The sequence below is a fragment of the Scytonema sp. HK-05 genome, from assembly GCF_963872035.1.
Taxonomy (GTDB): domain Bacteria; phylum Cyanobacteriota; class Cyanobacteriia; order Cyanobacteriales; family Nostocaceae; genus Kalymmatonema.
This window is the reverse complement of the sequence record NZ_CAWMYC010000143.1, coordinates 1-53,570: the sequence shown is the minus strand read 5'-3', so window position 1 is coordinate 53,570 and position 53,570 is coordinate 1. Positions and strand designations below refer to the sequence as shown.

Below are 53,570 nucleotides of genomic sequence, written 5' to 3'. Positions count from 1 at the left end.
AAATGTACCAGAAGCCTACACCATAGTTGTACCCAACTTGGTGTAGGTAGTTCACGATGGCTATAACTGGTTTAAGTGTTAGATATATAATACAATGTAATAATAGTTACTAATTTATTAAATTAATACATACTAATATTTAATCAAGCCTCTCTCAAAGGCATAGTTGAAATTTCATCAAAAGTTTGACAAGAAAAATAACGTGACAAATAACAGACAATTGATGAACATCTGCCAATACTAAGTATGGTTCAACAGCTATTATTTAATAAATAGCTTTCTTCCGATAGATGACAATAAGCATGCCTAAGATATAAGCATGAAAAAAGAGGGAGATGACATTAGACACCGACATCTAAAATAAATAAAGTCTGATGAAAAGAAGACGGTCAAATAATAATCAAAAGCTTATCAATTTAAAATAGAAGCTCTAGGTAAAAAAATAAACACAATGGACAAATTTTCTAGGAATAAATTAAAAACTCACTTATTGCTACCACTTATAGGAGTAGGAGTGGCATTTTTGACCGGCTGCTCAACAGGCTCATCCAGAAACGAGCAAGCTTCACAGGAAACTGCGACTGCTACTGCTCAAACAGTCCAAGAGTCAGTTCCGACAAATAACCGTCCTTTGGCACCGACTCCCGATGATACCAATTTTGTGGTTGCCGTTGTCAATAAGGTAGAACCTGCAGTAGTGCAAATTAATACTTCCAGAACTGTCAGAAGGCAAGTCCCAGAAATATTTAACGATCCATTCTATCGGCGGTTTTTTGGTCAACAGGTACCAGTACAGCCTCAACAGCGAGTTGAGCGCGGTGTGGGGTCTGGTTTTGTAATTAATTCTAATGGTCAGATTCTCACAAATGCTCACGTCGTTAACAATGCTGATACAGTGACGGTTTCGTTTTCCGATGGTCGCACTGTTCAAGGAAAAGTCTTGGGACAAGACACTGTGACTGATATTGCGGTTGTGCAAGTTCCAGGAAATAACCTACCAACTGTAGAACTGGCAAAATCTGAGCAGGTTCAGCCAGGACAGTGGGCGATCGCCATTGGTAATCCTTTAGGTTTGCAAGAAACGGTAACAGTAGGCGTTGTGAGTGCAACTGATCGTTCGATTAGTGATATCGGTTTATCTGATAACAGCGTTGGCTTTATTCAAACTGATGCAGCCATTAATCCTGGAAACTCTGGCGGACCACTGCTAAATGCTCGCGGTCAAGTTATTGGGGTCAACACAGCGATTATCCAAGGTGCTCAAGGGATAGGCTTTGCGATTCCCATCGATACAGCTCAACGAATTGCCCAGCAATTAATTACTCAGGGCAAAGTTGAACATCCCTTCATAGGAATTCAGATGGTATCCCTCACGCCTGAAATTAAGCAACGGATTAACAGTCTTGCTAACAGTAACGTCCGTGTGCAGGCAGACAGAGGTATTCTAATTGTCCGCGTTGTTCCTGGTTCTCCGGCTGACACAGCCGGACTACGTCCAGGAGATGTCATTCAACAAATCAACAATCAACCTGTCACCACAGGCGATGCCGTGCAGCAGTTCATTGAGAAAAGCGGGGTAGGTGCAAATGTGCAAATGCAACTCCAACGCAATGATAAAACTTTGCAAGTCACAGTACAACCTGGACCGCGGCCAGCAACTACACAGTAGTTTTCAAAACTTATACTTTAGCCTCATTATCTTCAACAGTGGTATGAGGCAAACCATTGTCCACAATTTCTTGTGTATCTTGTTTGTGACTGTCTTTTTTATCTCCCCACCAGTTATTGAGGACATCCTTGACCAAAGCTTCTTTGATCCAAATTTGCAACACAATCACTAAGGGAATAGCAAGGAATAGTCCTAAAAATCCAAAAAATGAGGAGAAAACGACCACTGCTAACAAGGTCACCGCTGGCAGCAAAGAGACCTGAGACCTCATAACTAAAGGTACAACAATCAGGCTTTCAACCTGCTGAATTCCAAAGTACAACGCTACTACTGCGGCTGCTTTCCAAGGTGCATCAACCAATGCCAGCAGTAGGGGTGGAATTAAACTCAATGTAGGACCGACATTGGGGATAAATTCTAATAATCCTGCTAAAACAGCATTGACTAGTGGCAGTCGTACCCCCAAAATTAACAATCCAACATAACTTAAGCAGCCAATGAGCAACATAGTCAAGAGTGTGCCTTTTATCCAACCTACTAAAGAGGTTTCACACTTAGACAGAATTTCATCAACTCGCCGACGGTAAAACGCAGGAAATAGCAGTGTAAACCCCCGTCGATATGGCGAGGGGTCTATTAATAGCATGATGGTTAAAACCAAGAACAGCAAAAAGGTAACAACAATATTCAGTGACCTACTGATGATGGCGAAAAAGTTATTAACTAACCCACTTAACCAACTTTGCAAACCTTGAGTCAAAGTCCTTAAACCACGGATATTTTCTAACCATTGCTCTGGAATCGCATTTTGTAGCCAGTTATTCCACGAGCGCATTCGTTCTAATGTCTGAGGCGCAAAGTCGCTAAATTGTTGCAATTGGTCAACAATTTGCGGCACAATCAATGCCAAAAATCCTACTACAATAGTTAGTACAAGAACAACTGAGATGCCAACAGCAACACCTCGCTTGATGCGATATCTTTGTAAAAATTGCACAACCTGGTTTAAGACTGTTGCCAAAACGACAGCTGCAAACACCACTAAAACGATTTGCCGGATTTGCCACAAAATGTAAACAGATGTGACAAGGACAAATATGCCGATCCATTGACCGAATCGCACAACTGTGCCTCCATATTTTTGCTATTTCCAGCAATTGTGCTGAATATTTATGCTTTTAAACTATCTCTTGTCTTCCTCTTTATAAAAGCCACTAAAAGGCTGATTTTAGAAGAGAAGAAATTTATACATCTTTAGATAGATGAAAATTTTGCAGTTTTTTTAAGCTCAAAACAATGGAAAACAACCGTCCCAGCAACACAATCATTAACGTTTTTTTATTAGTTGTAGCAATTCTAGCTATATACCTCCTAGGCACGTTCATCTTTTCGGCATTTCAACATAGAAACCAAGACACGAATGAAAAGATTTCCACGCATACAGTGCAGCAGGATATGAACTTGTTAGCATTTCTTCATCATTAAAGTGGCAAATAAATAGTGAAACAAGCTCCTTCACCAAACTGACTCGTAGCAGTGATGTTACCTCCGTGAGCTTCAATGATACGCTTTGCGATCGCCAAGCCTAACCCAACTCCTGGACCTTTGCGCGAGCGATCGGCGGTGTAGAATTGCTCAAAAATATGCGGGAGGTGGCTCTGTTTGATTCCTTGTCCTTGATCTCGAATGGTGACAACTGCCTGTTTACCTTGTTTGTACCCTGTAATGAGTATTTGAGAATTTGGGGTTGAGTGCTTAATGGCGTTATCCACTACATTGAGCAAAGCTTGCAGAAGTCGTTCTGAGTCGCCCTGTATTTGCAACTCAGCCACGTTCACCTGCGCTGAAATTCGCGAATTTTGCATTCGCGATTCTACAGCTCTGACAGCACGGCTGATCAAGCTATTAAGTTGTACATTCTGCTTTTCCAGGAGTGTCACTCCAGCTTCCAACCTTCCTAAATCCAGCAAATCATTAATTAACCGCGATAGCCGTTTGGTTTCGTCTTCGACATTTTGAAAAAAGCGATGTCTGACGACAAGCCGCTCCGCGTCTACGCTCACTTTCGGATCGCTAGCAGCACCGTTACGAAGAGCTTCAACTGTTACAAAGACATTACTGATTGGTGTGCGCAGTTCATGAGATACGTTTGCCAAAAAAGCCCTTCGTTCCTGATCCAGCGAAGCCAAGCGTTCGCTCATGCGGTTGAGTTCAAGTGCTAACTGATCCAGTTCGTTGCTCTGACGGATCTCAAGCTTATCCCCAAAATGCCCGCTTCCCAGCCGAATAGCAAAGTTCTTCATTGTCTGAATTGGACGGGATATGCCACGCGCCAGCCACTCACTAATCAAAGCGCACAGAAGAAGCGTCAAAAGCAGCGTTCCCAGTACAGTCCAGAGGATGGTAGAAAATTGCCTTTGATACTGTTGCAGGGTGACAGACATCCGCAACGCACCCAACAACCGACCATTACGCACAATTGGTCTAGCGATATATAGTCTGTCATCATTGGTCAAAACACCTTTTGCCATCCCCTGTTCTTCTCGATTTTTGATTGCAACGCTGACGCCAGCCACTTCCAACCAGTTCGTCACTTGTCGGTCTTCCTGAGGGCTAGATGTGGCGATGAGTTGACCATTTGTATTAAAAACTCGTATTGTAATGGTTTCTGCTGCACCATAGCGCATGACTAATATCTGCGCTCGTTTTAGGTCATCTTTTTCCAACGCGTCAGCAACACTCTCACCAATAGCAGTACTCCAATTCTGCAAATCTGCCTGTCTCGTTCTTGTGAAGTAAGCATGGAACGACCAGAGAATGTATCCTGCCATGAGCGAGGTTCCCAAGGCTGTCAGCAGCAGGTAAGTCGCCAACAGTTTGGTGTGAATAGAATTCCTTTTGAAGTGCGGTATCCAACCCATTATTAATTATGATTGCTTTTGGGAGGGACGACGCAACACTGCCTTGATGCGTGCCAAAAGTTCACGAGTGTTGAAGGGTTTCGTCACATAATCATCAGCACCTGCTTCTAAACCCCAAATTTTATCGGAGTCTTGGTCTTTAGCAGTCAGCATCACAATTGGTACATCTCTTGAAAGCTCGAATCCGCCAACAAACTTCCATACCATCGACTTCTGGTAGCATCAAGTCTAGTAGAATTACGTCTGGCACCTGCTTGTGGAACTGTTTAATAGCACTGTGACCATCTGCTGCTGTTGTTACGGTATAGCCTTCTTTTTGTAATGTATAGGAAAGGCTTTCGCGCAAAGGCTCTTCATCATCGAAAACTCCTGGGTCTGAAACCCCGTCCTTCGTTTGACGGCTTTATATTTTTGAACCATTACCGCCTTGGGGTTACTTAATACCGTGTACTTTTGCGTTGTACTTTCGTTCGGGCAATTGCGAACTAATATCTTTCACCCTGTACGCATAACGGTTTTGCTCCGTAGAGCCTTCCCAAAAGGGAGTGATGTTAGCCTAGACAATGTTATTGGTCGGTACTATATCGAAGACACTGGCTTAACCCTGTACACCTGTTTAATCCTCGATTTCTAGAGCTACAGACTGGCTGCGCATCCGTAGGTAGGAACTTAAACACTTACCAATAACGTAGTACTCAAGGTACTTACTCGGGTCAACTAATCCTAAAGGTTTGAGGCGCTTAAGCCCCTCGCCTTTAGGTAGGGGTGTTGACCTACCAGTAAGACGTGGGGCATCTCTGATTTACTGCTACTTCTGTTAATTATTTTTGCATACTGTGTGATTTCGCACTTCTTTCTAAAGAAACAAAATTTTGACTTTTCTTTTGACTTTTTACGAATAAAGTACCCAGAACTCAAAACACAGGAATCAGAATAGGTATAAAAGTTTTGAGTTCTGGGTTAAGGTTTAACAGTTACCAGTTATCAGTTATCAGTTATCAGTTATCAGTTATCAGTTTCATCCTTTGCATGTTTAAGTCCCCCACCAATTGGACCGAAAGCGTTGGTGGCGGGTTTAAATCCCCCACCAGCCCGAGAAAGCGTCACTGGTCACTGTTCACTGTTTTAAAGTCTCGCTCGAAATTCGGGGTTCAAACTCCACACCACTTGCGGTGTGGAGTCTATTCTGGGTTCTTTTGTTCTGTATTCTGGCTCCTTTTACTTTTAAGTTTTGACTTGTCAAGTTGCTTTCTGAGGGCGCTATTTTGTCTGAATTTTCTTTAAATCCCAAGTGTAACAACCAATTTTGTGCGGGACTCTAGAGAATCTTCCTATCCGATGACCTCTAGAAAGTTCATTATGCACCGCAGTTTTTATCTCTCTTAGTTGTTCAGCATTGAGTTCGCCATAAAGTCCAGTGATCACCTCAGCGACACTGAAGATTTTCCCTGAATTTCTTTGCAACAGTATGCAAATGGCATCAATCAAAAACTTACCTTCAAATTCAGGTAGCATCGGTACCCTTTTTGCCTTGGAAAGCAGGAAGGGTTTCTTCCTTTTAGGTTTGATACTGTTGGATTTGACCTTACCATTTGGTGGTGTTACTAAATTTAAATCCAGGGTGTAACAACCAGGTTCATCGGGAAAGGCTGCCCAGTAACCCTTTTCTTTGCCGTGTGTCAGGGAAGATTGCACGCGACTTTTGACAACTTTGAACACGCTAGGTTCTAAATCGCCAAAAAGTGAGCGCACAATGAAATCTATATGACAAACAGTCCCGATATGGTCTCGCAATATTTTTTCAATTGCTTGCATTCGAGTGAGAACTTGGTACTCGGGCAGCATTGGAACGTCCGTTCCAAGAATAGAGTTATCGTTGTTCTGTGTTTGTGTTTCCTGTTGTTGGGATAAAGCAGGTGCTGTAACGACTGTGTCTTCTGCGTCGGATGACTCTTCATCGACATCTATCTGTTGCTCGTCCTCAACAGCGAGTTCAGATTCGATCTTGTCTTGTTCAACATCATCGACATCTATCTGTTGCTCGTCCTCAACAGCGAGTTCAGATTCGATCTTGTCTTGTTCAACATCATCGACATCTATCTGTTGCTCGTCCTCAACAGCGAGTTCAGATTCGATCTTGTCTTCAACATCATCGACATCTATCTGTTGCTCGTCCTCAAGAGTGAGTTCAGGTTCGATCTTGTCTTGTTCAACATCATCGACATCTATCTGTTGCTCGTCCTCAAGAGCGAGTTCAGATTCGATCTTGTCTTGTTCAACATCATCGACATCTGTCTGTTGCTCGTCCTCGTCTGCGAGTTCAGGTTCGATAGCTTCTTGTTGGTCAACATTGGAAATCCTATCGAGCTGTTTTCGTGACAGGGAGTCGTGTTGGACAGGAGTGGGTGCAAAAGAGAACGTCTCAACGACAGCCGTGAGGTTGTCGCGTTTATTTACAGCAGACCAATTGGATAACAAAGCTTCTACATGAACAAGCTGCGATCGCGCTGTTTGCCATAAACGCTCATACTCACAAGCAAGAGCAGCATAGTAGTCTCTTAATTCCAACAGTGGCTCCAGCAAGGTTTGCGGCGGTGGCTCTAATTCCTTAATCATAGTCATATACCTTCAATTCAACCCAAATCGGTTTTACTTCTGTAGGTCATTGGTCTAGGCTTAGCTTTTTTAGGCTTCATTAACGATTTTTTAGATGGTTGAGGAGGACGACATTTTTCGCAATACAAGGGTCGAGGTCCGTAAGTTTCGCGCTTCGTAGGAATACCACATTCCTTACAGACAAAGTTGAAAACCCGCGTTTGAATCAGTCGTTTATGCGCTCTAACAGTGTATTCTCTAACAGAGACTAATTTACTTGCCATAATCAAGATTGGTGAATTTCTGTCCTAATCAATATAGCTATTTCAGCAGAGGTATTTGCATAAATATGACGCAAATAGCACGTTTTTGCCAATCATTCACGCGAGCTAAGCTTTTTGTGCTTTCTTGAGGCAAAACTTCCATTTCGTCAAGTGGGAAAGGCTTTCTCGTCGCTTGTGGAGACGAGGAATGGGTTTGTGAAAAACCCTCAAACACCCTTCAACTATGACAATATTCCTCACAAAGAGCGCTAGTGTTGTCACTCTAGCACAGCATCTAGCATTGACTCTGCCAATATGAGGCAAAGTCCAGATCTGTCTTTTCGGATAACGCCAGCCTTGGTGCAAGATTGCTTTGAAGAGTTCTTTGAGGGACTCTGATGGAGTGTAGAAATCAATACTACTAAGTAACACAGGACTTTAACTACAAAGATGCAAATTTATCTCTTATTTCAATTAAAGCATTGCTCATTGCCAGTTGGTTGCTTGAATGTCGAGTATCTAGAACAAAAAATAAATTCCACATTTGATCTGTTAACCTTAAATGCTACTGTTGGTGCAGATTTTAGACGACGTTAATGCACCATTAGCCATGTGCCCTGATTTGTGCTGTGTATTTAAACCTGTAAAGGTTTGCATACATTGTTGTCAGACTTTTGGCAGATGTTTACTTTTATCATCAGCCATATGGGCACAAAGCATTATACGGGAGTCGTGCTGCCTTTGCCGGATAATTGTGGAGATAAACTAATGAGTTTACATGGCGGCACAAACCAAGCCCAGTTTTTTAGGTGTCTCATCCCACTCGTACACCCAGCCCTCAGCAGAATTATAGCCCTACGGCATTCACGTTTGCAGAATTTATCGCAATAAAGAACCTCAATCACTGGCAAATTCATTTAAGAAAAAACGAAAATTATATGTTGATTTTAAATAAATATCACTTTTTGAGGAAGTTAATTGAGCCTATAAGCAAAAAAATAAAAGTGTTTTCCATAACCCTCTCTCTTCCTGGGAAAATTCGTTGAAAACTAAAAAACTCCCATTAACAAAAGTAGACATTTGCTATAAACTAGCAATCACCGAACGAGTAAGCAATGCCACGACCGATCAAGGAGGCAGCACAGAAACTGGGTCTGCAGATTTTTTGAACTCTAAGGCAACATAAACCAAATTTGTGGGAAGACTCAGATCTTGCACCTCCCCGTACAAACCCAGGGAATGTAAAAAGATACGCAATAAGGCTACCTGATTTTTGTTATCTTTTATCGCTAAATTAAGGGTTTTAGTTTAATACTGAGTTATTCAGTTACATCAAATTTCCTTGGTGCAAGATGTGAGAAGACAAAGATGAGCCTACGTAAGGAAAGATTGCACAGCCAGTAAACAATCGTTGATGGTTTGTTAATCCACGCACGCGTATTAGGACAGTCAGTTCCAGATGATCCGTGGTGATTCTAGTGCATGGAATCGTGGTTTCCAGTCCCTACATGACTCCGACTGCTAAGTTACAAAAAAGGCATCAGGCATACTGCGGGGTGCAGCGATGTTGGAAGTATTCATAAAAAATGCGCGTTGTGGGTATAAGGAACACGCTTGTTAAAAAGATTTGTGTCTGAACGCTATGGGAGGGAACACAAAGCCTCCGCAGCCTAAGGAACACGTTTTTAAACGTGTTCCTTAGGCTCACGCTGCCTTCTTCATGAATGGCAGACAAGCGGGATGGAAGGATGTCAAAAAGTCTCACTACTGAAAATACTGCAGCGGTTTGCGGTGCTCATATACTGAGAAAACCTAAGATTCAAACTAGATTGCTAGAATTAAAGTCGTAAATAGCACAATCCATTAGTATTAATCCTGACAGGGTGCTGCGACAATGAGCGCGGATTACGTTTGCAAACATTGCTAATGTGATTATTAAGCAGAACGTATGGTAGCATATCATCATCCTGGTAACAAAGTACACGTGACAGAATCACGCACTCGCGCCCTCCGGTGTAAATTGTGTGCTTCTAGCTCCGCCATTACCCTCAGTAATCCGTCATGAGAATATGACTAGGTTATTTGGGAAAAGCACGATTAAGAAAAAGCTCGGGAATATGCTAAGTGAATTAGCTATTCATCCAGGTATCGATACTTCGTATACGATGCTGAACTTCTGGCGGTTCAAGCTAAAAACATACGAAACCCACAGCGTCACCCGTTAGAACTCCATGGACACAATCCGGGGGTTCGCTTCAAAATCCTACACAAACAAAACTGCTGAATTTGGAATTGGTCGTGCAACAGGAAGACAAGTCAGAAACCTCTAATCGCATTTACCAGTCAGCTTTGAATCAAAGTGGAGTGACTCCAGAATTAACACATTTACGGCTTTTTAACCGCAGCACGATTAAATTATTCAAATTAGATGAAAAAGCCAGTCGCCCAGACATTTTGCTAGAACAGGTTCTGTCATGGACAGGTGGTCAGCCGTTTCTTACTCAAAAGCTTTGTCAATTGCTTGCTGAGTTTGAAGCTTTGATTGGTGCTGGTGAGGAAGCAGCAACAGTGCAGCAGATCGTGCAAACTCGCTTGATTAGTCATTGGGAAACTCAAGCCGCATCTGAGCATTTGAAAGCGATACGTTTCGGTCTTGTAAGAAATAAGCAATGTGATTCCCTATCGCTGCTGCAGCTGTACCAGCAAATCTTGTATCTGGGAGAAGTTCCAACTGACGGAAGTCCCGTACAAGCAGAACTGCTAAATTTGGGATTGGTCGTACAACAGGAAGATAAATTAAAAGTCTCTAACCGCATTTACCAATTTGTTTTTAATCAAAGTTGGATTGACCAAGAGTTAGCACGTTTACGACCTTTATTTAAATTAGATGAAAAAGCCAGTCGCCCAAACGTTTTGCTAGAAGAGGTTCTGTCATGGACAGGTGGTCAGCCGTTTCTCACCCAAAAACTTTATCAATTGCTTGCTGAGTTTGAAGCTTTGATTGGTGCTGGTGAGGAAGCAGCAACAGTGCAGCAGATCGTGCAAACTCGCTTAATTAATCATTGGGAAACTCAAGCTGCATCTGAGCATTTGAAAGCGATACGTTTCGGTCTTGTAAGAAATAAGCAGTGCGAACCCTCATCGCTGCTGCGACTGTACCAGCAAATTTTGTATCTAGGAGAAGTTCCAACTGATGGTACTCCAGTACAAGCAGAACTCGTGAATTTGGGATTGATTATACAACAAAAAGATAAGTTAAAAGTCTCTAACCGCATTTACCAATCTGTTTTTAATCAAAGTTGGATTGACCAAGAGTTAGCACGTTTACGACCTTTTACCCACAGCACGATTAAATCATTCAAATTAGATGAAAAAGCTAGTCGTCCGGATATTTTACTAGAAGAGGTCCTGTCATGGACAGGTGGTCAGCCGTTTCTCACCCAAAAGCTTTGTCAATTGCTTGCGGAATTTGAAGGTTTCATTGGTGCAGGTGAGGAAGCAGCAAGAGTGCAGCAGCTCGTGCAAAGCTTGATTAGTCATTGGGAAACTCAAGCCGCATCTGAGCATTTGAAGTCAATACGTTTCGGTCTTGTGAGAAATAAGCAGTGCGATCGCTCATCGCTGCTGCGGCTGTATCAGCAAATTTTGGTTCAGAAAGAAGTTCCAGCTGACAAGAGCCCGGTACAAGCAGAACTGGTGAATTTGGGATTGGTTGTACAACAGGAAGATAAGTTAAAAATCTCTAATCGTATTTACGAATCTGTTTTTCATTTGAATTGGGTGACTCAAGAATTAGAGAAAAGCCTTGAATCATCACCACAAAAAACCAGAAGTACTCAAAGTAAAGCAGTTCCAGAAAGTGCTTCCTTTGAGGGAACAAACACTATTTCCAATCCTAGAAACCCAGTTTTTCAACGGATTTGGGTTTTACTAGGAATAGTCGGTTTGGTCGTTCTTGGCGTTAATGTCATTCGCTTTAATTTTTTTAGGCAGCCAGAGGTGGAAACTCTTTTTCAACAAGCTAACGAATTATATTACCAAGGAAAATCTAAAGAGGCAATCACGAAATACAACGAGATTTTAAACATCGATAGTAACTACTACCAAGCTTGGACTAACCGAGGCTATGCACTAGGTAGCTTACAAGAATACAACAAGATGGTCGAATCCTGTTCTGCAGCAACTATCATCGAACCGAAGGCGGTGTATGCTTGGAGTTGCAAAGGAGAGGGATTACATAACCTCAAGCAATACGAGCAGGCGATCGCTGCTTTTAATGAAGCCATTGCCCTCGACTCGAAAGACCCTGTTTTCTGGATTAACAAAACTGAATCACTGCTAGCACTCAAGCAAACCGACAAAGCACTTGCAGCCATTGACGAAGCAATTAAACTTTTTGAACAGATTAAAGAAAAAGAAACTAGTAAGCGAAATTTATCGGTTGCTTTTAGCCATAAAGGTAAGGTGTTATCGCAAAAGCAAGAATACGCAGAAGCCCTGAAAGCCTATGACCAAGCATTAGCATACAATCCAAACTATTTTGCTGCTCAACGCGGTCGAGGTATAGCGCTTCAGGGCTTGAGGCGATACGATGAAGCAATTGCTCAATTTAACCAGATGGTGAATGGGTCCAAACTGACACAAGTTCAAAAAGCTGAAACTTGGTACTATCTGGGATTGACGCTGTGCCGAACATCTGAAGTCCAAAAGGGGCTTATCGCCTTTGAAGAAGCGATCAAACTCAAGTCAGATTATCCAGCAGCACAGAAAGCAAAAATTAACTGCACCCCATAATCTCATTAGAAGAACCACCAACGACGAGGTTTAGGTTTGATATCAGAGTAAATTCGACTGACAGTCCTAGCATCAGGAGGTTGTGCTTGCTTAAAATCGCTACCCAGGATTTTGTATAAAGCTTGAGAGGAGTTAACTGTTGAACCCAGGGTAAATAAAACCTGGGCACTCTCATGATCGCAACCGATGCCTCTGCGTTCTACAACGCACACGACAGATTTTGCATTGACTTTGTCATTTGTCAAGTAGTTTGCACGTTCTGTTTTGTAAAGAGTTTGCAAAGTCTTCGCTGTATTCTGGCAGTTCTGCACAGCATCTTTGGGTGAGAAATATTCAGGAAGGAAGCTGAGAATTGTAACATCTTTGCCTTTTCCCTGTTCGGTAACAGTAGCCATCACAGTTGGTATACTGCCGTTGGTGTTGCAGGTAACGTTCGGGGTAGTGGCTGTGGTGGGTTGAGTGAGTGATGCTACAAAGCCTAACGCCAACATCGGAGCTGTCCACGTAGTCGTTGTCCAAAATTGCCTTTTGTTCATGAGTTGACTTCCTGTCTTGACCTGAATTGACGGTTGAATATAGACTCTATAATGTTGTCTTTAGTTGATTTTACTTAGATTTAATATATAAATAGAACTTAGGTAAGTTTAAGTGAAGCTTACCATGATTTTAGAGCAAACAGGGTGCTAAAATTTACCATTTTTTTCGATCAAACAGGGTGCGATCGAATGAGTTTGAGTGTTATTTACTATTCTCCAAGAAAAAAAAGCACAAGTTGAAAGACACTGGCTCCTCTAGCTTTCAACTTCAAGCATCTAGTTGGTGCATATACTTACGGCTGCTTCTTTTGGTTGGATTCTGATACTAAGTCGCAATCAAGTTAATGTAGTGTAAGCGACTGGCTTGTGCGCGAAGGCAAGTGTCTCGTTTGAACGCGGGCTAGATGCCCGTACTACGGTTGTACAGTTTGATGTGCGACTTAGTATGCCTGCATATCCAAAAATAGACCTCACGGCGGATTGACCACTTCCACACATGAAAATATTTCTCCCTCTACTCTCCCCACTATTTTCAAAGGTGATACCAATTCAAAAAATGTTTGCGACAGATAACCGCACCCGCCCTATCGGGCACCCTCCCCTTGGCAAGGGGAGGGTTGGGGAGGGGTCTTATCCATGTGTTGCATTCTTTTTTCAAATTGGTATTACTCTGCGAATTTTAAGTGCTGCCAGTGTTTACCTCTACTGTTTACTAACCAGTAGCTTTGTTCAAGCGCAAATTTCTTCAGATGGAACTGTTCCAACCAATGTCGATCGCTCTGGCAATGTCTTTGAAATTACCGGAGGAACACAAGCTGGTAGCAATTTATTTCACAGCTTTAAGGAATTCTCTATTCCAACTGGCAGCGAAGCTTTTTTTAGAAATACAACAAATCTTAATAATATTAACTACATTATCAACCGGGTCACAGGTGGCTCAATTTCCAATATTGATGGATTAATCAGAGAAAATTACGGTGCCAATTTCATCTTGATTAATCCGAGTGGCATTAATTTTGGTCCCAATGCCCAACTGAATATTGGCGGTTCTTTTTTAGGTAGTACGGCGAGTAGCGTTAAGTTTGCTGATGGTGTGGAATTTAGCGCCACAAATCTTCAAGTTCGCCCTTTGCTGACTATCAGTGTTCCAGTCGGTTTGCAATTTGGGCAGAATCCGGGAACCATTCGGGTACAAGGTACGGGTCAGGGTTTCACTATTGCCGATCCCACCTTCTCGCCTGTAACGAGAAATACCTCAACAGGTCTGCGGGTACAGCCCAATCAAACCTTAGCTTTGGTTGGGGGGAATATTAGCATAGACGGAGGTACTCTCACAGCAGAGGGAGGACGAGTAGAGTTAGGCAGTGTCGCACAAGGGCAAGTCAGTCTCAATCCCACTTCGGGCGGATGGACTTTGGGGTATCAAGGTGCAGTTGGTTTCAAAGATATTGAGATGCGATCGCAGGCTTTAGTAGATGCTAGCGGTAGTGGCGGCTCGATTCAGGTGCAGGGGCAAAACTTCTCAATCAGCGATGGCTCGCTCGTTTTGATTCAAAATCAAGGGTTCCAACCCACAGGCGCAATTCAAGTCAACGCCACAGAGTCTGTAAAAGTGAGCGGAACCAACGCAGATGGAAAAATTCGGAGCAGCTTAACGAATGAAACAGTGGGAGCGGGTAGAGCAGGAGACATTAATATTTCAACCAAGCGCCTAGTCGTGGAGGGAGGAGGAACCGTCTTGGCGAGAACCTTTAGTTCCGGAACAGGGGGCAATCTCAATGCCAATGCCTCTGAATCCATACAAGTCAATGGAGTCAGTGCTGTTAATCCTAGCGTTTCCAGTTTTATTGCAACTGCCACTTTTGGTTCTGGAGATTCAGGTAATAATACAGTGTCAACTGGGCGTTTGACCGTCACTGGAGGAGGAACCATTGTCTCCACCACTTATGGAACAGGTCGCGGAGGAAATCTGAACGTAAATGCCACTGATTCTATAGAAATTACTGGTGTCGAACCTAAGTTTTTTATACCTAGCGGTTTGTTGACTACCACAGTAGTTGCTGGAGATGCTGGTAACCTAACAGTCAGTACACCAAGATTGACTGTTCGGGATGGGGGAAGGGTCGATGCTTCTACCTTTGGAAGTGGTTTAGCTGCCAATGTTATCATCAACGCCCGTGAATTCGTGGAAGTAAAAGGTACAGTCCCAGGAGCAATAAATCCGAGTTTGATTGGCTCCTCTGGCATTTTACCGGATCAAGCCTTACAACAGGCTTTTCGCACGCCTGCAGTGCCAAGTGGGGCAGCACAAAACGTGACAATAAATACAGGTCAGTTGAGGGTCACGGATGGTGGTCAAGTGACTGTGAGGAATCAGGGGTCAGGTAATGCAGGAAACGCCAGGATAAATGCTCGCTCTATTTTACTGGATAACGGCGGTAGTATCACAGCAGCCACCCAATCTGGTGAAGGTGGTAACATCATCCTCGAAACAGGTTCCTTACAAATCCGCCACGGCAGTCAGATATCAGCACAAGCAGGTGGGACTGGTAACGGCGGCAACATCACCATTACTGGCAATAGTCCCGCTGATTCTGTTGTGTTGCTGGAAAATAGCAAAATCACCGCCAATGCTTTCGAGGGGAGAGGAGGAAACATCCAGATCAACACTCAAGGATTATTTGTTTGCCCAGAATGCCAGATTACTGCCACTTCCCAACTGGGATTAGATGGTGCAGTACAATTCATCACACCGGATATTGCAGCCAACCAAGAAGCGATTGATGTGCCACAAGAGATAGTTCAACCTGAAGAAGTCGTGGCGCAGGTGTGTACAGCAAAGAAGGAACAGGATAGGAGTGAGTTTACTATCACTGGGCGCGGGGGATTGCCACCCCGACCCAGCGAACCACTCAGCAGTAAAGCTTTGGTAAGTTTTGAGCCTTCCCCAGCAGAAAATATCTCTCGTTCAATCAGAACTGTTGAGGAACCGGAAACCTCAGAGCTACCGCCTCCAGCCCTAGGCTGGTACGTTAACGCAAAAGGTACCGTTGTTCTCAGTGCTAATGCCCCCATAGTTACCCCCTACGCTTCTGGATTGACCGCATCGTTGTGCCATGCTCATTAAATTGAAATTATGGGGACAAATCAATTCAAAATATGCCCTACGGGCACGCTACGCGAACAAAATTCAAAATTCAAAACTTGGAATATCCCCCCATCTCCCCATCTCCCCATCTCCCCATCTCGCCCTCCTCTTCCTCCCCCTACTCCCCCTACTCCCCCTACTGTCTCACACATCCTCTGCTTGGGCACAATCCATCAACCCCGTTATCCCAATTCCCTCAGAACAACCTCTGCCTATCAATCCTCAGCCTATCAATCCCATTACCCCAATTCCTCCAGAACAACAAGAGCCGACTCCACTCCCGCCACAACAAAAACCACTCCAGCGGCTTCCTACAGGACCTCGTGCTCCTGGAGAAATTCAAAATGTGCCTAGGATAATTCTCGTTGAGAAGTTTGAGTTTGTCGGTAGCACTGTATTTAGCCAGAAAGAGTTAAACCAGGTGACGGCTGACTTCATTGGGCAACCCATTACTTTTGACCAACTTTTGCAAGCGGCTAATAAAGTTACTGAGCTTTATCTTAAAAAGGGCTATATCACCTCAGGTGCCTACATACCCAGTCAAGAAATCCAATCAGGTACCGTCAAAATTCAGGTACTTGAAGGTAGGCTGGAAGAAATTAAGGTGAATATCGCCAAAGGGCGGCTAAATCCAAACTATGTTCGCAGTCGCATTGCTTTAGCTGCGTCAAAACCCCTGAACATCAACCGCCTACAAGAAGCCCTGCAATTGCTGCAACTGAACCCCTTAATTGAAAGCTTAGATGCTGAACTGACAGCTGGAACGAAACCTGGTGCAAATTCCCTAGAGGTGACGGTTAGGGGAGCGAAAACGTTTGTCACCGAATTCAGGATTGATAATAACCGCAACCCTGGCGTTGGCAGTTTTGAACGCGGTGTCGAGATATCGGAAGCTAACCTCCTAGGACTGGGAGATCAGTTGAGTTTTGCCTACATTAATACCGATGGCAGCAATACGTTTGAGGGTAGCTACACCTTACCAATCAATCCCCGTAATGGCACGCTACGCTTTGGTTACCGGATTAGCAACAACAACATCGTTGAACCGCCTTTCAACAATTTGGACATCGAGGTAGACTCTCGCGAGTTTGAACTCACCTTTCGCCAACCAATTATTCAAACAGCCACTCCAGAACGCAGCCAAGAATTTGCCCTGAGTTTCACAGCAGCTAGGCGAGAAAGTGATTCCTCCATTTTCGGAGTTAACTTTCCTTTGTTCCCAGGAGCAGATGTCAATGGAAAAACCCGTATTTCCGAATTGAACTTTGGTCAAGAATGGCTGCAACGAAGCCGTCAAGATGTTTTAGCTGCTCGTTCTGAATTTAGTTTTGGCATCGGTGCCTTTGATGCCACTGTTAACAGCAGCGATCCAGATAGTCAATTTTTCGTTTGGCGGGGGCAAATGCTGTATTTGCGGCGCTTAGGAGAAGCAACAGGTAAGCCTGCCATTGGTCCTAATTTGTTAGTCCGTTCCAACATCCAACTGGCAGGTGATTCTTTACTTTCCCGAGAGCAGTTTAGTTTGGGGGGTCAAGCAAGTGTAAGGGGTTATCGTCAGGATGCTCTGCTCACTGACAATGGTATTTCTGCTTCTGTAGAGGCACGGCTGCCCATTGCCCGAGTACCAGAGGTGGAAGGAACTTTACAGTTTGCACCATTCATTGATTTTGGCATTGGCTGGAACACAAGTGGAAACACTCCAGACCCTAATACCTTAGTGGGTGTAGGATTCGGTTTAATCTGGCAGATGGGGGACAACTTCACGGCTCGCTTAGACTGGGGTATTCCTTTAATAGATATTAATTCGACAAAAAGGACATGGCAAGAAAATGGCGTGTATTTTCAACTGGAGTACAGACCGTTTTGAAACCAGAATGGCAAATGACAGCACTTCTCAATTGCATAGACTACAAACCACATGGTAGGAGGACAGCATTGCTCATTGGTGTCAACTTAAGCCAAAACCCTTTTAACATCTCGTTTCCAGGTAGAACCTGGAAATGCCGTTTAAGCGGCTCTGCCGCAAGTAAGCAAGGCAGAGCCTCCCAATGGTATTCCCAGTCTCTGACTGGGAACAAGGCAATTCTAAAATCTCGTTTCCAGGTAGAACCTGGAAATGCGCTTGGGGCGGCTCTGCGGCAAGTAAGCCAGGTTCTGCCTCCCAATCGTATTCCCCGCCAAAGACTGGGAACAAGGCATCATGTCCTTATGCTTGCCCACAATTCTCGCTTCACCCCACCCCGGTTTTGTCTGACGCCAAAACCTCCCCTCCCCTTACCAAGGGGAGGGGATTAAGGGGAGGGGTAAAATCAACGTGGAATAAAGGTTTGAACGTGATTGTTGACACGTATGAGCAAGGCTAAGTCCCCCTACAATCAACTGATATTTTGCCTAATTAAAAACTACCATAAGAATGATTTTAAACCGAAATTGATATGATTATTAAAAAATACCGTCGTATATTTGTCTTTATCCTTCTAGTCTTGTTTGGACTGGTGTTCACCCTGAGTATTTCAACTTGGTCGAATACAAGCCGCGCAGGAGTCAAGGAGCAAAATTCGGAATATGCCCAAAAAGCACCCTACCCGAAGAAAATTCCCAATTCTTCTAGTCCTGCGCTACAACTGGCACGAGAAGGTCAACAACGCTACAATGCCGGAAAATTCGATGAAGCAGCTAAGTTGTGGGAACAAGCAGCTCAAGCTTATAAGCTCGTGGGCGATCGCGAGGGGATAACCAAGAGCCTGATCAACAAATCCCAAGCTCTTCAAGATTTAGGATTATATCCCAAAGCGTGCAAGACTTTACTCGAAGCTTTTGCCATTAATAACCCAAGCTGTAGTCAAGCAGAAATAGATGGCTTCCTCACAAACTCTCAACAGCGAGATTCTATTTCGCCAACCCAAGCTGTTGGCTTGCGTAGCCTCGGTGAAGTTTTGCGAAGACAGGGATTGTTGAACCAGTCGAAAAAAGTTTTGCAGTTGAGTTTGTCATTCCTGAAACAATCACCAGAGTCAAGTGCTGTTTTGCTGAGTTTAGGCAACACTGAACGCGCTTTAGGAAAGCAAATACGAGACCGTTGGGACTATGAGGTGGTTACTGACATTATAGACCGCAAATCTCAGCAAGCTGCTTTAGCGCCTTACCAACAAGCTTTTAATAACTACGTCGAAGCAGCAACGGTGACATCAGCTTCACCTATTCCTAAAATTCAGGCACAGCTCAATCACTTTAAACTATTACTAGAGATCCAAAAATGGTGGGAAGAGCAAACCAATCGGCGTATCGCTTCTTGGTCTAAGTTTGGAGAATCTCAGTTGATTCAACGGGGAAAGGATTTTTTGTCTCAGTTAGAAGTGAGGTTGAGTCAAGATCGACAAGCTTTGCAAAGTCAAATTGAATCGACTCTTGCCACTCTTTCTCCAAATCGTGCAGCAATCTACGCTCAGATTAACTTTGCTCAAGGTTTAATCCAAAGCAAACAAATAGACAAGGTTGAACCGATTTTGAACGCGGCTCTGCAAGACGCTGTCAGCTTGCAAGACAGGCGAGCACAAACTTATGCTCTGGGTTATCTCGCTAGATTATACCATGAACAGGGGCAGCTAAGTCGGGCAATTGAACTGACTCGGCAAGCTCTTGTTTTAGCTCCAGGACAAAATATCACAGGGGATGCACGGGAAATTAGTTATGTTTGGCAATCTCAGTTAGGCAGTTTACTGAGAGAACAGGGAGATACAAAAGGAGCAATTACTGCTTACACAGCCGCCTTCAACACTCTTCAGTCTCTGCGCAGCGATTTAAACGCAAACAATCGAGATGTCCAATTTGACTTTCTCCAAGAGGTCAAACCTGTCTATCTAGAACTAGCAGATTTGCTTTTGAAATCACAACTGAGTCCAAGTGAGTTAAATGCTCTAGTCGTGTCAAATTCTAGCATTAGGCAGGAACAAGTTGAGGGGAACAAGCCTAAAAGCCGTTTAGAGTTTGCTCGCAGAGTTATCGAGTCTCTACAATTAGCAGAATTAGACAACTTTTTTCAAGACCCCTGTTCAGAGGAAACGGATATTGCGGTGCAGATTGATGATATCGATCCCCAAGCAGCTGTCATCTATCCTATTGTTTTGAAAGAGCGCTTAGAAGTTATTTTGTCCTTGCCAGGAAAACCTTTGCAAGAAGTTGCAATTCCTACCAGTGAAGAACAAGTTAATGACATTCTAGATCGGCTTTATGATAACTTAGATAACGTAACTGTCAATACTTCTGCTCGCAACATTCTATCCACTTCTAACCCAGATCCGCAGGAGTTAAAAGAAAATATCCAGAGACTTTTACCAATTTTTGGACAGGTTTATCAGTGGTTAATCAAACCTTTTGAGACAGAGTTAAATGCTAATAAAATTAAAACTTTAGTCTTTGTACCCAATGGTCAATTGCAGAGAGTGCCAATGGCTGCACTGTACGATGGTCAACAATACCTGATTGAGAAATATAACGTTGCTCTGGTTCCAAGTCTGCAACTTGTAGACTCTAAACTAATTAAGCAGAAACAGCTTAAGGTTTTAGCAGCGGGAGTCAGTGAGCAAATCAAAGTACAAGAAGAGATTTTTCCTGCACTGACTAATGTGCCTAAAGAATTAAATGATATTAAAGAAGCTTTTCCTTCTTCTATGAAGCTTCTTAATCAAGAATTTACGGCAAAAACTATTCAAAACCAGATGCAATTTAATTTTCCTGTTGTCCACTTAGCGACTCATGGGCTTTTCAGTTCTAATCCCGAAAAAAACTTTATTATTACAGGAGATGGAAAAAGTATCAGCATCAATGAGTTAAGTGCTTTATTAAGACAAGCAGAAAACAACTTGGAACTACTCGTGCTGAGTGCTTGCGAAACCGCGACTGGTGATGAACGTGCTGTTTTAGGTTTGGCAGGAGTTGCCGTGCGTTCTGGCGCACGCAGTACTCTCGCGACTCTCTGGCCTGTGGGAGATGCTTCCACGGCTGAAGTGATGAGTAAATTTTACCAAGACTTAAAAAAACCAGGAGAGAAAAAATTAGATGCCCTCAGGATGGCTCAATTGTCTTTGATACAGTCGCTTAAGACAAAGCCCCCATTTGAAGAAATGAGAGCTTTACCCCCTCATCCCTATTACTGGGCATCTTACGTTTTGGTGGGCAATTGGCAGTAGCGAGTAAGTAGTAAGTGGGACAAATTAAATATAAAACCTCACCCTGCCTCCGGCTTCCCTCTCCTTAGCAAGGAGAGGGATTGAGGGTGAGGTCTTATTTTATATTTAATGACACCTGCCCACTTAATAAGCAATTCAAAATTTAAAATTCAGAAAACCAGTTATGTTGACACTCCTCAGCCTAAAGGCATGAGGATTCTTGGGCTGAACTTGCCTTTTTCGGGTTGCCCCTATCATAGGTCTTACAGTTCATAACTTGTCCGTTCGCGTAGCGTGCGCCTAAGCGCATATCACAGTTTTTTAGGCTATGACCCACTTAAGGACAACTCCCCAAGCGTTTACCCATTTCGGGGTACGTTCCCATGTGCCCCATGGTACGCGGATTACTCCAAATTGTTTTTTACTAAATCATTCACTGTTGTCGAACAGCTACTGCCCTGTTTATAGAGTTTTCGGTGCTCTTGCCCTTACTATTTTCCGACCCATCGTGTGGCAAAGCGATCGCATATTTCCTAGCTGAGCCATATTTGTCGGGCACGTATCGGCGGTATCTCAACCTGTAGGCTAATTATATTGTCGCACTTCGATGGCATTTTGTTCCCAATTAAAAAGTCGTCCTTCTAGGACGAGGCTTTAAACCCAGCTTTTCGGTAAGCTGCTATCGCAGAGCTGCCAGCATCTGTTTAGTAAAATCGTGAAATTCCCTAGTTTGATACCAAGCACACGAAAACCAGGTCATTCTTCTGGTGCAATCTCCCCACGCACTCAGACTCAATGGCAGCAAAGAAATCGGCTCCTCCATTTTTTGCAGGTATGTATCCATTTCTTTGAGAACGATCGCTTCAGCTTCCTTCTGGCTGCAACCCTGAGTCAACATCAAAATTAAAAGGCTATTTGGCTTTTGAGCTTGGCGTTCGCGCTCGAAACTGCATATATCATTAGCTAGTCGAATGCTACTGCCACAGGTCAGCATCACTTCATCTATGAGAGTCTCCAGGGTGCTATAGGGAGGCTTAAGGCTAAATTCACAATCAACAGGTTCACCCACCATTGCGAGTAACGAACTCTGGACGAGCGGTGCTGCTATGGATTTTCTACCATTTAGGAGATATTGTTCATAAGTTGGATAATTTCCCGTTTCTTTGAAAGCTTGGCTCCAGTATAATTCTGTGAGCATAGCCTCCAGACCTAACTTAAAATGTTTCGCAAATATACCGTAATAAATCGCAGCTGCTGGGAATTTCTGCAGTTCCCGACAAAATTTTGTCAAAACATTGGCTATCTGCACCCAGGGCTGCGACTCATTAATTGCCGGAAATATCTGAATTAAATCTGGATAATCACGATAAGTTGAGTTGCCACCTGATTGGACGAGCTTTACATATAGCGTTAACATTGCCTCCATTTGTTCAACTGTCAGCCTTATGTTCACAAAACCTTCGGTTATGTCAAGCAAGTCATCCACAGCGCATATGATTAGCGATAGGATAGACGCTTTAACAATCACAGATGGTTTTGCGTAGGGGGCTGTTGCAGTTAGTGCCAAACATACTCCTGCTATCCGTTGCGGTAGAAACGCCGGGAACTGTGCTACCCAATTTTCCACCTCCGGATAGATAGATAGCGCAGTTTGTAGCACATGAGCGCGGTCTACTGTTGGAATACCAGAAAGTTCACTCACTGCAAGTGCATTTTTTAAAGTTTGCTGTTGTTCTAAATCACTCGCCATGTTCTTACAACTCATTCATTTATTAAGTTTTATCTCTCTTTTTTATACGACCTACATCAAACTGGTTCCACAGTCATTGGTAAACCATAGCGCGGGTGAAGAATGATTTTAGGCGACGCCTCGACAGGATGTCCAGGGACGCACCGTAGTCGGTACTTCTGCACCATCATGGCGACAATCAACTGCATTTCTAAAAGGGCGAGGTGTTTGCCGATACAATAGCGCGGTCCACCACCAAACGGAAAGTAGCTGTAAGAGTGTCGCTGTGTAGAGTACTCTGAGGCGAATCGTTCTGGGTCGAAAACTTCCGGTTGATCCCAGAACTCAGGCAGACGATGAGTTAAATATTTGCAGAGCACAACTGTAGTCCCTGCTTTGAGCGGATAACCATCGATAACATCATCCGCTTCGACGACTCGCGCCAAGAACAAGACAGGCGGATAAAGCCGCATAACTTCCTGGATGACCATTTTGGTATACTGTAGTTTAGCGACGTCGGCACAAGTTGGTTGTCGTTTGCCAATGACAGCGTCAATCTCTGCCCGCAGTTTACTCTGCACTTCCGGGTGTTTGTCAAGCAGATACCAGACCCATGTCAGTGCTGTAGACGTAGTCTCGTAGCCAGCCAGAAAAAGTGTGATGCTCTCATCTCGCAGTTGTTGATCGTTCATCCCAGTCTTGCTTTCTTCATCGCGGCTAAATAATAACCGCTCAAATAGGTCGCCGTAGTTCAAACTACTCCAGCGTCTAGCACGAATGATACTGAGAATTGTATCATCCGTGGTTTGGATGGCGTTGCGAAAAGCTCTCTCTCCTGGTATTGGAAATTGCTTCGGGAGGAAGCAAAGGAACATACGACGGCTAGTTTCTCGCACAAGAACCTTTAGCGCCTCGGTCAAAGTTTCAGCTTTAGAGCGGTCGATACTCGAACTGAATATGACCCCTAGGATCACCGTTTGCGTGAGCAGCGCCATTTCATTTTTTATGTCGATTGGTTCACTATTTGCTGTTGTTTCAAAACGTGCAAGCTGCTCGGCAATCAGTTTAACAGAAAGTTCCGTTAAAGCATTAGCTTGATTGGCAGCGAACATTGGCTGCATTAAGCGCCGATTGCGAAACCAACTTTCGCCGTGACTCGTGATCAAACCGTTGCCTACCACTTGCCGTGCTGGCTTCCACATGACCTCACCCTTGCCGAAATTTTGCCAATTATCGTTCAAAACGTACTTAACATGGTCAGGGTGAGTGACTAAATGAGCTTGGATAGGTCCTAATTTCAGTGCAACTATTTCGCCTGGGTGGTCTTTAACCGCTCGTTGAAACAACCGCAGAGGATTTTGCAATAACTCGGGTAAAACACCAACGAAGGGATATCCACGTACAACAGGGCAGGTTTTTGGCGTGGGAGAAGGGTCAAAAGGAGATGGGCGATTGATTTGATGCTCCTGTGCTGTATCTGCGTTTTTTAAAGTTTGCTGTTGTTTAAAATAACCTTCTTTGATTTCCATGTTTTTACTACTCTCCTTATTTTTGTTGATCTAGCCTATCCAGCAACAGCTTGCTCGCTTGCAAAAGCCTGATAGAGCACCGCCAGCACTGCCGAAAAAACTACCCGTGAAGGCAAATATAACTGTTTACCCCGCCATAAACGAGGTAATCTCGAATTTGCGGCTATTTCTGTAGTAGAACTCAATTCATCCAAATGCTGCCATAAGTAGTCCACGCCCCTTCTAATAGCTTGGCTTAAGCTTGGTTGGGTTGTTCGTAGTGTTTTTTCTAGTGGTTTTTGCCTAACAGCATTCAAAATCTGCAGAGCGTAAGCTGTTTCTTCCAGCGTTGAGCATCCACTGCCATTCATGCCCCAACCACCGTCTTTTGCTGACTGAGTTGCTAAAACCCATTCAACTGTCGGTTGCAACTGATTTCGTACGGATGGGGATGGGTGCTGTGTTAAAGCCATCGTTGCAATTGCTGTAACGTAAAAAGGACTCTCGTGCCATTTATCTTCCCAGTAACCAGCACTGTTCCTTGTGCTGTAGAGGTAGTCAATCACTTTGTTAATACTGTTGTTTTTCACAACCCAATCAGGGAGAGTGGGTACGCTTAATAAAGCTGCCAGCACATGAGCGTTGGCGCTTAAAGAAATACCTCTTTCCAATTCAAAGCAAGCAAAGTAAGTGTCGCGCTCAAAGTTCTGTAAACAGTCCACTGAAACTGTTTTCATTCCTGTTTTTTCAGCCAACAAATTATGCGCTGCCAGTAGCATTCCGGTATCATCTGAGTCTGTTACTACTCCTGTTAATCGGCTGAAGCTTGCTCCCTTCTGGGTTAAGCTTTTTTGCAACCAGATTAATAGCTTTTTTCCAACTGAGCGGAAAGCTTCATCTTTGAAATCGAACCCCCCTTGGATAAGGTTGTATAAGACCCAAGATCCCTCAAACACATCAATCGGATAGGCATTAGGCATAGCACCCGGATCACCATTCCTGCGAGCCTGATTCGATAAATGTGTTAGCCAATCAGCAGCAGCCGTATCCCACTCTGGACTATGAATCAAAACAGCAGCAGTAGCTGCAGGTGAGTTGCCATAGCTACCATTGGTTGTCTGCAGTGGCTTTAACCGCTGAAAATCAATAGAAGGGGCGAAAGCTTCTACAGAAAAAATCAAGCCAGATTTGCCGGTGTAAATAAGTTCTGGGGAGGCAATGCTCAACTTGTGGTGATAAATTTTTAACAGTTCAGCCTTATCTGGAAACTCAAACACCACACCTAGCTTTTCTAGTTCATCCAAAAGTGTTGGAACTAAAATTTCAAAGGCAATGCTTTCGTGATGAGCGATTGACCATTGTCTTAAGGCAGTCCGTAGGTGAGCTTCAGCACGTTTAGCAGCATTGCGAGTTGATTCAGTTTGCTGTGGGGCTTTGAGCAAGGCTAAAAGACCTGCCAGGGTAGGTACTATTGTCTGAGGTGGATAACCCCAGCTACCATCTCTTGATTGATGCCTAAGAAGCCAGTTGAAAGAGTCGGGAAAGGCTAGCTGATCAGGATTATGTGGGTCCCTTACCATAGCCACCCAAGCAACATCATAAGCAGCGGCGGACATTTTCCCTCCACCCCACTTTTCGTCATAGTCAGCTACCATCTCTTCGAGTAAAGCCAACACCATATCTCGTAGCTTTAAGCCTAATGTAGGCTGACTTTGCTTGGTTAAAGAAGTAACCATCTTTAGCTTTCCTTTGCTAAATTTCAAGGATATCTGCAATCAAAATCAGGCAGTTATGCTGAAAAATTTTTATGTTTTGTTGTGAGATTTTCTCATCGGTAGATTGTTAAAAATTTTCAGCCTATATGCGTTTAACTTGCAGATAACAAGTGTGTAGCAGCCGTCTCAATACTTTTCGGATAGTACTTGATCCCCCCTAGCCCCCCTTTTTAAGGGGGGAACTATCTGCCCCCTTTTTAAGGGGGTTGGGGGATCTCATAGAGCGGAAACATCACTAACCGAAATGTATTGGCAGCCGTCTTGGATCATTTGTGTAAAATCTCATATGACAAGTGTGACTTAGGTAATCGTAAGATGATTAAGAACCATCTAATAATCCTTCGTCTGTCACTTACAGCAGAGATATATTCAAATCCTTTGATTGAAAATAGTTTGACTCTTGATTGAGAACATGATGTTTATTTTCAATACAAATGTTTTTTGCAATACAAAACCCAAACTCTTCACAAGACAAACTTTTGAAAAATTTAATTATTTCCTCTCATTATAAATAATTAATTTTAGTTGGCAAACTTTTTGGCAAAAAGTTTCGTAAAATCTCAAAACTTTAAGAGGACAAGGAGAATCAATGAAAAGAGGATGAAAAGAGGATTCAAACCAGGTCAAACGCATCTCATTAATCTTGACAAAAACCTTAGTTAATGTATCAACAAAAGAATAAGAATTTATCCTTTGAGTGATTTTGACATAAGTCAAAGCGATCGCCTTGCACTGCGCAAAAGCGCGATCGCCTAAAATTTAGTCAATCAGCATTCGCGTTGACTGCGATTATTTTGGGCTTTCTTAAGATAGAGACATTCTTATTGACATTGCGGCGTTTGCCCTGGAATTCAAACCCCTGCTTACCAAACATTGAGGATGAGGACTTCCGCTAACTACTTAAAAAGAACTGAGGAACAGTTCTGATTGCACACCGTCCTCTTGCCATAAGAAGGTAAAGAGTGGGCTGCATCTCCTTTAGAGTTAAAGTAATTGCTACCCAGGGATGCGATCGCCAACCCGTAGCACTGCGCTGCCTGCGATCGCCCACCCGTAGCACTATGCTGGTGCATCTTACAGAGCTTTTGATTGAGGTGGGTATTGTTCACCAACATCTCAAAAGGCGATCGCCTAGGGTTTTACGGGCAATGCCGCCCTAGGATTTGTGGTCTAATCATAGAATCAGCGCTGTAAAAGTTACGGTTGGGTGTACTCATGTTTCAAAAACCACTGATTAATCAGCCCTAACTGATTCGACTTAACAGCTTCTCAGGATGGGCTTACTGCCAACATACCCTTTTTTAGGAGGTATACATTGAAATGATTATCAGCCGTAAGAGTTGGAAATGGCAAGTATGCTTGACTACATTTATAGCAACTGGTAATATATTGGCTTACTTTGGAACTATGGCTGTTTTGTGATTTTTAGTACAGTATTTATTGTTAGTGAAAATACATACTTTTATTAACAGTCCTCAATTATCAAGCTATTTGCAGCTTTAATATTTGAATAATTTTGAGTCTCATTTTTTCTTGAGATGAGCTAAAAATTCAGAAATTTTTCTAAGAAAAAATTTTAAAACAAGCAATACAATTGATGGCTCGTATAACCAGGTACGCCACTTCTTGAACGATGCGCCCTGGGATGAGACGAAGCTAAACCAGCGTCGTTTAGAGGTGATGAAATCATGTCGTCAAACCAAAGTCCCACTAAGTCAGCCGACTCGTAGAGTCAGAAAACCAAGTCGTGAGATTTGGAATCCCACCTCTAAGCGCGACAGCTAGAGGTGGGAGGATCTCACCACCAGCAATACAGATAACAAGAGTATTTCACTGGATTTACTGGACTTACTGGATTTACTGGATTTACTGGACTTAATATCAAACATCATTCCCAGGACGCCAGCCGCCAAGTAACGCTGCAACACCCAGCGCTGCAAAAGCAACCGCGCCCCACTTCACGGGTGGATTCATATCGAACCAGTCCAAGAAAGTTGGTATCACCAAATGGTCAAAGTCTCCCTTAACTCGGTCGTACTCTGGGATGGCGGGTGTAAAAAGATTGTCTGGTGCGTCCTCTGACTTTGGTTCGTTGGTGCGCTGTCCCGGAATGCCGATCACCGCCAATATGGAATCTACAAGTTCTGGTGAAAGGCGCTGCAACACATCTAACACCCTGCCCACATCCCCGGCGATAAAATCACGAGTGGGATGTTCGGCGGTGTAGAGAATGGCATCAACAACAATGCTGGGTTGATAATACGGTGGTATGCCTGTAGGCTTAACTCCTAATTTGGTGCGAACTTTGTTGTAGTAAGGCGTATTAATGACCGAAGGTTTTATTGATGTGACGCTGATGGGCAATCCTTCGTGTTGCAACTCAACGCGCAGTGCTTCTAAGAAACCTTCTACACCATGTTTGGCAGCAGAGTAAGGGCTTTGCAGTGGTAGAGCACGTACACCTTCCACTGAGGAAATATGAATTAACGCCCCGCGTCCCTCTTGTTTGAGATAGGGCAGTGCCGCCATTGCACCATGTACCTGTCCCATCAAGGTGACATCAATGACGCGTTGAAACTCCTCTGGTGTAATGTTCTCAAAAGGAGCAAGTACACCTGTAGCCGCAGCATGAACCCAGGTATCCAATCTTCCGTATTGTGCTACGGTTTTGTCTGCGATCGCCTTAACTTGTTCAAAATCGCTGACATCCGCAATAACATATGTTGCTTCACCGCCAAAGCTTTGAATTTCCTCTACCAAAGACTTTAACCCTGGTTCACTGCGTGCAGCTACCATGACTTTTGCACCGCGTTGGGCAAATCTTAGCGCTGCTTCTCTTCCTATACCACTGGAAGCCCCAACGATGGCAACAACTTGCTGATTAATTGGCTTTAATTGCATGATTTATCATCCGTACCCTCTCCCTTCTGTATTAAGCTTTATTAAGCCAATGTTCATCTTTCGCAGGTGTGAGCAGTGGTTTATTTCTTAAGAGTAGGGGTGCTTTGGGCGACATACGTGTCAATTTAAGGCTCAACTGTTTATTCCATGTTGATTTACCCCACACGCCAGTCGCCTGCGGAGGGAAACCCTCCTGCAGCGCTGGCTCCCCTTAATCCCCTCCCCTTGCTAAGGGGAGGGGAGGTTTTGGCGCAAGACAAAACCGGGGTGGGGTAAAGCGAGAATTGCGAGCAAGCACAAGGACGTGATATGGCGTGATCACAAGGTTTTCAGCTTAAATTGACACCAATGTTTGGGCGATCGCGCACAGCGGAGTGCCAGAGGCGATCGCCCCTACTTGTCACACAAAGACAATTTCTAATACATAGCTGATAAATACGCTGGAATTTCAGAAACCATCCGATAGATAACCGTTACACTTTTTCTAGCAGGTTGCGTTCAAATTTCGTTGGTGGAATAGGCTCAGATTTGGTAGGTGATTAGATTAGACATGAGACATTTTTGATAGTGCTGGAATAAAAATAAATAATAAAATAAGACTAAAGGATGATGACAATAATGTTGTCATCAAATTAACCCGTATAGCACAGGCACTCACAGATCACTTGACGCTCTCAGCCTACTGAAAACAACTCATGTTTAGGCTGAAAATCTGTAACAGCGCGTCTTGGTGTTGTAGCTAAGAAAAAATTGAGCAGTCACTGCGATCGCCTCTGGCGCTGCGCTGTGCGCAATCGCTCTCAAGCGGGCACTCCGTGCCAATGCCCAAAGGGCACGCACTCGCGAACGCCCAAAACAAGCAATGGAGTAATATCCTCTGTTCAATGTATACATGAACCAACATGAAAAACTACAAGAACTGTACGATCTGCTAGACGAGAAAATTCTCCACTTGCGGAAGGCGAGAATTATTGAGACAGACCCTTTAGTCCTGTTCAAGTTGGATAAGCAGATTGAGGCGGAAGAAGAAGAACGCCGTAAAATCGTACAGGAGATTGATAATCTAGAGTCAGTAGCTTCTAGTGAAGAGTTATACCGTGCTTTGTTGAAATTAGGCTACCGCGAGCAAGTGCGTTCATTCCTCAGATTTCTCAAAGCGCAGTCAATAGCAGCTTTTCTGATTCACGGATTACTAGATCACGGACAACGTTGGTTACTGAATCGATTAGTCACACAGCATATTCGCTTCAGTACAATGGGCAAGATGGTGCGAATTGAACTTGACCGCATAGGACGCAGAAGAGATATTTCAGCATTATGGCGCGAACTTGGTGGTCGTGTTGGTTTGGGAAGACAACACTCATCCACAGAGATTGCTGAACGAGTTTTTCAATGGTGGAAGACGCAGAATGTCATCCTTGTCTTCCATGATGTGGATTGTATGCCACAAGGGTACTTGCAAGAGCTACTCCACGAATTTTGGTTGCCATTAGCGAGTCAAGCACGAGAGGTTGTATCTCAAACAAAATACCAGTTACTCATGTTTTTAGTGGATTATGAGGGCTGTGTCGGTTGTCAGGATACGATGTTCGTTGAGCAACTAGAACCAACTTGGGAACCAAAAATTCCGATTAAACTCCCAACGATTACTCCGTTTTGCGATCGCACTCTCACTGACTGGATTGAGACAGTTGAGACTGAGTTCAACACGTTACCTCTTGTTGAAGTCATCTATCAAATAGAAGATTTAGTCAAAGAAATTTTGGAAAATAGTGATAACGGGGTTCCAGAACTGGCATTTTCAGAAATTTGTGATTTGTGCGGCTGCAATTGGTATGAAGAAAGGGAAAGATGGTTAAAAATTTGACAAAAAAACCACTAGAGTACACAGGCAAGGTGCAGCCGCAGTCGGGAGAAAGAGATGCGAGTGGACAGTTGTTGTATCCTTACTTGCCGAATGAAGAACTGATAGAAGCTGTTAACCTGGCAATATACCTCGAACGACCACTCTTGCTTAAAGGGGAACCGGGATGTGGTAAGACAAGGTTGGCTCGTGCTGTAGCTTATGAACTTGGTTTGCCGTTAGAAGCTTGGTACATCAAATCTACCACTCGCGCAAAGGATGGTCTTTATAGTTATGATGCCGTCAGTCGCTTACGCGATGCCCAACTAGCTGCCACAGGTCGTATCATCAAAGATGAGGATATCCCACGGATTAGCGATCCTGCTACCTATGTGAAGTGGGGACCATTGGGACGTGCTTTCCAGAACGAGCAGCGGACTATAATATTGATTGACGAAATTGATAAAGCTGACATTGACTTTCCCAACGACTTGTTATTAGAACTTGATGAGCAACGGTTTATTGTTGAGGAAACAGGACAGGAAGTTCAGGCAAAAGCGCCGCCTATCGTTTTTATCACAAGCAATGACGAAAAAGACTTACCAGATGCTTTCTTGCGGCGGTGTTTGTTCCACTATGTAGAATTTCCTAGCCCCGAAAGATTAGTAGAAATTGTAAAGAACCACTTTCCTGATTCACCGAAGGCGTTGGTAGGTAAAGCTGTGGTTCGCTTCTTAAAGCTGCGGGAGGAAATGCGGAAAGATAAAGGAGAAGGTGGTAAGAAAGTGAGTACCAGCGAATTGATTGACTGGTTTAAGGTGCTACGCCGCTATCCTCAAGATGAGGTTCTGGCAAAACTCGATGGTAAGCTTCCATTTGCTGGCGTGTTGCTGAAAAGTTGGGATGATCATATTCGTCATTTGAGGCAGAACCGTGGACGTGAATGAATTGCCACTCCAAGAACTCTTCACTCGGTTACGGGAAGCAGGCTTACCACTTGGTATTGATGAGTATCAATCGGTTTTGCGAGCTATGCAAGCTGGTTTTGGGATGAGTGACAAAGCTGCTTTGAAGCGTTTGTGTCAGACTTTATGGGTCAAATCTGCCGAGGAAAAGCGGTTATTTGAGTATCACTTTGAACAAGTGATGGGTAGTAAAGCTGTTTTGCCAACCTTGGAGACATTGGCTACGCAATCTAGACAGCGCACGCTTTCTCAGATTACTCGCTATGTAGCTCTGGCAGGAGCTAGCATCATAACCGGGATTATTATTTCGGGTGTCGGATTCTCAATGGGCAAGAATCAAAATCAGAACACAAATCCGACACGTCAACATCAAGCAGCTGGAGTAGATACTGATAAAACTCGAAACAGTGGAACAAATACAAGCTCAACTCAGACAACACAGACGAATTTAACCCAGACTCAGAGTAATAGGAGTGCGATCACCCAGTTTGTAGTTTTGAGTTTTGGAGTAGTGTTGGTTTCTGGAACAGCACTGACTACTGTGTATACAGTTACTACATGGGTAGGTAAGCAGTTCTCTAAGCAACGAGTTAGTGATGATAACTCCATTTCCCACACGACTACGACCATATCCACTTCAGATATATCTTCGTTGACTCAAGCGATTGAAGATGAGGTGCAAGTAGCCCAAGCAGTTTTGCAAGCGACCAGCTGGGACGAACAGATATCACATGGTGGCTTAACTGTGTCTGCCGACTACCTGCCTGTGACTCAGCGGCAGATGAAGCAAATCTGGCGGTACTTGCGCCGGATGATACGAGAGGGACAGCCAACCGAGTTGGATATAGAAGCGACGGTCAACCAAATTGGACGCCAAGGCACTTTGCTAAAACCTGTCATCGTACCCCGTCGGGTCAACCGAACTGAACTGCTGTTACTGATTGATCAAGATGGCTCAATGGTACCCTTCCATTCTCTATCGCAACGTTTAGCAGAAACTGCTCAACGGGGAGGACGCTTGGGACAATCTAGTATCTACTACTTTCATAACTGCCCAGTAGAACATCTTTACCACGATCCTAATCATCAGTATGCTGAACTCATTGAGAATATTTTAGCCCAACTGCATAAAGAAAGAACTGTTGTACTAATTTTTAGTGATGCAGGTGCTGCGCGTGGTGGTTTGAATCCAGAGCGTCTTGCTTGGACAGAGGCATTTCTGAAACAGCTTAAGCAATGTGTTCGTTACGTTGCGTGGCTTAACCCCATGCCACAATCGCGCTGGTCTGGCACAACAGCAGGTGATATTGCCCATCTGGTGCCGATGTTTGAAGTTAGCCGCCGAGGTTTGCAGGATGCGATTGATGTGTTGCGCGGACGCTCTACAAACTTTGAGGAGCGGAAAAAATGAGCAAGATGAGACCTGAAGTTACCAACCGACGCATTGAGTCTTTTGGAAAACGCTTTGGACAAGCGCATCTGTATTTGGCGTGTCATGCTGCTTTTCCCCTAGCACTCACACCCGATTTGTTATATCGCCTATGGGCTAACTTTCAACGCGATATTCACGCTAAAATGCTAGGCATTCCCTGGATAGCTGTGGCGGATCTGCTGCTTTCTAGCCTGTGCAATGAAGTAGGGCATGAACTTTACGAGATGGATATAGCAGTGCGAAAGGAACTGCTTAAACGCTTGAAAGATGACCCAGATTTTGGTCAACAGCGACTCAATGAGCTGGCTAACTTTTTACTTGATTATATCCGCCAACAACTTCACAGCGATGATCCGGATGTTCAAGACCTTGCCCAAACTCAACGTTGGACGGCATTAGCCTACGTACAACCCAGCCAAGCAGCTCGTGAACTAGCATTGGCTCTATCAAAGTTGAATCACAAGCAGGACACAGCTGAATTAGTACGATTCGCCTCATTAGTAAACACAGTTGCTGAGCCACTGGCGGAATTTGAGCCATTGTTAATTTACACTCGTGGAATGGCAAGCTTTGTTCGAGGTGATATAGAAAGCGCAGGAAATCAATTTGCTACACTACCTGTTGAGAACAATCAGATAGAGGTTGCTGGAGTAAGTCTACTCATTCCTGAACAAATCACAAAGGTAAGCAGGCAAGTGGAAGTAACTCCTGTAACCCAGATTCCCAAGTCGAAAAATCAAAAAATTAAGAGTTCAATTCTGAATATATTTAGCAGTCTACTGCCAAGTATGCAGACTAGTGACACACAGCAGGTAGCTTATGCTTCCCAGTCTTCATATAGTAGGCGTTACCATGAGACTGTTGCAAAAGGCTGGTTGCAAACTGTTCTTGTTATCAGTTTGGGAATTACCGCCCTAATACTGGGAGTACGGGAACTAAAATGGTTGGAGTCTTGGGAGTTAAGAGCATATGACCAGATGTTACGGTTACGTCCTACTGAAGCACCTGATCCCCGTATTTTGTTGGTAACTGTCACTGAAGATGATCTTCGGCAATACAGATGGCCTGTGTCAGATAGTAAAATGAACGAGTTGTTGGCGAAATTAGAGTCCTATCAACCGCGTGTCATTGGTATAAATATATATAGACCAGAACAGACAAATCTGGGGGCTTCTTTAAAGCGTCGAGATAACATTGTGAGTACGTGTGCATTCAGCAGCGTCGGTCTACCGGAAATTGCACCACCATCGAATTTTCCTATAGATAATGTCGGATTTATCGACTTGATATCTGATAAAGATGGCATCGTTCGCCGCAGTTTGTTATTTGCGAATTCCCCAAAAGACAAGAAATGTACAACGAACTTCTCGTTTGCGGCTTTACTAGCAATTAAATATTTAGAAAAACAAGGTATTGAACCTGATTTCAGCGATGAAAATAATTTCAAGCTGGTTGATGCTCATTCACAAAAGGTAAAAGCCAGTTTTAAAATTCTTGACAGCAATGCAGGTGGTTATAAAAGCATGGATGATGGCGGCTACCAAATCATGCTGAATTACCGCCATCCGGATAGCCTAGCCCAAGAAATCACTTTCTCACAAGCCCTGAAGGGCAATATAAATCCTAACTGGATAAAAGACCGTCTCGTTATTATTGGTACTAAGTCTCCCAGCCTTCATCCTGGCTTTTATACACCATATAATGCTCTGCCAAACCAACCTGCAAGAATGCCTGCTGTCTTTATTCATGCACAGATAGCCAGTCAGATGCTCAGTACAGTCTTGGATAAGCGACCTGTCATTTGGTACTTTTCTGGCTCGGCTGAAAGTATGTGGGTCTGGGGCTGGTCCCTGGTAGGAGGGGTTCTGGCATGGCGCATTCAGCATTCACTCTTTCTTGGATTGGCACACGGAATAGCCATAGTAACCCTATTTGGGCTTTGCTATGTCCTCTTTTTACAGGGGGGTTGGATACCGCTTGTCCCATCAGCACTAGCTTTAGTAGTTACAAGTGTAAGCGTCAGGGTCTATGTAGAGTTTCAACCTAGACTAGTTCATCGACAAACAGAGGAATCACGCAAGAATAAGTTACCTAATAATAACTTGACAAAAAAGAGCTAATTTGTTGTAAGAGTATTAGGTTTTACACTATACTAGCGTACCAAACTCTTGTTAAAGGAAAAAGCAGCATTTATTAAAACCCTAAGTCTGTGGCGATAAAAATTAAACCTTGCAGCGTAGCGCGATCGCCGCTCCTAACCCTCCATCAAAATCCCCACTAAAATCTGCATCAATACTTCCAAATCTGGTAGGAACTCGGTACAGCATTAAATACTGAGTGACTACCCTAATCAACTCATCCACGAATATCAAACACTCGTCCGCGAGTATTTGATACTCATCCACGAGTATCAAATACTCATCCACGAATATCAAACACTCGCCCACGAGTATCAAACACTCACCCACGAGTATCAAACACTCATCCGCGAGTATCAAAGACTCGCCCACGAGTATCAAACACTCACCAACGAGTATCCAACACTCGTCCGCAAGTATCAAACACTCATCCGCGAGTATCAAACACTCGTCCACAAGTATCAAACACTCGTCCGCGCACTGTCGCTTGGTGAGAAAGAGTTCAAGAACAATCACTCTCTTTCCTCAAGAGCAAATGCTAAAATCTGCATCCAAGTGATATTCTATACTCTATGTTAAAAAACTGAATTTGTGAAAACTGACAGCATTTTCTATCGCCTATTTCAAGAATTTCCAAGTATCTTCTTTGAACTCATTGGTGAACCACCTCAAGAGGCTAACGCTTATCAATTTTCATCAGTTGAAGTCAAGCAAACAGCTTTTAGAATTGATGGTGTATTTCTTCCTACACAAGAAGGCGATAACCCGCTTTACTTTGTGGAAGTTCAGTTTCAAACAGACGCGGAAATTTACGCTCGACTGTTTGCAGAAATCTTTTTATACCTACGGCAAAATCAACCACAAAATGACTGGCGTGCTGCTGTGTTATATCCTAGCAGAAGTTTAGACATAGCAGATATTAAACATTACCGTGAATTCTTTACCAGTCAACGTGTTAGCCGTATCTACCTTGACGAATTAGGTGAGGCTGTATCGTCACCCATTTCCATTGCAACCGTCAAGTTAGTGATTGAGAATGAAGATACAGCAATTGAGAAAGCAAGGGAGTTGATAGATAGAACTAAACACGAGATAAGTTCACAACAGCAACAGCAGCAATTACTACAATTGATAGAGACGATCTTAGTCTACAAGTTTCCAAATATGAGTATAGAGGAGATACAGGAAATGTTTGGATTGAGTGATTTAAAGCAAACGAGGGTTTATCAGCAAGGAGTAGAAGAAGGTGTCCGTCGGGAAAAGCTCAGAACAGTACCTCTGTTGTTAAGATTGGGGTTGACTGTGGAACAAGTGGCACGAGAGTTAGAATTGACTGTAGAAGAAGTGCAGCAAACACCGCAGCAACAATCTTCTTCATGAAAAATAAGATCCCCGACTTCTTAGAGAAGTCGGGGATCTCAAAGGTAGTCAATTTGATGAAACAATTTGAAATTCGCTATTTTTTAGCTTTTTTTATCCAAGCTTTTTCTTTAAAACTGGTATTTGTCCATGTGCAAGATTTTCCATTTTAATGGCAACTATACCTTCATCAAAAGCTCTTTGAAAAATCTCTTGACTGTCTAATTTTTTATACCCCAGACCATCATAAAATCCCTGAGCAAATACAATCGCCGCTTGGTCTTCAATTGGCTGGTTCATCCCAATTGTATAGTTAATATATTGGCTAATTGCCTTTGCAGGTTTTTCTGAATAACAGGCATTCAGCAACACACAGTTCACATATTTAGCGTGCAATTTAAACAATGCAGCTAACCCTTCTGGTGATACAGGTTTGTGGTTTCCTCCATCATCCTCTAACACCAAGCTACCATCCTCCATACCATGACCGCAGAAATGAACAATTTGAGGGCGTACTTCTGCGATCGCCCTGCGAATATCTTGAGGACGTACAGCAGTTCTGGCATCAATTTCAAATAAATCTCGTCTTGTCGCCCGTTCGATCGCTGCCCTAATTTCCCGCATCTCTTTGTCTAAACGTAAATTATGCGGTTGTGGAATTGCTGCCAAAATCAATATTTTTTGCTGTATCTTTTTAGGCTCAGATTTTGTTGGGAGTGGTGCAGGTTGCAGCTGATTTTCAATTTCACATAATCTATCACTAAATTCTTTGAGGGTACACTCCTCTTCTTGAAGAACCTGTTCATATTGAAACTTACGTGATGGATCAGTTTCAATAATCAATGTTTTTTGTATCCTTTCGACTTTCTCACTTTGGAGTGTACTCAGTTCTTCAAGCCAGTTTCTTTCTCGTTCCAATCGACGCCGTTGGTCTTCTGTTACCATGTTAAATATTTATAAAAACAAGATTTTTTACGCGAATCGTGTGATAAAAGCAAAGCTGTTTTATCGAAAACTGGTGCTAACTACATGATTCCATAAGTTCATAGCGAAAACTTGAACGAAGACTCTGTGTACCTTTGCGTTTACCTCAGCGCTCCTCTGCGTTTAAAAACGTTACGAATTAATGAAATGCTGTACTAGTCGTTTTTACGCTGGACAAGCAAATTGAAGAAGCTGATGCTGAACGTGACAAAGTCGCTCAGGAACTTGACGAACTAGAGCAAAAATTAAAACAGGAAAATTAGTTACGTATCGGCTGGCGTCCATTCCCAAACCTTGATGGATGTACGTTAGCTGATAGGGGAACGCAGAGCAGTTGCCGTGCTATAAAATACTTGAGTTACTTAATCTTTCCACAAAGCAATGCCACCCAATAAACCAGTAATATTGGGAATAATCTTCACATTTGACGGCAGTTCGATATGAACTCTCACTGCTTCACCGCCGCCGATATACAGGTAATCGTAATTGAACAGATGTTCCAGAGAAGCGATCGCCTTTTGTAAGCGCCTGTTCCATTTCTTCTCACCCACCTTTTCCAAGGTTGCACGTCCTAGCTGTTCTTCGTAAGTCTCCCCTTTACGAAATTCATGATGCCCCATTTCCAAATTCGGCACGAGTTTCCCATCGACAAACAAAGCGGAACCAAAACCTGTACCCAGCGTAATCACCAATTCTACGCCTTTGCCAGCAATTGCTCCCAAACCTTGCATATCCGCATCATTTATCACCCGCACAGGGTTGTTTAAGCGCTTTGACAATGTTGTTGCCAAATCAAACCCAATCCATTCTGGATCTAAATTCGCGGCTGTTTCTGTGACACCACTGCGCACCACACCCGGAAAACCTACCGAAACACGATGAAATTCACCTTGAGTCCCTGCTAGCGCTACAATTGCATCAATCACAGCCTGCGGTTTTGGAGGTTGCGGTGTCTCTCTTCGCGCCCGTTCTGTCAAAGGTTTTCCTGTAATATCCAAAACCAATACTTTGACACCACTACCACCAATGTCAACTGATAGGGTGCGGATAGCTCCATTTTTTTCAACCATTGGGTTTTCTCTCGTCAGTTTATGATAATTGGTTGATATTTTCTAATGTATCTAGGAAATATGCGGTTATGGTTAGGCTTTTTTGCGTATTATACAATCTATACTCAGGCAGATTTTGTATGTAAAAGGGATTGGGGATTGGAGATTAGTCAAAATTGAGGACGCCCATTCCTCACTACAAACTACGCCTACCGATCATAATTAACGACATGAAACCCTAGAAAATCTGGCTTTGGTTCTCATCACTTTTGTAGAATCAGCAAGGTGTGATCCAAACCTTGGTAAATATATGCACAGCTTTATCCCTCCACAACGCTTTTTTCCCTACCTCACCTGGACTGACATCCAGGCAATGCCAGATAAGGAAAATGTGGTAATTATCCAACCAGTGGGAGCAATTGAACAACATGGTCCCCATCTACCCTTAATTGTGGATGCTGCAATTGGTGTGGCGGTTCTGGGAAAAGCTTTGGAAAAGCTAAACCCCAGCATTCCAGCATATGCCCTGCCAAATCTCTATTACGGTAAATCAAACGAACACTGGCACTTTCCTGGTACGATAACTCTAAGCGCCGAAACTCTCATAGCAACTCTGATGGAAGTTGGAGAAAGTGTTTACCGTGCTGGGTTTAGAAAACTGGTGTTGATGAACTCCCACGGCGGACAACCCCAAGTCATGGACATTGTGGCGCGGGATTTGCATATCAAGTACAGCGACTTCTTAGTGTTTCCGTTGTTCACCTGGCGAGTGCCGCATATTACCGGAGAATTACTCACACTAAAGGAAAAACAATTAGGTATCCATGCAGGCGATGCTGAAACTAGCATTATGCTGGCGATTTTACCAGAACAGGTGAAGATGGATGCCGCTGTTGCTGAGTATCCGCCAGAACAAGCAGAAGGCAGTTTGCTAAGTATCGAGGGAAAGCTATCTTTTGCATGGGCGACACGGGATTTAAGCAAAAGTGGAGTGGTAGGAGATCCCACAGTTGCAACAAAGGAAAAGGGCGATCGCATTCTCGAATCTGTGTCTGACGGTTGGGTGCAAGTTATAAAAGATGTGTATGCTTTTCAAAAGCCACAACCTGAATAAGCTGGAAAACATTTCTTGTAGGATGTGTTAGGCGCAAGCCGTAACGCATCATATTACTATTACCAATTTTATGAGCGCGAATCGGTTCGTTCCCGCTATCGTTTTCTCATTTTGATGAACTTTTGTAAAGAAATCGGAAATTCTGCGTAAAACTCATGAACCGAAACGGAGAACTAATATAGATGTCGCGATACCAATTACAGCACTCCCCGCACTGTCAAATGATTGGGCGGGGTTTTTCTTATCACTCAGTTTATGAAGTTTTGTAATAAGAACTCAGGTTGGGCAGAAAGCAGAACACAGTTAGCTCCTCACGGATGGAATTTGGGGGAAATAATTACGGAAATGAGATAAGCCTTGTGAGGGAGAATAGTTTAACGATAAATCTATGGCACGACGCCAAAGAAACACAGAACGCCACAGCTTAAGCACTTACCAATAACCCACTAGTAGACTATGGCGTAAATAGAGCAACCCTTCGGGTTCACCAGTCGCCTACGGAGGGAAACCCTTCCGAAGTTTGCCCGGAGGGAAACCCTCCTTGCAACTTCTCTCCTGCAGCGCTGGTTCACCATTTAAAATCCCCAAAAAGCCGATTCCATAATACTTTTGACTTTTGACTTTTGACTTTTGACTTCCGCCTTGCGGTACTACCCACATCATTAGCTATAATTTGCTAGTCTAAAAATAGTAGCAACATTGCTGGTGGCATAGCACAGTGGCAATGCATCAAAACAGAACTTTTTATTGAAAAAAATAAAAGAAACAGAATTATGGCGGCTTTTGAGACTAGACTGACAAGGACTTACAGCCAAGAAGATATACAGCAAATTCTCCATCTGGCGATCGCCCGTCAAGCTGATGACAAAGACAAAGAATTTTCCTACGAGCAATTGCTAGAAATTGCCGCAGAATTGGAAATTTCCCCAGAAACACTCAAACAAGCAGAACGAGACTGGCTGGAACAACTGGGAGAAATACAACAACGGCAAGCTTTTAACGCTCATCGTCAAGGTAGGTTCAAGAAGCGTTTTGGCAATTATGCAATTGTTAATGCCTTTTTGCTGTCCTTAGATCTACTTAGTGGTGGCGGTCTTTCCTGGTCACTATATATTTTACTTTGCTGTGGCTTGGCAGCCGGTCTTGATGGTTGGAATACTTTTCAAACTAAAGGCGAAGAATACGAACTTGCTTTCCACAGGTGGCGTCGCCAGCATCAGGTGAAAAAATTCTTCAACACAGTTGTGAATAAATGGCTCAAGGCGTGGCAGATTTAGTCGATTTAAACCAGTCGTCATAATAGCAGGCATTGCTGGCTGTAAACTGCTACTTTTTCCAAAGAATTTCCTTAAATCTAGGTTTTGATACCAAATCCAGTCTTGTTACCGCTTTATTTTTTAGCCCGCCCAGGCGGGTTTTGTTCGTCTAGCCCCAGCAAGCATTCCATTCTGGGGCGCGCTAAGTACAGCTTTGCATTAATTCGTAGCGTTTTGAAACGCAGAGGAACGCAAAGTCAGCGCAGAGGAACGCAGAGTTTTTCTGAAATTCATTCGTTACGAACTTGTGAAATCCTGTACTCAGTACAACTTTGCATAAGTTCGTAGCGTTATGTGTCTCATTCTGAGTGGAGGAAGCGCAACGAAGAATCCCAGATGCTTCGCTTCACTACCGTTTCGCTCAGCATGACACTTTTCGATACGGATTTATGAAATGCAGTACTAAGCTGTTACACATTTTAATTTGCTTAATTTTTTGTCAAGGCAGGGTTGTTGCGCATTATAATTTGCTTGATTTTTTGTCAAAGCAGCTTACTCCCTTATCGGTGTAAGATTACCGATGTAGTTTTTTCTCCCCAGTTCTTAAACTCCCGTGTTTAAGAGGAGCCTAAACGGTAATCTTCGGGCGAGAAACGAGTAGTTGCAATCAAAAATCAAAACTTACTCCTGACTCTTGACAATCCTCACAAGAAAGTATGCAATGGTGTTTTAGCTGATCTGTCGTAAACTTACATACATTACCAAAATTCCTAATCAGCATAAAGCGCTTGCGTCTGTCAATCGCTATACTTTCGTTGTGCCATACTACAATTCGTAACAAGCTAGATTCTTTGAAAATCTAGCTCTGTCTGCGCTGAAATCAACTGAATCCAATTAATCAAAGTGAATCAAACAAATAAAAATTTTTCCTTCCGTTTAGTTCTAGCTTTTATTATTTTGTTTTCTATTCTAAATTTAATCGTCACTGAACCTGTGATTCCTATTTTGGGGTTTCATGGCATCATTGCTTCTAAAACTCCTGTTACTCGATTATATCAGGGGTATATGCATTACCCACAACAAGATTTAGAGAAACTTTTAGAGCATTTAGTTCATAATAATTATTGGTTTTTAACATCTCAAGACTTATATGACTTTTTCTTGACAAAAACAAAAAAAATTCCGAAAGAGTATTCAAATCAAAAGCCCATCATGATTACATTTGATGATGGATATAAAACAGTGTACACAAAATTGCTTCCCATCTTATCTAAACTTGAAGAAAAATACAGTAAAAAAGTAAAAGTTGTCTTGTTTATTAATCCAGGTACTCTAGAGCAGAGAAGTAACGCTGCCATTCATTTAGGATGCCAGGAATTAAGAGAAGGCTTCAAAAAAGGTTTTTATGATATTCAATCTCATGGATTAAATCATAAAGACTTAACGACACTTAATCGTCAGGAGTTAGTTAAGGAATTATTGCAAGCCCAGATTCAACTGAGAAAATGTACACAAGATTTAGACCCACAACAACAAGTAGCATCTCATTTTGCTTACCCTTATGGAGCTTATAACAAACAGGTGCAATACTATGCTTCTAAATATTATCTATCTAGCTATCTATACAATAATAAAATATTGGATTATGGTTGTTTAAAAAACTACTACGAAATTCCTCGTATACCAATCAACGGACAAATATTATTTAAACAAATGCTACAAGAAGTCGCTGAAGGTTTTCATAAATTTAAGAGTCAACAAAAATGCGAAGGTAAATAAAGAATTTTAAATATTGATCGTCAGACTTAGGCATGGGATAAATAATATCTAACGCCTGAAACAATCAATATGAACTAAAATGAGATTTTCATGCACGAAAATATTATCACTATTGCTAAAGAAAAACGCGCCTATGCCTTAGATGCTCTGCGTGGATTTGCGATTTTAGCAATGGTCTTATCAGGCACTATAAAATATAAGATTTTGCCAGCTTGGATGTACCATGCTCAGGAGCCTCCACCTACCCATACTTTTCATCCTAATCTGCCTGGCTTAACTTGGGTAGATACTGTATTTCCAATTTTCTTGTTTTGTATGGGAGCAGCTATCCCCTTAGCGCTGTCGAGTCGCCTTGCTCAAGGATTCACCACAAAACAAGTTATATTATACATTTTTAAAAGAGGATTTTTGTTAGGAATATTTGCGATATTCCTTCAACATATTAGACCGTTTACGCTCAATCTAAATCCAACAAAACAAACATGGTGGATAGCCTTATTGGGTTTCTTCATACTCTTTTTGATGTTTGTTCGGTCGTCTGTAAACATAAAATTTAGGCAGTACAGAAAATGGATTACTTTTGGTGCTTACATCGCAGCAATTATCCTCGTCTGTTTTCTGAGATATCCAGATGGAAGTGGATTTTCTCTTTCCAGGAGCGATATTATTTTAGTCGTCCTGACAAATATGGTGATTTTTGGTTCACTTAGCTGGTTTTTTACCAAGAATAATTTGTTGCTACGTCTAGGATTGTTAGGCTTATTGATTGCTTTGCGACTGTCGGCTACTGTTAAGGAAAGTTGGATTGCTTTACTTTGGAAAGCATCGCCTGTCCCCTGGATTTTTCAATTTGATTATTTAAAGTATTTGTTTATCGTTATTCCTGGAACTATTACGGGAGATTTCATTCTCAATTGGCTGAAAATGCCAGAAATCAATAAGGAAGATGAGGGAATTAAATCAAACGGTCGTCAGCTACGTTTTTATAGCATCATTGTGTTGATGTTAGCTATTTGTTTGAGTTTACTGATTGGCTTACAGGCAAGATGGGTATGGCAAACAACGTTACTAAGTGCAGTTCTTTGTTCAATAAGCTGGTTTTTATTTGTAAATCCGGCTAATGAGACGGAAAAATTACTTAAATCATTTTATCAGTGGGGTGTTTATTGGTTGGCACTTGGCTTACTTTTTGAACCTTTTGAGAAAGGGATTAAAAAAGACCCTTCTACATTGAGTTACTACTTTATTACCACGGCGATCGCACTCTTTCTCCTAATCACATTCACTATACTTATAGACATCTTTAAACAGCTAAAATGTCTCCAACTCTTAATTGATAATGGGCAGAATCCGATGATTGCTTATGTAGCGTTTGCTAATCTTCTTTTGCCCATTTTGAGATTAACTCAACTTGAACCGTTCATATTAAATTATACAAACACTCCCTTAACAGGCTTTTTGAAAGGGGTCATTTATACGTTAACAATTGCGTTTGTTGTAAGCTTTTTTACTAAATTAAAGCTTTTTTGGAAGACGTAAAATTAAATTCTATTACGTACTGATATACACTTACCCGATTTGTGATACATTTAACACTCAATCTGAATTGTCATAATTTTCGCTAATAAATTTATAAATAACTGAAGCCTCAAACTGCTATAGAAGGAGATGCATCAATGCCAAGCACTTTAAGAGTGAAGACAAATACTGTTTTCAAGCAAGACTGGCGACTACAATCAAATGATCCTCAGTTACAAGAACAAGACAAGTATTTAGCTAAAGCAGGTCAGCAATTGCGTGTCTCGTCCATTGACCGTAATACTCAGAAATATGGTGGCGACTACTGGCTAGTCACTTTCGAGCAACCACTTCAGCCTACTCAGGGGAAACCTAAGATTAACTGGTATGTTTATGTACCTCATGTAGAAGAATTATCAGTAGATTCATCAAGTTCAGTCATTCTCAGAGCAAGGACAAGTACAACTTTTAAGCAAGACTGGAGAGCACAATCATCAAACCTCGGACAACAAGACAAGTACGCAGCCAGAGCAGGTGAGCAATTTCGCGTCTCCTCTATTGACCGCAATGCTCAGATATATGGCGGCGACCACTGGAAAGTAACTTTCGAGCAACCACTTCAGCCTAGTCAGGGGAAAGCTAAGAGTACTTGGTTCGTTTATGTGCCTCAAGTAGAATTATTAGGCAATACAGCAACCTCACCCACTATTAGAGCGACGACAAATACAACTTTCAAGCAAGATTGGAGGGTACAAACATCAAACCTCGCAGAACAAGACAAGTACGCAGTGAAAGCAGGTCAGCAGTTTCGCGTTTCGTCTATTGATCGCAATGCTCAAAGATATGGCGGAGACCACTGGAAAGTGACTTTCGCCCAGCCACTTCAGCCTAACCAGGGACAAGCTAAGAGTACCTGGTACGTTTATGTGCCTCATATAGTCTACGAATCATCTGCCTTAAGGTCTGACAGGAATATAGCACCCGGTAGTAGCAACAAATACATAACCCAGAAGATACTGCAACAAATAAATGGAAGCCCCTCTATCGAAGCTGTGACAAACGTAAGCTTGCTTTGTCCCTCGTCGGTTCTTCTCTTCTGCTTCGTTTGTACTTCTGCGGTTCGTTTAAAAAATTATTTAAAAACTATACTTTTCCATTTCCCGCGCTAAATAAGGTGCAACAGCGAAAGTGCTGCACCCTTTCATAAAATTACCAACTAGCCACAGCTTGAGCTATGGCTTCATGTGCTTTGGCAAAAGACTGCTCGCGAACTTCATCACCCGCGCCGAGGTCTTCCACATTAATGAATGTAACGTCTGTAATTCCAACAAACCCAAAAACCGCTCTCAGGTAGGGTTCCTGATAATCGTATGGTGCGGCGGGACTTCCTGGTGAAAAGTTACCGCCCCGAGCTGTGACAACTAGCAACTTTTTGCCGTCAACCAATCCCTTGAAGCCACCTTGCTCTGTGATAGCGAAGGTACGACCAACGCGAACAATTTGGTCAATGTAAGCTTTGAACGCAGAGGGTACGTTAAAGTTATACATCGGCACACCAAAGACATAGCGGTCAGCTGTCAAAAACTCATCAACTAAAGTATCTGACAATTCAATTGCCTTAGTCAGTTCGGGTGGGCGAGCATCTGGTGGTGTAAAAGCAGCAGCAATCCACGATTCGTCTACATGGGGAACTGGATTGTGACCTAAATCCCGGTAGGTGACTGTATCTCCAGAATGGGCGTTTTTCCAAGCTGTCACAAACTCATGAGTGAACTTGCGGGAGAAAGAACGTTCTCCACGAGGACTAGAGTCGATATGCAGGATATTTGCCATGAATTAATTCCCAATAGTAAACAAGTGATAGGGGGTTGCTCATTAGGCTTGTAGTTACGCAGAAACGCAACTATGAACCAGTCCCTTTATTTATAGTTAAATTTTTGAGCCGTAATAACTTTAAGCTATGTAAAGTTAACATGGAAAGTAGGCACTTAAAAGTAAGGTACTTACCTAAAAGAAACTATGAAAGCTGAAGCGGAAAACCATAGCAGGCTAACTTGTGAAGTGGAAACCACGCTCAGGGTGATTGGTGGACGCTGGAAGGTTTTGATTATTAGAGAATTGATGGGTGGTGTGAAACGCTTTGGCGAATTACAGCGAGCTTTGGGTGGAATTACTCAAAAAATGCTGACGCAACAACTTAGGGAGATGGAGGAAGACGGGATTATTCATCGAAAAGTTTACCCACAAATTCCTCCCAAAGTGGAATATTCTTTAACGCCTTTAGGAGAAAGTCTTCAACCAATTCTTTATGCAATGCACGAGTGGGGTGTCAAGCACGTATCTCAGATAAATAGTAAAAAACGAAATATTTGAGAATTACACTTTTTTGTGAAAACTGTCCTTTGTCATTTGTCATGACTCTTTAGTAATTCTAAAGGACAAAAGACTAATGACTCACGGCAGCCCTTACACTTTAACGTTTATTCATTAGTTTGTAAATATTCAATTGCCGCCTCTAATTTTGAGGAATATCCTTGAGCAAATCTCTCAAACCAAAGCCCTTCTGAAGAAAGTGGATCTAAATTGGCAAGCCAAAGATTGGCTTGCTTTTTCAACTCCTCTAATTTTTTAGCCTTGAGTTGTTCTTGTCTAATGCGTTCTTGTTCCTGTTCTTGCTGTCTTTGCAATTTTTCAGCTAAGTCTTTTTGCTCAAAATCAGCTTTGACTTCCGCTAAAAGGCTATCTATTAACGATTCCGATTTTCGCTGCATACTCATTGGTTTTGCTGAGATGGGTTTGGGCTGCTGTTGTTGGGGTTTTTGTTCTTGATATTCAGCTTTGAGTTCAGCTAAGAGTTTGTCAATGGAATCCATGATATGAAATCCTCAGTACTCCACATTCAGTTTGCTCCTTAATTTAGTCAAAAGTTAGGAAGATGCTTAGTCGTTAATAGCATTGAGCAGTACTTCTGATAAACTCATATCTTCCATATCTTCTATAGTGATGGTGTCGCAGATATCGAACTTTGCACCTGCTCCTTGTAGGTCATCATCTAATACCTTAAGAAAGCGAGTCGCCTGAGGATCTGTACCGACTTGAATAAAAGAAATCGCAAGTTCTTCATCGCGATCCATACGCCGAGAAGCTTCAATAATAACCTTCATAACCGCTTTGCGATCGTCTGGTTCACCATCAGTCACAACCAAAATAGTTTCACCATTTGGCTGAGTTTGACCGCTAGCCTTGCGTTGAAAGTAGTTATCAGTTGCGTGTTTCAATACACCTGCCAAGTCAGTTGTGCCAGATGGGTCATTTTCTTGGAAAATTTGCAATACCTTGCTAGATGTCACATTTTCGTAGCGCTTGAATCTTCCAGAAAATAGATAAACAGTGATACCATCAGGGTCAAATTGCTCGCATTTACTCGCCAAGGCAAAGGTAGATTCTTGTGCAGCAGCCCATCTGCTTCTACCACCCTTTTGGTCTGGAGTTGCCATGCTGCCGCTTTTGTCAATAATTAAAGTATAATCACGATTTTCTAGCATTTTTATTATTCTCCGTATTTATATCTGTCATTTGTCGATTAATCACTAATCAATCAGTAATCGCGTTCATTAACACATCTGCAAGGCTCATATCTTCCATGTCATCCAAGGTAATTGCGTCGCAGATGTCAAATTTAGCACCAATACTTTGCATTTGGTCATCTAAAGCTTTGAGAAACTTGGTTGCTTGGGGATCTGAACCTACTTGAATTATAGAAATTCCCAATTCTTCATCGCGTTCCATTTGGCGAGACGCTTGAATGATGACTTCAAATACTGCTTTGCGGTCATCTGGTTCGCCATCGGTAATAACTAGAATTGTTTCGCCGTTGGGTTTAGTTTGACCTGCAGCTTTGCGCTGAAAATAATTTTTGGTTGCGTCTTGCAAGACACCTGCTAAGTTTGTCGTGCCAGCCGGGTCATTTTCCATAAATACCTGTGCGACTTTGGCTGAGGTGACATTCTCGTACCGTTTAAATCTACCAGAAAATACATAAAGTGTAATGCCATCAGGGTCAAATTGCTCACATTTTCTTGCTAAAGCGAGTGTAGATTCTTGGGCTATCTCCCAGCGACTTCTACCACCGGCTTGGTCAGGAGTGGACATACTCCCGCTTTTATCGATAATTAATGTGTAATCGCGATCGCTCATCATAATCTTCCTTCGATTGTTACCTTGTTGTTCTAGTCTAGCCGTTGGGTTAGAGTACGGCTTCTACTGGCGATCGTTTGTAACAATAAGCGATGGGAGCTAAAAAAAACTCCCCCAGGCTATGTGAGGGAGGTTCAAGAAAAAGTCTTGAATCGAACCATTATGCAGGGTTAGCTTGTGCTCTTTTTTCGAGTAGGTTGATAATAGAAGCTTTTTCTAAGATTCCGACAAGCACGCCATTGTCACGAATCACCGCAAGTGCAGATAACTTTCCTTGTTCTAGTAGCTTCACGACTTCCAATAAGGGTTGGTCGGATTTCACAGTGGTAAACTCTTCAACAGGTCGCATGACTTCTTTAATTTGAGTTTCTGACCAGAGTGTAGTAGGAATAGTTCGCAAATCGTTAATAGATATTGCTCCCACTAACTGTCCGTTATCATCAGTCACTAAGAACCGATGCCAGTTTTGCCAATTCAAGATGCGCTCATCGGCAAACTCTCTTAAGGTAAGAGTAGCAGACACAATCGGGCTATCAGACGTTACCGCATCGGCTGCTGTCAAACCTGTCAGTCGTTCTTGTACTCTGGCAAACTGAGCCACATTACCAGCATTTTGGAGCAAGAAGAAACCGACTAAGGCGTTCCAAAAGTTACCAAAGCTGCCAAATAACAGTAGTGGGACTAAACCAGAAGCGATCGCCACCCAACCAAAGATTTGCCCAACTCGACCGGCAAAAACCACACCCTTATAAGGATTACCAGTTACTTTCCAAACAATTGCTTTCAGTATATTTCCCCCATCCAAAGGTAAGCCTGGAATGAGGTTAAACAGCGCTAATGCTAAGTTTACTGAAGCCAATACACCAAGAATCGCTGCCAAGGCTCCTGATGCGGCGCTAGCAAAACCAAGGGCTGTAAAGAGACTGAAGAGCAGTAGGCTCACTAACGGACCTGCGATCGCAACCCAGAAAGCTTCACCTGGGGTTTTTGACTCTCTTTCTAAGCTTGCCAACCCGCCAAATATAAACAGTGTGATTGATTTCACATCAATTCCTTGGCGAATGGCGACAAAGCTGTGTCCTAATTCATGGGCGACAACAGAGGAAAATAACAGTAGTGCTGTTAGCAATCCTAGTAGCAAAGCTAATCCCCCCGCTAATTGGGGAAATTGCGCCGCCAGTCCACTGCTATAGCTCCAAGTGACTAATCCCAGAACCAAAAACCAGGATGGATGGATGTAAAAGGGAATCCCGAAGAGATTGCCAACGCGAATTGTGCCATTCATGGCGTTCACCTTTGATTTCAGCTTGGAGAGGTTTGGTTTTACCCCTCTCGATGTCTCTATCGTAACGATTTGTTAAGCGATTTTAATCTTTTCAAGTGTCGTGGTGTCCGTCCGTTAAGGTACGGTTATCGATAATTATTGCAATGTTATGGCGGTTTTCACTTGCGACGCCAGTCCGACGGGAATTTGCACACTCAAGAACCCGGCAACGCGTTCTCTTCTCAACCGAATGCTGTGATAACTTAAGCTACACCCTACACCTTACCTCCTTACATCCTCAGGTAAGGCATAAAATCCCAAATGGTTGCGAACAGGACGCTCGCGCATCGCGTAATAATTGAACAGGGTCAGCATCAAGTGGTGGTGGCGCTACTTGTGCCTGCATTTGTTGCAGAAGGGCACGAGTATCATCTGTCATTTTGGCGAAGATGTTGTCTTTCATACAAACTATAGGACTAGTATTTGATTTTTGAACAAAATTAGGTATTGTAGGGTGCGTTAGGATGAAATCCGTAACGCACCATTATCAAGGGTTTGGTGCCGTACTCTCGGCTAACACACCCTTGTATCTTCTTAAAAATCAAACCGGATTCCTATATTCTAAAACTTATGCATTGTCAGAAAATTAAGATTATGTGTAGCGACCTGCAATACTAAAAGAAAGCGCAAGGTAAATCTGGGTTTGTTCCCGTTGCGGCGAGGTGGGTGATTGAGCGCTCAAATGCTTGGATGGAAAGATGCAAAATCCTCGTCAAGAACTTTGAGAGAACTCTAGAAGACAGCGACTGCCAAGGTTAATCTTTGTTTTATTCGGCTGATGGTTAAGAGACTTGCAACCCCTTCTTAGATCTCAAATGGGTTCTATATAATCTATTGCGAGAATTGCGAGAAAAAAGGTTGCAATTTTCCGGAACAGATAAACCTCTGCTTGTAGATATTATTAGTTGACTCATTTATAACTGAACTTCTATACGAGCCGCAGGGGATATAACCCCACCACTATTAAAAACTCGGTTATCATAACCGGGTTTTTGGCATAAGTTGCAATTCTTTTGTACGGTCTTAACAATTGTTACGTTGCATTACAATACGTTTGAAGCACAGAGACTAGTACAGGATACGAGCAGTGACACACCAAACTTCTTCTAAAACAGCATCTACCTTAGGTGATAAAGAGACAGATGTCATTGTCATTGGTAGTGGTATTGGTGGTTTAAGCTGTGCAGCTCTTTTGGCACGGTATGGCTTTGATGTGACAGTTTGCGAAAGCCACTCAATCCCCGGTGGTGCAGCGCATGCTTTTGAGCGTGATGGATTCAAATTCGACTCAGGTCCATCGCTTTACTCTGGCTTATCCTACAGTCCTTCTGCTAATCCTCTCAGACAAGTGCTAGATGCAATTGGCGAGGAGTTGCCTTGCGTCACCTATGATACATGGGGTTGCTGTCTACCAGAAGGAGATTTTGACACCTCGGTTGGTGCTGACCAGTTTTGTGAGGTACTGAAGCGGTTTCGTGGCAATGAGGCTATCCTTGAATGGCGCGAGTTACAGCGTGTGATGGAACCACTAGCGCGTGCTGCAACGGCAATACCGCCAGCAGCTTTGCGTCTTGATGTCGGTGCAGTGATGACTGTAAGTAGATTTGCCCCATCTTTATTTCCACATATTGCAGACATCGGCAAGCTTACAGGACCATTTAGCCGAATTATGGACGGCGTTATCAAAGACTCGTTTACGCGCAACTGGCTTGACTTGCTTTGTTTTCTCCTCTCTGGACTACCAGCAGATGGAACCAGTACAGCAGAGGTTGCATTTATGTTTGCAGATTGGTATCGACCAGGTGTGGTGCTAGACTATCCCGTTGGTGGGAGTGGTGCCTTAGTTGACGTCTTAGTCCGGGGACTAGAACGACAGGGGGGTCGGTTGATGCTGAACGCCCATGTTGAGCAAATTCTTGTAGAAGGGAAGCGTACCGTAGGCGTGCGTTTGCGTGGTGGTAAAGAGATAAGAGCGCGTCGGGCAGTCATTTCTAATGCATCGGTATGGGATACGCTCAAGCTGCTTCCAGAAGGGTCAGTGCCAAAACAGTTTCGGGAACAGCGAGCCAGCACACCTGAGTGTGATAGCTTCATGCATCTCCACTTAGGTATAGATGCACAAGGATTACGCTCAGACCTTGCGTGTCATTATATAGTCGTTAATAATTGGGAAGTCGGCGTTACAGCGCCTCAGAACGTCGTACTGGTATCGATTCCCTCAGTTTTAGACCCCTCATTAGCACCACCCGGAAAGCACGTCATTCACGTTTATACTCCAGGTAACGAACCTTACGACTTATGGCAGGGAATGGACAGGAAGAGTGAGGAGTATGCGCGACAAAAACAATTGCGTGCAGATGTGATGTGGCAAGCCTTGGAGCGAATTATTCCGGATATTCGCTCGCGTTGCGATGTGACACTAGTTGGTACACCACTAACACATGAGCGCTATCTGCGCCGTCATAGAGGTTCTTATGGTCCAGCAATTCAGGCTGGAAAAGGTTTCTTCCCTGGTTCTAACACACCTCTTCCAGGACTGCTGTGCTGTGGAGACTCGACTTTTCCTGGTATTGGTTTACCAGCTGTCGCCACCAGTGGGATGATGACTGCAAATACGCTTGCACCCTTACAGAAGCATTTAGGAATGCTTCAGGATATTGGTTGCATTCGTTAGGTCATAATAAATTCAGGTATTATCTTTACAAAAATTTATGTATTTAACTTGGTTAGACAGCAATTCTTGGCTACTGGAAATCGGAGGGAAACGAATACTAATTGACCCTTGGCTAGTTGGTTCGTTAACCTTTGGTAATTTAGATTGGTTCTTCAAAGGTTCCCGACCTCAAGAACGTCCAATACCAGAGAACATTGACCTGATTTTGCTATCTCAGGGTTTGGAAGACCATGCTCATCCACCAACGCTGAACCAACTTGACCGCAATATTCCAGTTGTCGCTTCTCCCAATGCTGCCAAAGTAGTACAGCAGTTAAATTACACTCAAGTCACAACACTTGCTCATGGGGAAACTTTCACCTTGAATCAAAGCGTGGAAATTAAGGCAACTCCTGGCTCGCTGGTTGGTCTAAATTTGGTGGAAAATGGATATCTCCTCAAAGAATTGGAGAGCGGTTTTACTCTCTATTACGAGCCTCATGGAAATCATTCACCCACGCTTAAGGAAATTACGAGCGTGGATGTCGTGATTACTCCGTTAATTGATGCAGCTTTACCCTTAGTTGGTTCAATTATTAGAGGGAATAAATACGCCTTAGAAGTTGCTCAGTGGTTGCAACCCCAAGTCATGCTATCTACAGCAGCGGGAGGTGATGTGATTTTTGAGGGATTACTCAACTCTTTACTTCAGATTAAGGGAAGTATTGAGGAATTTCGTTCATTACTAGAAAAGAATAATTTAGCGACACAGGTGATAGAACCAAAACCGGGCGATCGCTTTGAGGTGAAATTATCCAAGCGAGCATTAAATGTTTGATTGATGAAAATTAGAGTCCTGGTTACAACTGTTAAGAAACCTTAAAACAGTGAACAGTGACCAGTGACCAGTGACCAGTGACCAGTGAGAAGATTGACTTGGGACATCTTGATA

Annotated in this window: 40 protein-coding genes and 1 pseudogene; 21 read left to right on the top strand and 20 right to left on the bottom strand. The window is 43.1% G+C overall.

The window, feature by feature from the left end; genetic code table 11:
- Nucleotides 1-451 precede the first annotated feature (451 nt).
- Entirely contained in the window at nucleotides 452-1,669 is a 1,218-nt protein-coding gene (locus AACT52_RS32675; protein WP_083630687.1) for an HhoA/HhoB/HtrA family serine endopeptidase, read from the top strand.
- Nucleotides 1,670-1,679: 10 nt separating this feature from the next.
- On the opposite strand, the gene AACT52_RS32670 is transcribed toward AACT52_RS32675, so the two are convergent.
- The 5 genes and pseudogenes from AACT52_RS32670 to AACT52_RS32650 form a co-directional block, all read right to left on the bottom strand.
- On the bottom strand, nucleotides 1,680-2,792 hold the full coding sequence (locus AACT52_RS32670; RefSeq protein ID WP_073634771.1) for an AI-2E family transporter: 1,113 nt from the start codon (nucleotides 2,790-2,792) through the stop codon (nucleotides 1,680-1,682).
- Between the two features lie 358 nt (nucleotides 2,793-3,150).
- Nucleotides 3,151-4,590 carry a sensor histidine kinase gene (locus tag AACT52_RS32665; RefSeq protein ID WP_073634769.1) on the bottom strand — a complete coding sequence of 480 codons (1,440 nt, stop codon included), beginning with the start codon at nucleotides 4,588-4,590 and terminating at the stop codon, nucleotides 3,151-3,153.
- Between the two features lie 6 nt (nucleotides 4,591-4,596).
- Nucleotides 4,597-4,936: pseudogene (locus AACT52_RS32660) on the bottom strand (response regulator transcription factor).
- A 914-nt stretch (nucleotides 4,937-5,850) separates the two neighbouring features.
- Nucleotides 5,851-7,206: a hypothetical protein gene (locus AACT52_RS32655; protein ID WP_073634768.1), complete on the bottom strand. Its 1,356-nt coding sequence runs from the start codon at nucleotides 7,204-7,206 to the stop codon at nucleotides 5,851-5,853.
- 17 nt (nucleotides 7,207-7,223) lie between these two features.
- Entirely contained in the window at nucleotides 7,224-7,469 is a 246-nt protein-coding gene (locus AACT52_RS32650) for a hypothetical protein (protein ID WP_073634767.1), read from the bottom strand.
- A 2,277-nt stretch (nucleotides 7,470-9,746) separates the two neighbouring features.
- Here AACT52_RS32650 and AACT52_RS32645 point away from each other — a divergent pair.
- A complete protein-coding gene (locus AACT52_RS32645) occupies nucleotides 9,747-12,242 on the top strand; it encodes a tetratricopeptide repeat protein (protein WP_073634766.1) in 2,496 nt (831 codons plus the stop codon).
- Between the two features lie 5 nt (nucleotides 12,243-12,247).
- On the opposite strand, the gene AACT52_RS32640 is transcribed toward AACT52_RS32645, so the two are convergent.
- Nucleotides 12,248-12,778, bottom strand: coding sequence for a COP23 domain-containing protein (locus AACT52_RS32640; protein WP_073634765.1), 531 nt, complete (start codon nucleotides 12,776-12,778; stop codon nucleotides 12,248-12,250).
- Between the two features lie 556 nt (nucleotides 12,779-13,334).
- Between AACT52_RS32640 and AACT52_RS32635 the strand changes: the two genes are divergently transcribed.
- From AACT52_RS32635 to AACT52_RS32620, 4 genes are all read left to right on the top strand, one after another.
- A complete protein-coding gene (locus AACT52_RS32635) occupies nucleotides 13,335-15,905 on the top strand; it encodes a beta strand repeat-containing protein (protein ID WP_083630685.1) in 2,571 nt (856 codons plus the stop codon).
- A complete protein-coding gene (locus tag AACT52_RS32630) occupies nucleotides 15,895-17,793 on the top strand; it encodes a ShlB/FhaC/HecB family hemolysin secretion/activation protein (RefSeq protein WP_083630683.1) in 1,899 nt (632 codons plus the stop codon). The genes AACT52_RS32635 and AACT52_RS32630 overlap by 11 nt, the downstream gene beginning before the upstream one ends.
- A gap of 14 nt (nucleotides 17,794-17,807) precedes the next feature.
- Nucleotides 17,808-18,221 carry a hypothetical protein gene (locus AACT52_RS32625; RefSeq protein WP_158054867.1) on the top strand — a complete coding sequence of 138 codons (414 nt, stop codon included), beginning with the start codon at nucleotides 17,808-17,810 and terminating at the stop codon, nucleotides 18,219-18,221.
- Between the two features lie 140 nt (nucleotides 18,222-18,361).
- The gene (locus AACT52_RS32620; RefSeq protein ID WP_073634763.1) at nucleotides 18,362-21,115 is read left to right on the top strand and encodes a CHAT domain-containing protein; all 2,754 of its coding nucleotides are present in this window, start codon (nucleotides 18,362-18,364) and stop codon (nucleotides 21,113-21,115) included.
- Between the two features lie 658 nt (nucleotides 21,116-21,773).
- On the opposite strand, the gene AACT52_RS32615 is transcribed toward AACT52_RS32620, so the two are convergent.
- The 3 genes from AACT52_RS32615 to AACT52_RS32605 are packed head-to-tail and all read right to left on the bottom strand — an operon-like array spanning nucleotide 21,774 to nucleotide 26,067.
- Entirely contained in the window at nucleotides 21,774-22,844 is a 1,071-nt protein-coding gene (locus tag AACT52_RS32615; RefSeq protein ID WP_073634762.1) for a terpene synthase family protein, read from the bottom strand.
- 56 nt (nucleotides 22,845-22,900) lie between these two features.
- Nucleotides 22,901-24,352, bottom strand: coding sequence for a cytochrome P450 (locus tag AACT52_RS32610; RefSeq protein WP_083630678.1), 1,452 nt, complete (start codon nucleotides 24,350-24,352; stop codon nucleotides 22,901-22,903).
- A 35-nt stretch (nucleotides 24,353-24,387) separates the two neighbouring features.
- Complete coding sequence (locus AACT52_RS32605) at nucleotides 24,388-26,067, bottom strand: prenyltransferase/squalene oxidase repeat-containing protein (RefSeq protein WP_073634761.1); 1,680 nt, start codon at nucleotides 26,065-26,067, stop codon at nucleotides 24,388-24,390.
- A gap of 1,001 nt (nucleotides 26,068-27,068) precedes the next feature.
- On the opposite strand from AACT52_RS32605, the gene AACT52_RS32600 reads away from it, so the two are divergent.
- Nucleotides 27,069-27,266, top strand: a complete 198-nt coding sequence (locus tag AACT52_RS32600) for a hypothetical protein (RefSeq protein WP_143172932.1) — start codon at nucleotides 27,069-27,071, stop codon at nucleotides 27,264-27,266.
- Nucleotides 27,267-27,987: 721 nt separating this feature from the next.
- On the opposite strand, the gene AACT52_RS32595 is transcribed toward AACT52_RS32600, so the two are convergent.
- A complete protein-coding gene (locus tag AACT52_RS32595) occupies nucleotides 27,988-29,007 on the bottom strand; it encodes an SDR family oxidoreductase (protein WP_073634760.1) in 1,020 nt (339 codons plus the stop codon).
- A gap of 699 nt (nucleotides 29,008-29,706) precedes the next feature.
- Nucleotides 29,707-29,901, bottom strand: coding sequence for a hypothetical protein (locus AACT52_RS32590; RefSeq protein WP_073634759.1), 195 nt, complete (start codon nucleotides 29,899-29,901; stop codon nucleotides 29,707-29,709).
- Here AACT52_RS32590 and AACT52_RS32585 point away from each other — a divergent pair.
- Genes AACT52_RS32585 through AACT52_RS32570 form a run of 4 tightly spaced genes read left to right on the top strand, consistent with a single transcriptional unit; the run spans nucleotide 29,900 to nucleotide 35,367 of the window.
- On the top strand, nucleotides 29,900-30,874 hold the full coding sequence (locus tag AACT52_RS32585; RefSeq protein ID WP_073634758.1) for a hypothetical protein: 975 nt from the start codon (nucleotides 29,900-29,902) through the stop codon (nucleotides 30,872-30,874). The genes AACT52_RS32590 and AACT52_RS32585 overlap by 2 nt on opposite strands.
- The gene (locus AACT52_RS32580) at nucleotides 30,859-31,797 is read left to right on the top strand and encodes an AAA family ATPase (RefSeq protein ID WP_073634757.1); all 939 of its coding nucleotides are present in this window, start codon (nucleotides 30,859-30,861) and stop codon (nucleotides 31,795-31,797) included. Before AACT52_RS32585 ends, AACT52_RS32580 begins: the two co-directional genes overlap by 16 nt.
- On the top strand, nucleotides 31,784-33,226 hold the full coding sequence (locus AACT52_RS32575; RefSeq protein WP_233154135.1) for a hypothetical protein: 1,443 nt from the start codon (nucleotides 31,784-31,786) through the stop codon (nucleotides 33,224-33,226). Before AACT52_RS32580 ends, AACT52_RS32575 begins: the two co-directional genes overlap by 14 nt.
- Complete coding sequence (locus AACT52_RS32570) at nucleotides 33,223-35,367, top strand: CHASE2 domain-containing protein (RefSeq protein WP_073634755.1); 2,145 nt, start codon at nucleotides 33,223-33,225, stop codon at nucleotides 35,365-35,367. The genes AACT52_RS32575 and AACT52_RS32570 overlap by 4 nt, the downstream gene beginning before the upstream one ends.
- A 102-nt stretch (nucleotides 35,368-35,469) precedes the next feature.
- Here AACT52_RS32570 and AACT52_RS32565 read toward each other — a convergent pair whose 3' ends face one another.
- Nucleotides 35,470-35,652 carry a hypothetical protein gene (locus tag AACT52_RS32565; RefSeq protein ID WP_083630676.1) on the bottom strand — a complete coding sequence of 61 codons (183 nt, stop codon included), beginning with the start codon at nucleotides 35,650-35,652 and terminating at the stop codon, nucleotides 35,470-35,472.
- Between AACT52_RS32565 and AACT52_RS32560 the strand changes: the two genes are divergently transcribed.
- Both AACT52_RS32560 and AACT52_RS32555 read left to right on the top strand, forming a co-directional pair.
- Nucleotides 35,638-35,964: a hypothetical protein gene (locus AACT52_RS32560; RefSeq protein WP_198941030.1), complete on the top strand. Its 327-nt coding sequence runs from the start codon at nucleotides 35,638-35,640 to the stop codon at nucleotides 35,962-35,964. The genes AACT52_RS32565 and AACT52_RS32560 overlap by 15 nt on opposite strands.
- A 12-nt stretch (nucleotides 35,965-35,976) precedes the next feature.
- Nucleotides 35,977-36,765 carry an Rpn family recombination-promoting nuclease/putative transposase gene (locus tag AACT52_RS32555; protein WP_073634753.1) on the top strand — a complete coding sequence of 263 codons (789 nt, stop codon included), beginning with the start codon at nucleotides 35,977-35,979 and terminating at the stop codon, nucleotides 36,763-36,765.
- Between the two features lie 93 nt (nucleotides 36,766-36,858).
- On the opposite strand, the gene AACT52_RS32550 is transcribed toward AACT52_RS32555, so the two are convergent.
- Both AACT52_RS32550 and AACT52_RS32545 read right to left on the bottom strand, forming a co-directional pair.
- Entirely contained in the window at nucleotides 36,859-37,689 is an 831-nt protein-coding gene (locus AACT52_RS32550; RefSeq protein WP_083630674.1) for a CHAT domain-containing protein, read from the bottom strand.
- Nucleotides 37,690-38,090: 401 nt separating this feature from the next.
- The gene (locus tag AACT52_RS32545; protein ID WP_073634752.1) at nucleotides 38,091-38,798 is read right to left on the bottom strand and encodes an ROK family protein; all 708 of its coding nucleotides are present in this window, start codon (nucleotides 38,796-38,798) and stop codon (nucleotides 38,091-38,093) included.
- 289 nt (nucleotides 38,799-39,087) lie between these two features.
- Between AACT52_RS32545 and AACT52_RS32540 the strand changes: the two genes are divergently transcribed.
- The 5 genes from AACT52_RS32540 (at nucleotide 39,088) to AACT52_RS32520 (ending at nucleotide 45,613) form a co-directional block, all read left to right on the top strand.
- A complete protein-coding gene (locus AACT52_RS32540; RefSeq protein WP_073634751.1) occupies nucleotides 39,088-39,891 on the top strand; it encodes a creatininase family protein in 804 nt (267 codons plus the stop codon).
- A 773-nt stretch (nucleotides 39,892-40,664) separates the two neighbouring features.
- On the top strand, nucleotides 40,665-41,168 hold the full coding sequence (locus AACT52_RS32535) for a 2TM domain-containing protein (RefSeq protein ID WP_073634750.1): 504 nt from the start codon (nucleotides 40,665-40,667) through the stop codon (nucleotides 41,166-41,168).
- A gap of 882 nt (nucleotides 41,169-42,050) precedes the next feature.
- Nucleotides 42,051-42,926, top strand: coding sequence for a polysaccharide deacetylase family protein (locus AACT52_RS32530; protein ID WP_073634749.1), 876 nt, complete (start codon nucleotides 42,051-42,053; stop codon nucleotides 42,924-42,926).
- Between the two features lie 90 nt (nucleotides 42,927-43,016).
- Nucleotides 43,017-44,465, top strand: a complete 1,449-nt coding sequence (locus tag AACT52_RS32525) for a DUF5009 domain-containing protein (RefSeq protein WP_073634748.1) — start codon at nucleotides 43,017-43,019, stop codon at nucleotides 44,463-44,465.
- Nucleotides 44,466-44,602: 137 nt separating this feature from the next.
- Entirely contained in the window at nucleotides 44,603-45,613 is a 1,011-nt protein-coding gene (locus tag AACT52_RS32520; RefSeq protein ID WP_073634747.1) for a hypothetical protein, read from the top strand.
- Between the two features lie 40 nt (nucleotides 45,614-45,653).
- Here AACT52_RS32520 and AACT52_RS32515 read toward each other — a convergent pair whose 3' ends face one another.
- Nucleotides 45,654-46,277 (bottom strand): FMN-dependent NADH-azoreductase, encoded by a 624-nt coding sequence (locus AACT52_RS32515; RefSeq protein ID WP_073634746.1) that lies wholly within the window; start codon nucleotides 46,275-46,277, stop codon nucleotides 45,654-45,656.
- A 186-nt stretch (nucleotides 46,278-46,463) separates the two neighbouring features.
- Here AACT52_RS32515 and AACT52_RS32510 point away from each other — a divergent pair, with 186 nt between their 5' ends.
- Entirely contained in the window at nucleotides 46,464-46,817 is a 354-nt protein-coding gene (locus AACT52_RS32510; RefSeq protein ID WP_073634745.1) for a winged helix-turn-helix transcriptional regulator, read from the top strand.
- 107 nt (nucleotides 46,818-46,924) lie between these two features.
- Here AACT52_RS32510 and AACT52_RS32505 read toward each other — a convergent pair whose 3' ends face one another.
- The 5 genes from AACT52_RS32505 to AACT52_RS32485 all read right to left on the bottom strand — a co-directional run bounded on the left by AACT52_RS32505 (nucleotide 46,925) and on the right by AACT52_RS32485 (nucleotide 50,368).
- Nucleotides 46,925-47,317 carry a salt stress protein, Slr1339 family gene (locus AACT52_RS32505; protein ID WP_073634744.1) on the bottom strand — a complete coding sequence of 131 codons (393 nt, stop codon included), beginning with the start codon at nucleotides 47,315-47,317 and terminating at the stop codon, nucleotides 46,925-46,927.
- A gap of 66 nt (nucleotides 47,318-47,383) precedes the next feature.
- Complete coding sequence (locus AACT52_RS32500) at nucleotides 47,384-47,989, bottom strand: vWA domain-containing protein (RefSeq protein ID WP_073634743.1); 606 nt, start codon at nucleotides 47,987-47,989, stop codon at nucleotides 47,384-47,386.
- A 49-nt stretch (nucleotides 47,990-48,038) separates the two neighbouring features.
- Nucleotides 48,039-48,644, bottom strand: coding sequence for a vWA domain-containing protein (locus AACT52_RS32495; RefSeq protein ID WP_073634742.1), 606 nt, complete (start codon nucleotides 48,642-48,644; stop codon nucleotides 48,039-48,041).
- Nucleotides 48,645-48,801: 157 nt separating this feature from the next.
- A complete protein-coding gene (locus tag AACT52_RS32490) occupies nucleotides 48,802-49,926 on the bottom strand; it encodes a site-2 protease family protein (RefSeq protein ID WP_073634741.1) in 1,125 nt (374 codons plus the stop codon).
- 277 nt (nucleotides 49,927-50,203) lie between these two features.
- Nucleotides 50,204-50,368, bottom strand: coding sequence for a hypothetical protein (locus AACT52_RS32485; RefSeq protein WP_158054863.1), 165 nt, complete (start codon nucleotides 50,366-50,368; stop codon nucleotides 50,204-50,206).
- A 684-nt stretch (nucleotides 50,369-51,052) separates the two neighbouring features.
- Between AACT52_RS32485 and AACT52_RS32480 the strand changes: the two genes are divergently transcribed.
- Together AACT52_RS32480 and AACT52_RS32475 are read left to right on the top strand one after the other, a co-directional pair.
- A complete protein-coding gene (locus AACT52_RS32480; protein WP_073634740.1) occupies nucleotides 51,053-52,639 on the top strand; it encodes a phytoene desaturase family protein in 1,587 nt (528 codons plus the stop codon).
- A 37-nt stretch (nucleotides 52,640-52,676) separates the two neighbouring features.
- Nucleotides 52,677-53,456 (top strand): MBL fold metallo-hydrolase, encoded by a 780-nt coding sequence (locus AACT52_RS32475; protein WP_073634739.1) that lies wholly within the window; start codon nucleotides 52,677-52,679, stop codon nucleotides 53,454-53,456.
- The last annotated feature ends 114 nt before the right edge of the window (nucleotides 53,457-53,570 follow it).

Coding starts and splice junctions, on each gene's coding strand:
- AACT52_RS32675 (WP_083630687.1), top strand. CDS start 452: ATGGACAAATTTTCTAGGAATAAATTAAAAACTCACTTATTGCTACCA.
- AACT52_RS32665 (WP_073634769.1), bottom strand. CDS start 4,590: ATGGGTTGGATACCGCACTTCAAAAGGAATTCTATTCACACCAAACTG.
- AACT52_RS32655 (WP_073634768.1), bottom strand. CDS start 7,206: ATGATTAAGGAATTAGAGCCACCGCCGCAAACCTTGCTGGAGCCACTG.
- AACT52_RS32650 (WP_073634767.1), bottom strand. CDS start 7,469: ATGGCAAGTAAATTAGTCTCTGTTAGAGAATACACTGTTAGAGCGCAT.
- AACT52_RS32640 (WP_073634765.1), bottom strand. CDS start 12,778: ATGAACAAAAGGCAATTTTGGACAACGACTACGTGGACAGCTCCGATG.
- AACT52_RS32635 (WP_083630685.1), top strand. CDS start 13,335: ATGTTTGCGACAGATAACCGCACCCGCCCTATCGGGCACCCTCCCCTT.
- AACT52_RS32630 (WP_083630683.1), top strand. CDS start 15,895: ATGCTCATTAAATTGAAATTATGGGGACAAATCAATTCAAAATATGCC.
- AACT52_RS32625 (WP_158054867.1), top strand. CDS start 17,808: ATGACAGCACTTCTCAATTGCATAGACTACAAACCACATGGTAGGAGG.
- AACT52_RS32620 (WP_073634763.1), top strand. CDS start 18,362: ATGATTATTAAAAAATACCGTCGTATATTTGTCTTTATCCTTCTAGTC.
- AACT52_RS32615 (WP_073634762.1), bottom strand. CDS start 22,844: ATGGCGAGTGATTTAGAACAACAGCAAACTTTAAAAAATGCACTTGCA.
- AACT52_RS32610 (WP_083630678.1), bottom strand. CDS start 24,352: ATGGAAATCAAAGAAGGTTATTTTAAACAACAGCAAACTTTAAAAAAC.
- AACT52_RS32605 (WP_073634761.1), bottom strand. CDS start 26,067: ATGGTTACTTCTTTAACCAAGCAAAGTCAGCCTACATTAGGCTTAAAG.
- AACT52_RS32595 (WP_073634760.1), bottom strand. CDS start 29,007: ATGCAATTAAAGCCAATTAATCAGCAAGTTGTTGCCATCGTTGGGGCT.
- AACT52_RS32585 (WP_073634758.1), top strand. CDS start 29,900: ATGAACCAACATGAAAAACTACAAGAACTGTACGATCTGCTAGACGAG.
- AACT52_RS32590 (WP_073634759.1), bottom strand. CDS start 29,901: ATGTATACATTGAACAGAGGATATTACTCCATTGCTTGTTTTGGGCGT.
- AACT52_RS32580 (WP_073634757.1), top strand. CDS start 30,859: ATGGTTAAAAATTTGACAAAAAAACCACTAGAGTACACAGGCAAGGTG.
- AACT52_RS32570 (WP_073634755.1), top strand. CDS start 33,223: ATGAGCAAGATGAGACCTGAAGTTACCAACCGACGCATTGAGTCTTTT.
- AACT52_RS32550 (WP_083630674.1), bottom strand. CDS start 37,689: ATGGTAACAGAAGACCAACGGCGTCGATTGGAACGAGAAAGAAACTGG.
- AACT52_RS32545 (WP_073634752.1), bottom strand. CDS start 38,798: ATGGTTGAAAAAAATGGAGCTATCCGCACCCTATCAGTTGACATTGGT.
- AACT52_RS32540 (WP_073634751.1), top strand. CDS start 39,088: ATGCACAGCTTTATCCCTCCACAACGCTTTTTTCCCTACCTCACCTGG.
- AACT52_RS32535 (WP_073634750.1), top strand. CDS start 40,665: ATGGCGGCTTTTGAGACTAGACTGACAAGGACTTACAGCCAAGAAGAT.
- AACT52_RS32525 (WP_073634748.1), top strand. CDS start 43,017: ATGCACGAAAATATTATCACTATTGCTAAAGAAAAACGCGCCTATGCC.
- AACT52_RS32520 (WP_073634747.1), top strand. CDS start 44,603: ATGCCAAGCACTTTAAGAGTGAAGACAAATACTGTTTTCAAGCAAGAC.
- AACT52_RS32515 (WP_073634746.1), bottom strand. CDS start 46,277: ATGGCAAATATCCTGCATATCGACTCTAGTCCTCGTGGAGAACGTTCT.
- AACT52_RS32510 (WP_073634745.1), top strand. CDS start 46,464: ATGAAAGCTGAAGCGGAAAACCATAGCAGGCTAACTTGTGAAGTGGAA.
- AACT52_RS32505 (WP_073634744.1), bottom strand. CDS start 47,317: ATGGATTCCATTGACAAACTCTTAGCTGAACTCAAAGCTGAATATCAA.
- AACT52_RS32500 (WP_073634743.1), bottom strand. CDS start 47,989: ATGCTAGAAAATCGTGATTATACTTTAATTATTGACAAAAGCGGCAGC.
- AACT52_RS32495 (WP_073634742.1), bottom strand. CDS start 48,644: ATGATGAGCGATCGCGATTACACATTAATTATCGATAAAAGCGGGAGT.
- AACT52_RS32490 (WP_073634741.1), bottom strand. CDS start 49,926: ATGAATGGCACAATTCGCGTTGGCAATCTCTTCGGGATTCCCTTTTAC.
- AACT52_RS32485 (WP_158054863.1), bottom strand. CDS start 50,368: ATGAAAGACAACATCTTCGCCAAAATGACAGATGATACTCGTGCCCTT.
- AACT52_RS32475 (WP_073634739.1), top strand. CDS start 52,677: ATGTATTTAACTTGGTTAGACAGCAATTCTTGGCTACTGGAAATCGGA.